General features: G+C 35.6%; 66 protein-coding genes and 1 riboswitch (1 of these 67 cut by a window edge). Of the genes, 46 read left to right on the forward strand and 20 right to left on the reverse strand.

What is annotated here, in order from left to right; translation table 11 throughout:
* The 3 genes from AC2CGN_RS17445 to AC2CGN_RS17455 all read left to right on the forward strand — a co-directional run.
* A partial coding sequence (locus AC2CGN_RS17445) for a hypothetical protein (RefSeq protein WP_484515213.1) occupies nt 1–304 on the forward strand: 304 nt, incomplete at its 5' end.
* A 9-nt stretch (nt 305–313) separates the two neighbouring features.
* On the forward strand, nt 314–700 hold the full coding sequence (locus tag AC2CGN_RS17450; protein ID WP_484515214.1) for a hypothetical protein: 387 nt from the start codon (nt 314–316) through the stop codon (nt 698–700).
* 140 nt (nt 701–840) lie between these two features.
* Nucleotides 841–1,935, forward strand: a complete 1,095-nt coding sequence (locus AC2CGN_RS17455) for a DUF418 domain-containing protein (RefSeq protein WP_484515216.1) — start codon at nt 841–843, stop codon at nt 1,933–1,935.
* An 87-nt stretch (nt 1,936–2,022) separates the two neighbouring features.
* Here the strand turns inward: AC2CGN_RS17455 and catA are convergent, their stop codons facing one another.
* Together catA and AC2CGN_RS17465 are read right to left on the reverse strand one after the other, a co-directional pair.
* A complete protein-coding gene (gene catA / locus AC2CGN_RS17460) occupies nt 2,023–2,682 on the reverse strand; it encodes a type A chloramphenicol O-acetyltransferase (protein ID WP_484515218.1) in 660 nt (219 codons plus the stop codon).
* Nucleotides 2,683–2,904: 222 nt separating this feature from the next.
* Nucleotides 2,905–3,534, reverse strand: coding sequence for a TetR/AcrR family transcriptional regulator (locus AC2CGN_RS17465; protein WP_286925225.1), 630 nt, complete (start codon nt 3,532–3,534; stop codon nt 2,905–2,907).
* 172 nt (nt 3,535–3,706) lie between these two features.
* Here AC2CGN_RS17465 and AC2CGN_RS17470 point away from each other — a divergent pair, with 172 nt between their 5' ends.
* The 6 genes from AC2CGN_RS17470 to AC2CGN_RS17495 all read left to right on the forward strand — a co-directional run bounded on the left by AC2CGN_RS17470 (nt 3,707) and on the right by AC2CGN_RS17495 (nt 8,871).
* A complete protein-coding gene (locus AC2CGN_RS17470) occupies nt 3,707–5,368 on the forward strand; it encodes a M28 family peptidase (RefSeq protein ID WP_484515220.1) in 1,662 nt (553 codons plus the stop codon).
* A gap of 537 nt (nt 5,369–5,905) precedes the next feature.
* Nucleotides 5,906–6,415, forward strand: coding sequence for a GNAT family N-acetyltransferase (locus tag AC2CGN_RS17475; protein WP_484515222.1), 510 nt, complete (start codon nt 5,906–5,908; stop codon nt 6,413–6,415).
* A gap of 27 nt (nt 6,416–6,442) precedes the next feature.
* A complete protein-coding gene (locus AC2CGN_RS17480) occupies nt 6,443–6,979 on the forward strand; it encodes a MerR family transcriptional regulator (RefSeq protein WP_484515224.1) in 537 nt (178 codons plus the stop codon).
* A gap of 20 nt (nt 6,980–6,999) precedes the next feature.
* Nucleotides 7,000–7,242: a GyrI-like domain-containing protein gene (locus tag AC2CGN_RS17485; RefSeq protein WP_484515226.1), complete on the forward strand. Its 243-nt coding sequence runs from the start codon at nt 7,000–7,002 to the stop codon at nt 7,240–7,242.
* Between the two features lie 71 nt (nt 7,243–7,313).
* On the forward strand, nt 7,314–8,363 hold the full coding sequence (locus AC2CGN_RS17490) for a serine hydrolase domain-containing protein (RefSeq protein ID WP_484515228.1): 1,050 nt from the start codon (nt 7,314–7,316) through the stop codon (nt 8,361–8,363).
* Between the two features lie 70 nt (nt 8,364–8,433).
* Nucleotides 8,434–8,871: a GNAT family N-acetyltransferase gene (locus tag AC2CGN_RS17495; RefSeq protein ID WP_484515230.1), complete on the forward strand. Its 438-nt coding sequence runs from the start codon at nt 8,434–8,436 to the stop codon at nt 8,869–8,871.
* A gap of 265 nt (nt 8,872–9,136) precedes the next feature.
* On the opposite strand, the gene AC2CGN_RS17500 is transcribed toward AC2CGN_RS17495, so the two are convergent.
* The 3 genes from AC2CGN_RS17500 to AC2CGN_RS17510 form a co-directional block, all read right to left on the reverse strand.
* Nucleotides 9,137–10,312, reverse strand: a complete 1,176-nt coding sequence (locus AC2CGN_RS17500) for an MFS transporter (RefSeq protein WP_429982064.1) — start codon at nt 10,310–10,312, stop codon at nt 9,137–9,139.
* Nucleotides 10,302–11,135 (reverse strand): MerR family transcriptional regulator, encoded by an 834-nt coding sequence (locus AC2CGN_RS17505; RefSeq protein WP_484515232.1) that lies wholly within the window; start codon nt 11,133–11,135, stop codon nt 10,302–10,304. The genes AC2CGN_RS17500 and AC2CGN_RS17505 overlap by 11 nt, the downstream gene beginning before the upstream one ends.
* A gap of 144 nt (nt 11,136–11,279) precedes the next feature.
* A complete protein-coding gene (locus tag AC2CGN_RS17510; RefSeq protein WP_484515234.1) occupies nt 11,280–12,299 on the reverse strand; it encodes an alpha/beta fold hydrolase in 1,020 nt (339 codons plus the stop codon).
* A 134-nt stretch (nt 12,300–12,433) separates the two neighbouring features.
* On the opposite strand from AC2CGN_RS17510, the gene AC2CGN_RS17515 reads away from it, so the two are divergent.
* The 10 genes from AC2CGN_RS17515 (at nt 12,434) to AC2CGN_RS17560 (ending at nt 20,714) form a co-directional block, all read left to right on the forward strand.
* Complete coding sequence (locus AC2CGN_RS17515; RefSeq protein WP_429982062.1) at nt 12,434–13,330, forward strand: LysR family transcriptional regulator; 897 nt, start codon at nt 12,434–12,436, stop codon at nt 13,328–13,330.
* Nucleotides 13,331–13,718: 388 nt separating this feature from the next.
* A complete protein-coding gene (locus tag AC2CGN_RS17520) occupies nt 13,719–14,462 on the forward strand; it encodes a GNAT family N-acetyltransferase (protein ID WP_429982061.1) in 744 nt (247 codons plus the stop codon).
* Nucleotides 14,463–14,581: 119 nt separating this feature from the next.
* Nucleotides 14,582–15,394 carry a CPBP family intramembrane glutamic endopeptidase gene (locus AC2CGN_RS17525; protein ID WP_429982060.1) on the forward strand — a complete coding sequence of 271 codons (813 nt, stop codon included), beginning with the start codon at nt 14,582–14,584 and terminating at the stop codon, nt 15,392–15,394.
* Nucleotides 15,395–15,474: 80 nt separating this feature from the next.
* Nucleotides 15,475–15,993: a DinB family protein gene (locus tag AC2CGN_RS17530; RefSeq protein WP_286925214.1), complete on the forward strand. Its 519-nt coding sequence runs from the start codon at nt 15,475–15,477 to the stop codon at nt 15,991–15,993.
* Between the two features lie 124 nt (nt 15,994–16,117).
* The gene (locus tag AC2CGN_RS17535; RefSeq protein WP_286925213.1) at nt 16,118–16,504 is read left to right on the forward strand and encodes an Rrf2 family transcriptional regulator; all 387 of its coding nucleotides are present in this window, start codon (nt 16,118–16,120) and stop codon (nt 16,502–16,504) included.
* 227 nt (nt 16,505–16,731) lie between these two features.
* Nucleotides 16,732–17,628 (forward strand): NAD(P)/FAD-dependent oxidoreductase, encoded by an 897-nt coding sequence (locus AC2CGN_RS17540; RefSeq protein WP_484515237.1) that lies wholly within the window; start codon nt 16,732–16,734, stop codon nt 17,626–17,628.
* A 129-nt stretch (nt 17,629–17,757) separates the two neighbouring features.
* On the forward strand, nt 17,758–18,072 hold the full coding sequence (locus AC2CGN_RS17545) for a thioredoxin family protein (RefSeq protein ID WP_429982057.1): 315 nt from the start codon (nt 17,758–17,760) through the stop codon (nt 18,070–18,072).
* Between the two features lie 26 nt (nt 18,073–18,098).
* Complete coding sequence (locus AC2CGN_RS17550) at nt 18,099–18,995, forward strand: NAD(P)/FAD-dependent oxidoreductase (protein WP_429990079.1); 897 nt, start codon at nt 18,099–18,101, stop codon at nt 18,993–18,995.
* Between the two features lie 562 nt (nt 18,996–19,557).
* On the forward strand, nt 19,558–20,007 hold the full coding sequence (locus tag AC2CGN_RS17555; protein ID WP_484515239.1) for a MarR family winged helix-turn-helix transcriptional regulator: 450 nt from the start codon (nt 19,558–19,560) through the stop codon (nt 20,005–20,007).
* 5 nt (nt 20,008–20,012) lie between these two features.
* Entirely contained in the window at nt 20,013–20,714 is a 702-nt protein-coding gene (locus tag AC2CGN_RS17560) for a CPBP family intramembrane glutamic endopeptidase (protein WP_484515241.1), read from the forward strand.
* 280 nt (nt 20,715–20,994) lie between these two features.
* Here AC2CGN_RS17560 and AC2CGN_RS17565 read toward each other — a convergent pair whose 3' ends face one another.
* The 3 genes from AC2CGN_RS17565 to AC2CGN_RS17575 all read right to left on the reverse strand — a co-directional run bounded on the left by AC2CGN_RS17565 (nt 20,995) and on the right by AC2CGN_RS17575 (nt 22,689).
* Nucleotides 20,995–21,105, reverse strand: a complete 111-nt coding sequence (locus AC2CGN_RS17565) for a YjcZ family sporulation protein (RefSeq protein WP_286925208.1) — start codon at nt 21,103–21,105, stop codon at nt 20,995–20,997.
* A 241-nt stretch (nt 21,106–21,346) separates the two neighbouring features.
* Nucleotides 21,347–21,487, reverse strand: a complete 141-nt coding sequence (locus AC2CGN_RS17570) for a YjcZ family sporulation protein (RefSeq protein WP_484515244.1) — start codon at nt 21,485–21,487, stop codon at nt 21,347–21,349.
* A 335-nt stretch (nt 21,488–21,822) separates the two neighbouring features.
* On the reverse strand, nt 21,823–22,689 hold the full coding sequence (locus tag AC2CGN_RS17575; protein WP_429982051.1) for a cation diffusion facilitator family transporter: 867 nt from the start codon (nt 22,687–22,689) through the stop codon (nt 21,823–21,825).
* Nucleotides 22,690–23,227: 538 nt separating this feature from the next.
* Between AC2CGN_RS17575 and AC2CGN_RS17580 the strand changes: the two genes are divergently transcribed.
* The 5 genes from AC2CGN_RS17580 (at nt 23,228) to AC2CGN_RS17600 (ending at nt 26,369) form a co-directional block, all read left to right on the forward strand.
* Nucleotides 23,228–23,842 carry a DUF2306 domain-containing protein gene (locus tag AC2CGN_RS17580; RefSeq protein ID WP_429982050.1) on the forward strand — a complete coding sequence of 205 codons (615 nt, stop codon included), beginning with the start codon at nt 23,228–23,230 and terminating at the stop codon, nt 23,840–23,842.
* 165 nt (nt 23,843–24,007) lie between these two features.
* Nucleotides 24,008–24,646 (forward strand): copper amine oxidase N-terminal domain-containing protein, encoded by a 639-nt coding sequence (locus AC2CGN_RS17585; protein ID WP_484515246.1) that lies wholly within the window; start codon nt 24,008–24,010, stop codon nt 24,644–24,646.
* Between the two features lie 12 nt (nt 24,647–24,658).
* Nucleotides 24,659–24,901, forward strand: a complete 243-nt coding sequence (locus AC2CGN_RS17590) for a hypothetical protein (RefSeq protein ID WP_484515248.1) — start codon at nt 24,659–24,661, stop codon at nt 24,899–24,901.
* A 37-nt stretch (nt 24,902–24,938) separates the two neighbouring features.
* A complete protein-coding gene (locus AC2CGN_RS17595; protein ID WP_484515250.1) occupies nt 24,939–25,814 on the forward strand; it encodes an FAD:protein FMN transferase in 876 nt (291 codons plus the stop codon).
* Complete coding sequence (locus tag AC2CGN_RS17600) at nt 25,815–26,369, forward strand: ferric reductase-like transmembrane domain-containing protein (RefSeq protein ID WP_429982047.1); 555 nt, start codon at nt 25,815–25,817, stop codon at nt 26,367–26,369. It abuts the gene before it with no gap.
* Nucleotides 26,370–26,419: 50 nt separating this feature from the next.
* Here the strand turns inward: AC2CGN_RS17600 and AC2CGN_RS17605 are convergent, their stop codons facing one another.
* On the reverse strand, nt 26,420–27,655 hold the full coding sequence (locus AC2CGN_RS17605; protein WP_484515252.1) for a sensor histidine kinase: 1,236 nt from the start codon (nt 27,653–27,655) through the stop codon (nt 26,420–26,422).
* The gene (locus AC2CGN_RS17610; RefSeq protein WP_429982045.1) at nt 27,655–28,326 is read right to left on the reverse strand and encodes a response regulator transcription factor; all 672 of its coding nucleotides are present in this window, start codon (nt 28,324–28,326) and stop codon (nt 27,655–27,657) included. Before AC2CGN_RS17610 ends, AC2CGN_RS17605 begins: the two co-directional genes overlap by 1 nt.
* A 155-nt stretch (nt 28,327–28,481) precedes the next feature.
* On the opposite strand from AC2CGN_RS17610, the gene AC2CGN_RS17615 reads away from it, so the two are divergent.
* On the forward strand, nt 28,482–29,390 hold the full coding sequence (locus AC2CGN_RS17615) for a DMT family transporter (RefSeq protein WP_484515254.1): 909 nt from the start codon (nt 28,482–28,484) through the stop codon (nt 29,388–29,390).
* On the opposite strand, the gene AC2CGN_RS17620 is transcribed toward AC2CGN_RS17615, so the two are convergent.
* Complete coding sequence (locus tag AC2CGN_RS17620) at nt 29,387–30,076, reverse strand: ArsR/SmtB family transcription factor (RefSeq protein WP_286925195.1); 690 nt, start codon at nt 30,074–30,076, stop codon at nt 29,387–29,389. The two genes, AC2CGN_RS17615 and AC2CGN_RS17620, sit on opposite strands and share 4 nt — an antisense overlap.
* A gap of 87 nt (nt 30,077–30,163) precedes the next feature.
* Between AC2CGN_RS17620 and AC2CGN_RS17625 the strand changes: the two genes are divergently transcribed.
* From AC2CGN_RS17625 to AC2CGN_RS17645, 5 genes are all read left to right on the forward strand, one after another.
* Nucleotides 30,164–30,472: an antibiotic biosynthesis monooxygenase family protein gene (locus tag AC2CGN_RS17625; RefSeq protein WP_484515257.1), complete on the forward strand. Its 309-nt coding sequence runs from the start codon at nt 30,164–30,166 to the stop codon at nt 30,470–30,472.
* A gap of 27 nt (nt 30,473–30,499) precedes the next feature.
* Nucleotides 30,500–31,333 carry a CbrC family protein gene (locus AC2CGN_RS17630; protein WP_484515259.1) on the forward strand — a complete coding sequence of 278 codons (834 nt, stop codon included), beginning with the start codon at nt 30,500–30,502 and terminating at the stop codon, nt 31,331–31,333.
* Nucleotides 31,334–31,508: 175 nt separating this feature from the next.
* Nucleotides 31,509–31,826 (forward strand): PadR family transcriptional regulator, encoded by a 318-nt coding sequence (locus AC2CGN_RS17635; protein ID WP_286925191.1) that lies wholly within the window; start codon nt 31,509–31,511, stop codon nt 31,824–31,826.
* Nucleotides 31,826–32,362: a DUF2812 domain-containing protein gene (locus tag AC2CGN_RS17640; protein WP_429987500.1), complete on the forward strand. Its 537-nt coding sequence runs from the start codon at nt 31,826–31,828 to the stop codon at nt 32,360–32,362. Before AC2CGN_RS17635 ends, AC2CGN_RS17640 begins: the two co-directional genes overlap by 1 nt.
* A 195-nt stretch (nt 32,363–32,557) precedes the next feature.
* On the forward strand, nt 32,558–33,259 hold the full coding sequence (locus tag AC2CGN_RS17645) for an SIR2 family NAD-dependent protein deacylase (RefSeq protein ID WP_429982039.1): 702 nt from the start codon (nt 32,558–32,560) through the stop codon (nt 33,257–33,259).
* A gap of 28 nt (nt 33,260–33,287) precedes the next feature.
* Here the strand turns inward: AC2CGN_RS17645 and AC2CGN_RS17650 are convergent, their stop codons facing one another.
* The 3 genes from AC2CGN_RS17650 to crcB are packed head-to-tail and all read right to left on the reverse strand — an operon-like array spanning nt 33,288 to nt 34,336.
* Nucleotides 33,288–33,632, reverse strand: coding sequence for a hypothetical protein (locus AC2CGN_RS17650; RefSeq protein WP_283868301.1), 345 nt, complete (start codon nt 33,630–33,632; stop codon nt 33,288–33,290).
* A 15-nt stretch (nt 33,633–33,647) separates the two neighbouring features.
* Nucleotides 33,648–33,977 carry a fluoride efflux transporter FluC gene (locus AC2CGN_RS17655; RefSeq protein WP_054772118.1) on the reverse strand — a complete coding sequence of 110 codons (330 nt, stop codon included), beginning with the start codon at nt 33,975–33,977 and terminating at the stop codon, nt 33,648–33,650.
* Nucleotides 33,974–34,336 carry a fluoride efflux transporter CrcB gene (gene crcB, locus AC2CGN_RS17660; RefSeq protein WP_484515263.1) on the reverse strand — a complete coding sequence of 121 codons (363 nt, stop codon included), beginning with the start codon at nt 34,334–34,336 and terminating at the stop codon, nt 33,974–33,976. Before crcB ends, AC2CGN_RS17655 begins: the two co-directional genes overlap by 4 nt.
* Before the next feature lie 320 nt (nt 34,337–34,656).
* Here crcB and AC2CGN_RS17665 point away from each other — a divergent pair, with 320 nt between their 5' ends.
* The 8 genes from AC2CGN_RS17665 to AC2CGN_RS17700 all read left to right on the forward strand — a co-directional run bounded on the left by AC2CGN_RS17665 (nt 34,657) and on the right by AC2CGN_RS17700 (nt 44,531).
* The gene (locus tag AC2CGN_RS17665) at nt 34,657–35,451 is read left to right on the forward strand and encodes a cupredoxin domain-containing protein (protein WP_484515264.1); all 795 of its coding nucleotides are present in this window, start codon (nt 34,657–34,659) and stop codon (nt 35,449–35,451) included.
* Nucleotides 35,452–35,461: 10 nt separating this feature from the next.
* Entirely contained in the window at nt 35,462–36,970 is a 1,509-nt protein-coding gene (locus AC2CGN_RS17670; protein ID WP_484515266.1) for a hypothetical protein, read from the forward strand.
* Nucleotides 36,971–37,388: 418 nt separating this feature from the next.
* Nucleotides 37,389–39,131, forward strand: a complete 1,743-nt coding sequence (locus AC2CGN_RS17675) for an ABC transporter ATP-binding protein (RefSeq protein ID WP_429982035.1) — start codon at nt 37,389–37,391, stop codon at nt 39,129–39,131.
* Nucleotides 39,128–40,864 (forward strand): ABC transporter ATP-binding protein, encoded by a 1,737-nt coding sequence (locus tag AC2CGN_RS17680; protein WP_429987497.1) that lies wholly within the window; start codon nt 39,128–39,130, stop codon nt 40,862–40,864. Before AC2CGN_RS17675 ends, AC2CGN_RS17680 begins: the two co-directional genes overlap by 4 nt.
* Nucleotides 40,865–41,106: 242 nt before the next feature.
* Nucleotides 41,107–42,540 carry a D-alanyl-D-alanine carboxypeptidase/D-alanyl-D-alanine endopeptidase gene (gene dacB / locus AC2CGN_RS17685; protein ID WP_484515268.1) on the forward strand — a complete coding sequence of 478 codons (1,434 nt, stop codon included), beginning with the start codon at nt 41,107–41,109 and terminating at the stop codon, nt 42,538–42,540.
* Between the two features lie 274 nt (nt 42,541–42,814).
* Nucleotides 42,815–43,021: an SDR family NAD(P)-dependent oxidoreductase gene (locus AC2CGN_RS17690; RefSeq protein ID WP_484515375.1), complete on the forward strand. Its 207-nt coding sequence runs from the start codon at nt 42,815–42,817 to the stop codon at nt 43,019–43,021.
* A 163-nt stretch (nt 43,022–43,184) separates the two neighbouring features.
* Nucleotides 43,185–43,619 carry a MarR family winged helix-turn-helix transcriptional regulator gene (locus AC2CGN_RS17695; protein WP_286925182.1) on the forward strand — a complete coding sequence of 145 codons (435 nt, stop codon included), beginning with the start codon at nt 43,185–43,187 and terminating at the stop codon, nt 43,617–43,619.
* 138 nt (nt 43,620–43,757) lie between these two features.
* Nucleotides 43,758–44,531 carry an IclR family transcriptional regulator gene (locus AC2CGN_RS17700; RefSeq protein WP_484515270.1) on the forward strand — a complete coding sequence of 258 codons (774 nt, stop codon included), beginning with the start codon at nt 43,758–43,760 and terminating at the stop codon, nt 44,529–44,531.
* 51 nt (nt 44,532–44,582) lie between these two features.
* Here the strand turns inward: AC2CGN_RS17700 and AC2CGN_RS17705 are convergent, their stop codons facing one another.
* Together AC2CGN_RS17705 and AC2CGN_RS17710 are read right to left on the reverse strand one after the other, a co-directional pair.
* The gene (locus tag AC2CGN_RS17705) at nt 44,583–45,767 is read right to left on the reverse strand and encodes an aminotransferase class V-fold PLP-dependent enzyme (RefSeq protein ID WP_484515272.1); all 1,185 of its coding nucleotides are present in this window, start codon (nt 45,765–45,767) and stop codon (nt 44,583–44,585) included.
* Between the two features lie 13 nt (nt 45,768–45,780).
* Nucleotides 45,781–46,869 carry a M24 family metallopeptidase gene (locus AC2CGN_RS17710; protein WP_484515274.1) on the reverse strand — a complete coding sequence of 363 codons (1,089 nt, stop codon included), beginning with the start codon at nt 46,867–46,869 and terminating at the stop codon, nt 45,781–45,783.
* A gap of 378 nt (nt 46,870–47,247) precedes the next feature.
* On the opposite strand from AC2CGN_RS17710, the gene AC2CGN_RS17715 reads away from it, so the two are divergent.
* The 3 genes from AC2CGN_RS17715 to lepB all read left to right on the forward strand — a co-directional run bounded on the left by AC2CGN_RS17715 (nt 47,248) and on the right by lepB (nt 49,517).
* The gene (locus AC2CGN_RS17715; protein ID WP_286925178.1) at nt 47,248–48,180 is read left to right on the forward strand and encodes an LCP family glycopolymer transferase; all 933 of its coding nucleotides are present in this window, start codon (nt 47,248–47,250) and stop codon (nt 48,178–48,180) included.
* Nucleotides 48,181–48,704: 524 nt separating this feature from the next.
* Nucleotides 48,705–48,812: a transcriptional regulator gene (locus tag AC2CGN_RS17720; RefSeq protein WP_283868289.1), complete on the forward strand. Its 108-nt coding sequence runs from the start codon at nt 48,705–48,707 to the stop codon at nt 48,810–48,812.
* A 144-nt stretch (nt 48,813–48,956) separates the two neighbouring features.
* Nucleotides 48,957–49,517 carry a signal peptidase I gene (lepB, locus tag AC2CGN_RS17725; RefSeq protein ID WP_283868288.1) on the forward strand — a complete coding sequence of 187 codons (561 nt, stop codon included), beginning with the start codon at nt 48,957–48,959 and terminating at the stop codon, nt 49,515–49,517.
* A 93-nt stretch (nt 49,518–49,610) separates the two neighbouring features.
* On the opposite strand, the gene AC2CGN_RS17730 is transcribed toward lepB, so the two are convergent.
* Nucleotides 49,611–49,817, reverse strand: a complete 207-nt coding sequence (locus AC2CGN_RS17730) for a hypothetical protein (RefSeq protein WP_286925177.1) — start codon at nt 49,815–49,817, stop codon at nt 49,611–49,613.
* Between the two features lie 225 nt (nt 49,818–50,042).
* Nucleotides 50,043–50,142: riboswitch (purine riboswitch) on the forward strand.
* Nucleotides 50,143–50,211: 69 nt separating this feature from the next.
* Between AC2CGN_RS17730 and AC2CGN_RS17735 the strand changes: the two genes are divergently transcribed.
* From AC2CGN_RS17735 to AC2CGN_RS17750, 4 genes are all read left to right on the forward strand, one after another.
* Nucleotides 50,212–51,402, forward strand: coding sequence for an MFS transporter (locus AC2CGN_RS17735; protein ID WP_484515277.1), 1,191 nt, complete (start codon nt 50,212–50,214; stop codon nt 51,400–51,402).
* A 108-nt stretch (nt 51,403–51,510) separates the two neighbouring features.
* Nucleotides 51,511–51,795, forward strand: a complete 285-nt coding sequence (locus AC2CGN_RS17740; protein WP_484515279.1) for a hypothetical protein — start codon at nt 51,511–51,513, stop codon at nt 51,793–51,795.
* 17 nt (nt 51,796–51,812) lie between these two features.
* Complete coding sequence (locus AC2CGN_RS17745) at nt 51,813–52,007, forward strand: hypothetical protein (protein WP_286925174.1); 195 nt, start codon at nt 51,813–51,815, stop codon at nt 52,005–52,007.
* A gap of 263 nt (nt 52,008–52,270) precedes the next feature.
* Nucleotides 52,271–54,877, forward strand: a complete 2,607-nt coding sequence (locus tag AC2CGN_RS17750; protein ID WP_484515281.1) for a cation-translocating P-type ATPase — start codon at nt 52,271–52,273, stop codon at nt 54,875–54,877.
* 244 nt (nt 54,878–55,121) lie between these two features.
* On the opposite strand, the gene AC2CGN_RS17755 is transcribed toward AC2CGN_RS17750, so the two are convergent.
* From AC2CGN_RS17755 to AC2CGN_RS17765, 3 genes are all read right to left on the reverse strand, one after another.
* Nucleotides 55,122–55,610, reverse strand: coding sequence for a DUF3231 family protein (locus tag AC2CGN_RS17755; RefSeq protein ID WP_484515283.1), 489 nt, complete (start codon nt 55,608–55,610; stop codon nt 55,122–55,124).
* 81 nt (nt 55,611–55,691) lie between these two features.
* Nucleotides 55,692–55,982, reverse strand: a complete 291-nt coding sequence (locus AC2CGN_RS17760; protein ID WP_286925171.1) for a hypothetical protein — start codon at nt 55,980–55,982, stop codon at nt 55,692–55,694.
* A 119-nt stretch (nt 55,983–56,101) separates the two neighbouring features.
* Nucleotides 56,102–56,767, reverse strand: coding sequence for a cupin domain-containing protein (locus AC2CGN_RS17765; RefSeq protein ID WP_429988990.1), 666 nt, complete (start codon nt 56,765–56,767; stop codon nt 56,102–56,104).
* A gap of 153 nt (nt 56,768–56,920) precedes the next feature.
* On the opposite strand from AC2CGN_RS17765, the gene AC2CGN_RS17770 reads away from it, so the two are divergent.
* Nucleotides 56,921–57,001, forward strand: the beginning of a protein-coding gene (locus AC2CGN_RS17770) for a hypothetical protein (RefSeq protein WP_484515285.1). Its footprint extends 300 nt past the window's final position; the window shows 81 of its 381 coding nt (coding positions 1–81); its start codon is at nt 56,921–56,923; the stop codon falls past the right edge of the window.

Consider the following 57,001-nt stretch of genomic DNA (forward strand, 5'->3'; position numbering starts at 1 on the left):
GTACACGTCCTTTAAAATAGTTATTTCTATCATAGCTACTCTCAGTTTTCCGTGTCCACTTTTTATACTAACCTCAAACAACCTGCTCAGGTCAGAGGAAGAATCGCTCCGATTCAAGGTAAACCTGCTCGGGTTAGCCCAAGAATCGCTCCGAACCAAGGTAAACCTGCTCGGGTCAGAAGAAGAATCACTCAGGAACAAGGTAAACCTGCTCGGGTCAGAGAAAGAATCGCTCTGGTTCAAGGTAAACCTGCTCAGGTCAAAGGAAGAATCGCTCCGGTTCAAGGTAAATCTGCTCGGGTGAGAGAAAGAATTGCTCCGGTTCAAGGTAAATCTGCTCGAGTCAGAAGAAGAATTGCTCCGGTTCAAGGTAAACCTGCTCAGGTCAAAGGAAGAATCGCTCCGGTTCAAGGTAAATCTGCTCGGGTCAGAGGAAGAATCGCTCCGGATCAAGGTAAACCTGCTCGGGTCAGAGGAAGAATCGCTCCGGTTCAAGGTAAACCTGCTCGGGCCATTGGAAGAATCGCTCCGGTTCAAGATAAACCTGCTCGGGTCAGAAGAAGAATCGCTCCGGTTCAATGTAAACCTGCTCGTGTCAGAGAAAGAATCGCTCCGGTTCAAAGAAATCTGCTCGGATATTTTTTCAGTTTTATCTCTTTTTTCACAAGGTCCACATCTGAAGAACGAAAGAGTAATATAAATTTCTTGATTTTGTTAAAAGAATCCATTATTATTTACTTACCGGTCGGTAAAAACAAGATGAGCTTTTACTTTAAAAATATATGACTGGGGTTTTGTTTGCAGTTATAAGATTTAGAAGATAGTTAAGGAGGAACGTTTATGAATAAACAGTTACAATCAAAACGAATTGAAGGGTTAGATTTTGCCAGAGCCTTGGCTATGTTTGGTATGCTTATAGTAAATTTTAAAATTATTATGGGAGCGGTAGGGAATGGGCCGAGTTGGCTTATATGGTTTACTGGACTTTTTGAAGGAAGGGCGTCAGCTACTTTTGTTACGTTGGCCGGTATTGGGGTTGCTTTGATGACAAGAAAAGCTAGAATTGGCGATAATCATTCTTATATGAAAGAGAATAGAGTGAAATTATGGAAACGTTCCGCTTTTCTCTTCATTCTAGGTTTACTTTTATATGTGGCAGATTGGACTGGAGATATTCTACATTATTATGGTGTTTATATGCTGATTGCATCATTTCTTATCGCATCCTCTACAAAGTTCATGATTATCATATCTAGTCTTTTTTTAATAACATCACAAATCCTACAAGTGATGATGAATTATTTAAAAGGATGGCATCCTGAACATCCATTTATGGAATATCTTGATTTTTGGACACTTGAAGGTTTTTTAAGAAATCTTTTGTTTAATGGGTATCATCCAGTATTTCCTTGGATATGTTTCTTTTTACTTGGGATGATCCTTGGCAGACTTGATTTATCAAAGAAAGCTGTAAGAAATAAAATGATGCTCATTTCTTTCTTTTTACTTATTACAATTGAGGTACTTTCAAAGGCTTTAATGCGATTATCTCTGTCGGTATTAGATGTAAGCAGTGCAGAATATTTGTTTCAAACTGGACCAATTCCACCAAATATCTTATATATTTTATCAAATTCCGCTTCGGCGATTATTGTCATCGTTGCTTCCATTTATTTCGCAGAAAAGTTTGCTGGGCAATGGGTGACAAAATCACTTATTCAAACAGGACAATTAACATTAACTCACTATGTCAGCCATGTATTTATTGGTGTTGGTATTTTAGCTTTAGTAAATAGATTGGAGAACCAAACGTTAGCATTTTCACTAGTATTTACGATTTTGTTTTTTGTGGCAAGTATTTTATTCTCTGTTTTATGGAGTAGAAAATTTAAAAGAGGACCTATTGAATGGATTATGAGAAAAATAACAAATTAATAGTTTAGTAGTCGAGTTTTACATAAAGGCGAGAACAGAAAAGCGTTCTTGTTAGACAGGAACGCTTTTCTACAAAAGAAATAGGTTTTAGTGGGTCATATTCAACCAACCATAGGATTCATCGGCAAAACTCTGAAGGTGATTCATGAATAAGCTTGCGTGGTAACCATCACAAACAGCATGGTGCATTTGTAAAGAAACAGGAAGACAAATAGCATTTTGCTTGTGTACAAATTTACCTGCTGTAATTATCGGTAAAAGGTAATTATTCTCATTATGAATGTTAAGGTTAAAACCAGTAAATGAACACCATGGAATCATTGAAATGTGAAAAATATTTTCGGGAATTGGGGATTTCGGAAATAAACGTATCCTACCGTTATAATTCGTTACATCACTTTCGTAATCTTGATGGAACTGTCTAAAATTATCCGATGTTTCTGTCCAAATGCTCGAAAATGTCTTTGTCTCCTCATTAAAAATCGTGTAACTTGGATTTAGTTTTTCCCAATAGCCTAACTCTCCTTGGCTATTAAAACACGTTCTAAATGCAATATTAGAATTGATAGCTTTTGTCACTAGATAGATAAATGCTGGGTAAAACTTGAAATTATGATCTTTTATGTTTTTATAGAAAATACTAATATCTATTTCAGATGTCATACTAAACGTTGTTTGTTGGGTCATATAATGCTCAAAATACTCGTGTCGCTGCCAGTTCTTGCGATCAATTTTATTGAAAATCATTTTCCTTTGCCTCCTAAATATAAAAATTTTTATTTAGGAGGCTATTTTCACTGTTTTTTTCATACATTACACCCCACTATTGATGGTTATATCCTATTATAACATTCATTATTAATAGCAATTTTTCAACATTTTTGACGATAGCTAAAATAAAAGAATGAATCTGTCAATTGATTCGTCAGCTTATTTTAGCACGTGATACTTTTGAAAGCTGTCTTTAAATTATTTTTTATCAATAAGTGATTGAATATAGATTTCGGTCATTTTAATTTGTTCTTTCCATAATGAAATAATCCATTCTCTGTCCTCCAAAGAGATTAAAAAAGTCGCAAATCCATTTAAATAAGTCACTATTAAATCATTTATTAGCTCAATGTCAGAAGGAGTTAATTGATCCCCATAAAAATCTTTTAATAAAACCTCAAATAAATCAAAAGGTGTCTTATCTCTGTCCTGATTGAAGATAAGATCATCAAACTCTTTATCGTATGAAGATTTCACTACAAATTGTAATTGAACATTAATTAGATGTAAGTATTCTTTATTTTTTTCATCAATAAAAAAAAGAAAATATTTTAGCATAATATCAGAAAAAGAATCTGTTTCTTTAGATTCATTATAAATTTGTTCTAAAGCTTCATTCATGAGTAGATCAGATAAAATAAAAGCCTCTTGTTGAATTGTTTCCATAGAACCGAAGTGGTGAAATACACTTGCCTTACTCACATTTGCTCTCTTTGCAATGCTGCTAGCACTTAGTGACTCTATACCATTTTCGGCAATTAAAGAAATAGTAGCATTTAGTAATGCCTCTTTTGTTTTATTTCCCTTTTTTTCCCTACCATCTATCATTATAGAACCTCCTAACAGAATGGTTGTTACATTTACTCATTATTATAGCATAAATTAAACTACTTGACCGATTGGTTAGGTTTATGTATAATTTTATTGACCGATCGGTTAAATTTTCGGTAAAGTATTTGTATGAAACTTCATTTCTAGTAAAAGATAAGGAGAGAAATAGATGGAAAAAAGAAAGTTACTTATTTTTACGATATTACTTGCATTGTTAACGTCTTTTATAAGTTTTAGTCAATTTTTAAGTCCTTCTCAAGAAGAAGTAGGAGAAACAGAAAAGGATTTTTCATCGGACCGAGCTCTAAATTATTTAAAAGAAGTAGCAAAGGAACCACATCCTATAGGCTCTTCTGCGAATAAACAAGTAAGAGATTATATTGTAAAGCACTTTCAAGATTTAGATATTCCTGTTGAAATTCAATCAAAGCCAGTGAAGGATATTAGGGGTGAGGAGTATGCTAAAGAATTAGGTGCAGAGAATGTTGAAAATATTATTGCAAAAATCCAAGGAACATCCAGTGATGATAATGCGATTTTATTAACAGCTCATTATGATTCTGAAATAGAAACTCCTGGGGCATCAGACGATGGTTACGGCGTTGTCACAATTATGGAGGCAGCAAGAGCTTTAAAACAACTGCCAGCACCTAAAAATACAATTTATTTTGTACTAACAGACGGTGAAGAGCCAGGTTTACTTGGAGCGAGTGCTTTACAAGATCGAACGGATATTTTAGACGAAGTACGTGTTATGCTAAATTTCGAGGCAAGAGGTAATACAGGGGTGCCAATTATGTTTGAAACGAGTTCAAATGATCTAAGGTTGGCGCAATTGTATAAGGAGACTGTTCCATACCCTGTAGCATACTCCTTTGCTTCTGAAATGTATAAAAAGATGCCGAATGATACAGATTTTACGGAATTAAAAATAACAAAAAAATTAGGGTATAACTTTGCAAATATGGATGGTTTAGAGGCATATCATGCAGCGATAGATCGTGTAGAGAATAGTGACGAGGAAACGATTCGTCACTTTGGGAACTATGCACTTCCTTTAGTGAAAAGGTTTATGATGATGGATGCTAAAGAGTTTCAGGCCTTAGAAGATAGTAAAGGTAATGCGATTTACTTCCCATTAATGAAAAAAGTATTAGTTGTGTACTCCGAAAAGTTTGTAATTCCGTTAATGGTTGTTTTACTTATCTTAACAGTCGTAATATTCTTCTTCAGCTTTAAAAAGCAAGTGACACAGATTAAAGGATTAGCTTTTAGTTTAATAGCGTCGATTGGTAGTCTTATCTCTATTTTCATTATCTATTTCCTTCTAATTCGCCTACTAACAATTGTATTCAATGTTGGAATAGATGAAGATGGGATCGTTATGTTTGGTACTTATGATCCGTGGATCCTGACATTGCTGGTAATACTAGCTATTGTGCTCTCGTTCTTTTTGGCGAAGTGGATGTCAAAAAAGTATGGTACTGTGAATTTCGCCATAAGTACGCAAGTTTTATGGATTGTATTGGCTGTGATGTCGAGTCTTACGTTCAAAGGTATTAGCTACGCATTTACAATTCCAGCAATCATTAGTTTACTGTTGATTTTACCAATCATAGTAAAAGCAAAATGGGCCAAAGGTGTCTATCATTATGTAGCAGTTGCAGGATGGACAGTATCTAGTATTCTATTACTCGGGCCAATTATGTATCTTATTTATATAGCAAAAACAATTAGTATAGCACCTATAATAACAGTTGTTACTGCATTAATTACATTTTCTATAGTAGGAATTGTGAATTGGTTAACGGCAAATGATGGAAAAGCATAATATTAGGAGCAACCGGGTCGGTTAAAAAAGCTCAGTCCTAAGAGAAAAGTGATCGGGTTTACTCTGGAACTGCTCAGGTTCAAGCGAAAAATGATCAGGTCAGTCAAAGAACTGCTCGGGTTGGCTGGAAAACTGCTCAGGTTAGCCCATAAGCTGCTCAGGTGCAAGAGAAAAGTGATCAGGCCTACTACCAAGTAAGGTTTCGAAGTGTCCCTTTTTATTATGAAAAGTCTTGAGGTTCACACTGTGTGAACCTTTATAATGTTCTTTAATAATTTCAGGATTGGTGAAGACTTTAATCAATAAAGGATGTAAAATCCTTCTGGTTAAAGCTTCACTTGATTAAGAGAAAATTTTCTTAATTAGGGTACTGTTAGTCATAATTAACTATGGCTACTGTTAATGGAGCTTATGTGGGATCTAAAGGTTTATGAAGAAATAAAGAAGCTTTATAATACCCTTTATCTAGTGGTTATTTTTGCTATTTAAATAGAAACCATTCCTCAAATCTGTATATTTTAAAGGAGAAATGTAATTATGAATGGAAGAGAATTTGATAAAATTTTCACACTAATGGAGAAATCGTTTCCAGAAAGTGAGCGAAGAACTTATGCGGGACAAAAGGAGCTACTGGCCAATCAACATTACCGTCTTATATCGGAAACAGATAACAACAACCAAATTGTAGCTTTTTTAGCAGCGTGGGAATTTCCTTCGTTTCGGTTTGTAGAACATATTGCTGTCGATCCAACTTTGCGTGGAAATGGAGTAGGAGGAAAAATGTTGACCGCTTATATGAAAGAGTCAAAAAAGCCCATTCTCTTAGAGGTGGAGTATCCTGATACGGAATTGGCGCAGCGGAGAATAGGCTTTTATGAGCGATTAGGTTTTCGCCTTAATTCCTTCGAATATGTACAGCCTCCTCTTCACAAGGAACAGGATGATTTACCGCTAAAAATTATGAGCTATCCTCAACTTTTAACGAACGAGGAGTTTATTTTATATAGAGAAATCTTATATAGAAATGTATATAAGATTGAAGATTAACGTTGTGCTACCAAGGAGGTGTTTTGCTTGTATAAAATCGGGGAATTTTCACGGATTAATAAAATATCTCAAAGAATGCTTAGATATTATGATGAGAAAGGTTTATTAATTCCAAAAAAAGATGAAACGAATGGTTATCGATATTATACGAACGATGATATTTCTAAAGGAAATAAAATAAAATTACTGCGAAAATATCATTTTTCCATTGATGAAATAAAAAATGTCTTGGAAATGGATTCCACAACCCTTAAAGAAAGTTATGAACAAAAGATTGCTGAATTGTATGAAAAAACGATTGAATATTATCAGCTTATCGAGGAAATGAAAACTTATATAGAACCGAAGAACAAGATAAACAGGATTAACACCTATGACGTCTTTCGGGGAGTTAGAAAATCATTTCATGCTATCTGTTTAAGAGAAATTGTTGATGAAAAAGGCTTGGAGTTGTTAATTGATCAACTTCTTATATGCATAAATAAAACCAATCCAATTTTGGTTGGTAAACATTTGGCAATTTTCTATTCAATGGAGGGGGGAATTATACGCAGTTTGATGTAGAAGTATGCCAGCCAATAATAGTGGAAGAGGAAGTAAAGGATACTAGAATTAAATTTTTTGAGGAAGAAAATTATATCTATACAATACATATAGGTAATTATGACAGTATCAGTTATGCATATAGTGCCTTATATGATTGGGCACATTTAAATGGATATTGTTTAGATGGACCATTTATTGAAAAATATTATACAGATGCATTCATCACACTAGATAGAGATGAATATGTCACAGAAGTTAGTATTGCTATAAAAAAGCGCTAATGGAAGTGAAACCTTTGCTTCTTATAAACGTGATGAGAAATGGTGAAAAAATTTTTAAGAGGTGAATTTATATGAATAGTATATGTAATCAAACGATAGATACAGCAATTCAACAATTATTTAACAATATTTCACCAGACGAACCAGGCTGTGCTTATATTGCAAGTTTTGATGATGGTGTAACTTATAAGGGGGCAGTTGGTTTAGCTTCTATAGAAAAGAAATTACCCATTACAACAAAAACTGTTTTCAATCTTGCATCCGTCTCTAAACAGTTTACAGCATTCTCCATTTTGTTATTGGAGCAAGAAGGTAAACTAAGTTTAGACGATTCAATTTTAAAGTATATACCTTCTCTTGGGGAATATGCTGAATCTGTCACGCTAAGACATCTGATTCATCATACCAGTGGATTGGCAGATTATATGGAATTAGCTGAAAAAGCAGGGGTTTCGGATAAAGAGAAATTAACTGCTGAGCAATCTCTAGAACATCTTGCCAGCCATCCAATTGCAGATTTTCCTGTTGGAACAAAATTTGAATATAGTAACACGGGATATTTTTTATTATCTTTAGTAGTTGAAATAGCTAGTGGAAAAACTCTTCGTGAATTTTCAAAGGAACGTATTTTTGGTCCTTTAAATATGATTGATACAACTATCGTGGATAGCTATCCAACTAATATTCCGATTGCTCGTGGATACACGAAGAACGAGCAAGGTGAATTTGAAATTTATGAAAGTCCTTGGGAACATACTGGGGACGGAGCGGTTCATACAAATGTTGAGGATTTAGTAAAATGGGGACAAAACTTCGCTACAGGCATTGTTGGTGGGAAAGAGCTTGTTAAAAGAATGGGTGAGATAGGGTCAAAAACTTCTTCAAATGGCGCGCTAATTATCGATAATGAAGATTATGCTTTTGGCTTGTCTATTGGTAAAAATTTTAATAGTTCCTACTTGGAGCATTCTGGACTCTGGGCTGGCTATCCTTCTCACTTTATCTACTTTATAGAAGAACGTTTAACGATTGCAGTGCTAAGTAATGTTGAGGATTTTGATAGTGAAGAATATGCAATAAAAATGGCAGAAATTATTTTGGGGAAACATGCAAAGAAATAAATACAAGATTGATTGTATGAAGCTCTGTTACTTATAAACCTCTGTCTTTTGCTAATAAGGAGATTAAAAAATGAATATAACGCTTACTGATGTGGATAAAAATAATTATGAGGATGTTTGTGACCTATCTGTGGCAGAAAATCAGTATGATTATGTAGCAGAAAATATGTGGTCACTCGTTGAATCAAAATTCAACCCCTCCTATCAAACACGCGCAATTTGTTTAGATGAGAAACCTGTCGGATTTTTCATGTGGGTGCCTGAAACAACTAAGAGAATATCCATTTGGAGATTTATGGTAGACAAAAACTATCAAAACAAAGGTATCGGACGTAAAGCTTTACAACTAGCGCTTAACGAAATTAAACAAACAGATGGATTAGAAGAGATCGAAATCTGCTACAATCCAAATAATCCTGTAGCAAAAGGTTTTTACGGAAGCTTCGGTTTCGTGGAAGTCGGTATAGATCCAGAGGGTGAAGATGTATTAGCCATTATAAAAATTTAGTCTCCACCTTTAATAGTGGTGAGATGAATATCAAATTTAATTTTAAAAAATCAAAATGGAGCATGTTTTTATCAAATCATAAAAACACGCTCTTTTATTTTATCTTCATTCAGCAGAAGACTCCCAGATGAGAAGAATGCGGTTTTGGTTCCTTTTCAGTGGGTTTCCAAACACCTACTGAAATAGTGGAACTCAGTATCAGAATGCCACAACCTGTGTCAATTTAACTGCGCGAAAGCTACACTTACGCCAAGGCGAAATTGATTTATTGTGCATTCCTATTAGATGCTTTATTTTCATTTTTATAAGCGAACAACCGAGCTGCTAATAAAAGCGTCAGTAAGATCATTATAAGTCCAGACCAACTAAGATAGTCTATAGAAAAACTGCTAATCACCAGCCCACCGATAGTCGAGCCAAGAGCGAAACCGAACTGGATAAATGAGGTATTGACGCTAAGAGCAATATCTGGTGAATGTTCTACTAAGGAAACCAAGTACAACTGTTGTGCTGGGGAGGTCGCCCAAGTAGCCACCATCCAGATCATAATGAACGGGATGATAGTATATATCAAGCCCTCTGCCCAATTTAGTAGTAGTAGCATCACTGCTTGGAAGGAAAGCCCAGTATAAATCATGAACTTCGGACCTTTAGTATCAGCAACTATTCCTCCAAATTTGGAGCCGAAAAAACTGCAAAGACCAAAGAGTAATAGAATTCCAGAAAGTGCTGCACCCGAAAGTTTCGCGTTTGCCTGTAAGTAAGGAGCGATGTAAGTAAACAGCGTTGAATATCCGCCAATATAGAACAGTGTAATGGTAAGAGCAAGAACAATTTTTTTGTTTTTCAAAATCGACAGCTGCATTCCGATTGTAAAAGTTTTTTCCTCAGTAATAGATGGAACCTTGGTAAAGATCACTAAAAGTGGAATCAACGTTAGTATTCCTATAAGGATGAATAATATTCTCCAGCCAACAATTTCGCTTAGAAACGTCCCAGCAGGAACACCGAGGACAAGAGAACTACTTAAACCCATCAAAATAGTTCCGATAGCTCGACCTCGATTCTGTACTTGAACTAAACGAGTCGCCACAGCCATTGCGATAACAGTAGCGGCTCCTCCACTAATGCCTTGAATCACTCTTGCCAATAAAATCATTTCAAAAGAGGGACTGAAATAGACTAGGAAACTACTCAAAATAAAAATACCGAGCATCATTAACAATATTTTTTTACGATCCATCTGAATGGTTGCTGCAATTACAATCGGGGCCCCTATCGCTGCGGAAAGGGCGAAAGCCGTAACGAGTGCTCCAGCAGAGGCTGTTGTTATTCCAAGGTCAGTTGCTACCATATGAAGGATTCCGCTTATAATATATTCAATTGTACCAATAAGAAAAACTGCTAGAGCAAGTAGATATACAACCCATTTATTCTTCATAGACGAATCCCTCTTCTACAATAGGAATTTGAATTTCGATAAGATGAATATCCAGCTCCCCTGATAGCGGAACATAGATTTCTCTTCCCGGTTGGTCACTTCGAATTCGGTAGCCGTTGTGCTCAATCCAAGTAGCAAGGTCGATACAGGCTGTTTCCGAAAATGCTGAATCTGAACGGAACAACAACGTGGCTACTTTTTCAGCAGGTAGGAAACGTTGATTAAGATGCTCAGGCAGCTTAAGTGTGTCTGTTTTCACAGTATAACCAACCTCAAGTTCAAAGGCATGCGCTGCGCTGTCGGGAGTGTTCCATAGCACCATCTGTGGACTAGATAAGGTAGATCTGAAGCGACTATCGAGAAGTCCATTGAAAATTTCGAAAAGGGTTGGGATATCGTCAAGTGTTCCTGGCGAAGCATATGTAATCATGTGCATTTCTTCAATACACTTAATAACAACTTCTTGGTCTTTATCCATCCTCCCTTCCCGCTCTACAAGCTGTATTCGTTCTTTAATCTGGGAAAGCTTGGATCTTTCGATATCAAGCAGTCTCTCGATTTCACTTTCTTTAAGTCTAAGCATGCCACGAATTTGTTCAGCAGATATTTCTTCTTGAAGAAGATGCGCGATTTGCTGTAGTGTAAACCCTAATTCTTTAAAAATGATGATTTGGTTAATCTCTAGCAGTTGTTCAGCTGAGTAGTACCGATACCCGGTGGATTCATCCGTTTTGGTAGGCTTTAAGATTCCGAGCTGATCATAGTAACGCAACGTTTGTAGTGGAATTCTGCTAAGTCTGGAAAATTCACTTATTTTAAACATTTTTTTCACCTTCCTTCTTTTATTCGTTATGAGTATATACCCTCTAGTTAGGTATAAAGTCAAGATCTACATCAAACCTCCACGAAATCTTGATGTAGATCGCTTTACTTAAGTGATTGCAAACTTAATTGAAGAATTCAAATATCAGTCATTTGTTAACAGCAAAAATTGTTTCAAATGGTTATCTATCTCGAGGGAGTCTTGTTCGTTTTGACCGATTCCAAAGCAATGTCCCCACTTGGATTCGATTGGTTGAAAAATAGCATTAGGCATATGTTTCACTTCATATGCATTATCTTCTGGGGGGAAAAACAGATCGGTCGAGCCTGGCATAACAAGTGCTTGAGCGGCAATACGGTTTAATGCCTGTTCAAAATTTCCCTTGTCTAGTGGATTGGCGCTAATATCCCCGCTGATTCCAGTACGGAGCACGGCAATTAAGTCGTTGGCATCGAAGGAAAGGAACACTTGATCCCAATAATCTTCTAGATATGCCTTTAACGTCGAGTATCCTTCTTCCTGATAGAGCTGTTCTAAATAATAAGACTGAGAGAACCCCCAAGGAGCATAGGCACGTCCCATCGCAGCAAGTCCTCTTGTAGGCTGATGATTATAGAATCCTTCCTTCCAGTTAGAATCCGCTTGCAAGGCTGCGATAAGTGCCTCAAAAACAAGCTGTGCATGTGGCCTCGTCTTTGCTGTTCCACCAAACGGTGCAATTCGCTCGACCATCTCAGGATAGCTTGATCCCCATTGAAAGGTTTGAAGTGCTCCGAGTGACCAGCCAACAACTAAAGCAATCTTCGTAATACCAAATTTCTCGGTTATGAGCCGATGTTGTAGCCGGACATTATCATAAATCGTTACAAGCGGAAAATTCGCTCTGTCAAAAGGGGCGGGTGTATTGCTTGGTGAGGAAGATAGACCATTACCCAACATATTAGGCACAATAATAAAATATTTGTCCGGATCGAGAGCTTTACCAGGTCCAATCAACCACTCATTATCAGTATGCTGACCAGCAAACCAGGTAGGATAGACAATTACGTTTGACTTAGTAGAATTTAAAGCTCCATAAGTTTTATAGGCAAGGAAGGCTTGGGGCAGCTTTTGACCCGATTGTAGCTCGACATCTCCCAATGAATAAATTTCGTAATCTTTCATTATACAATTCTCCTTTGTTATACAAGATTTAATGTTGAAGCTTGATTTTCACTCTACGATACTGCTACCATCAAATCAACGAAACGTTTTTGATCATAATGTTCAATTTTTTTGAATGAAGAGGTGCTGTCTTAATGGAAATTCGCCAACTTAAAACATTTTGGACGCTTGCTTCTACACGTAGTTTTAGTAGAACTGCTGAAGTATTGAACTATGTTCCGTCTACTATAACAATGCAAATCAAGGCTTTAGAGGAAGAATTAGGAGTTAAGCTATTAGACCGACTGGGTAAGAGTGTCATTTTAACAGATGCAGGTCAGCGGTTATTGCCCTATGCCAACAAAATTTTAAATGATATTGAGGAGGCTCGATATGTCTCTAGTGAGAGCGAAGAATTAACTGGTACGATTACAATCGGTGCAGACGAAGTGCTTTGCACATACCGTCTACCCGCATTACTCCGGGTTTTTCGCGAACGATATCCACATGTACGTCTTTTGTTTAGACCCTTGTCTAGTCACAGTTTGAAACAGAGTCTGAGGGAGGGGAATGTGGATGTGGTCTTTATGCTAGATGAACCTATCGTATCTACGGATCTTCATACCGAACTTTTAATGGATGAACCTTTTCTTATGGTAGTTTCCCCTAACCATCCATTAGCTTCGTGCTCTACATTAAGGATAGAAGATTTTAACAGAGAGCAGATTCTACTTAGTGAAAAGGGGTGCTCATACCGAACTTTCTTCTATCACACGTTATTGAGAAAAGGGGCAGACAGCTTGACTGAACTTGAGTTTAATAGTGTAGAGGCCATTAAACAATGTGCAATGGTTGGGCTCGGTATTGCCTTACTTCCTGAAATGTCGCTTAAGGGAGAGTTAGAGCGGGGAGAACTAATCACTTTACCGTGGGATTTATCTGAAATACAATTTGCTACTCAAATGCTGTGGCATCAAGAGAAATGGATTTCACCATCAATGAAGGAGTTTATTGAATTGGCAAGAAGTGTACTAAAATTAACAGTTTCATAAAGAAAGTTCATTTTGAGGGGAAGAGGAAAAGGTCGAATTCAGGGGTTATTGAAAACTCTGAATAGACCTTTATCACATGTTGTTTCAATTATTATTTATCACAATTTTCAGAAAAATAATTAGATATTTCTTCATTTTACTTAGTAGCAATGGAAGCTTCAATCATTTCGTTTTTAAAATCAGTTTTTCCCTTAATAAAAAACTTGAGATTCACACTGTGTAAAGCTTTATAATACTACTAATTCGTGCTAAGTATTTTTTAAGCTAAAAATTTCCGAATAATACTTGGTCGATAAAATTTAAAGAGATGGGAATGAATAGTCACAATTAGATGCAGATGTTACTAATAGAGAAAATAAATTGAATTCTAACTACAGGGGGAATAAGTATGCCTTTATTTTCACAAACGATAACTGACTTTTGGGAGTCACAATTTTTAAATGGAGATATTATCTACAACGATAAAACCTTTACTGTCACCATCAACCATGACCTGAGCGAAGACAGTCGGGTCATGGTGCTGGAAACAGCTGACGGCCGGGTTATGGTAGTCTTGTCACCTGAAATGGCTGAAAAGTTAGATCTTTCTAAAGGACAAGAGCTGTCTGAGCTAGACTTCCGCCAGAAATTGAATGAAAGGGGAGTCACACTGCATGGCGCAGATTATCTTTTTTATTTTTCGGAAGCAGAAAAGAACGTCTTGCTGCAAGAAAATCAGGAAGGGACATTGCGCCAATTAAGCGAACAGGATGATGCAATTTTCTCAGCGTTTGAATCCTCCGCCTCTAAACAAGATTTGGATGACGCTTATGTAGAATTGGATCATTGGGCAGTATTTGGCTCTTTTGAACGAAATCGCTTGGTTTGTGCTGCTAGCATGTATCCCTGGGGAGAAGATGTACAAATAGCGGATCTCGGCGTATTGACTCTGTCCGCTTTTAGAGGAAAAGGTCATGCTCGTAAAGTGGTGCGTTCAATCTGCAAATATGCCTATGAGCAGGGATACGAACCACAGTATAGATGCCAGCTCGATAACGAAGCTTCTACATTGTTAGCTAAAGCTGCAGGTTTAACGCTGTTTGGAAAGTGGGATGTAATTTCCCCTGATTGCACAGTCGGAGAGGCCGAGTAGAATTGAAGAAGGGGTAGGAAAGAAACATGTATTGACCTGTGAGTAACCCCTAGGTTTAAGCTGAAGGTATTCGTAAATATGAAATTTATGAAATATTTAGTTTAAAGCGGGGTATATACATGAATAAAGAAAAGAAATTAAAAAAGCCAGTAGTGAGTTTTATTTTACTAACCAATATCATTTTTTTACCACTTTTTAGCCTTGTAGGAGCAATAAAATTGTTAGGATTTCCTCAATGGATCTTTGATGTAATGCTTTGCATTTCAGCTTGGTCCTCAACCTTTGCTTTTGCAATATTATTTAAAAAAATCTATCCTGAGCAAAGTTTTATCCAATTTGTTAAAGACAAATTCAACAATAAACTTAAATTTTCTGTAATTTTTACTATCATGATGATTCAAGCCTTTATCTTTTTGATCATTGTACTTATCGTATCTAATAATCGAGAAGTAGACTCTATTTTTACTATTTCATCCTGGGGAATGTTGATGTATTTCTTTTTTAAAAACCTTTTTGCGGGACCACTAGGGGAAGAAGTGGGATGGAGAGGTTTCGCTCAAATAGAGCTTCAAAAGAAGCATTCACCACTAAAGGCTTCAATAATCATAGGGTTTTGGTGGGGGTTATGGCATCTGCCTATATGGTTTACTACAGGGTATACGGGCTTTGATTTAATCAAATATATACTATTCTTTATGATTGCACTCATCGCTACGAAGATTGTTATGACCGCATTCTATAACTTAAATCAGAATTTAATCATTCCGATTATTATCCACCAATTTTTTAATTTTTTTATTGGCTTAATAAATGGAATCCTATTGGAATTAATGATGTATAGTGCAATTCTTTATTTGGTGGTGGCAGTTTTACTCATTGTGATAAATCCCAAAAATGTATTATATGGAAATTATAGAAGGATTAATGCGTGAAAATGTATTTATAATTTTCCACCGTCTGGATTGAAGTTTAAGCACAAATAAGCAAATTTTATAGAGTACAGAGGAAAAAAATGAAGAGAAAAAATTTGATTGTTTTACCGTTACATGGTTTTGAATCAGAAATTGGTCGATGGCTATGGTGCTTAGAAGATATTCGTCGAACACTTTTAGAAAAAATATCTGGTATAAGTCAGCAGCAGCTTGATACAGAAGTAATCGGTCACTCCATTGGATCGTTATTATATCATATTGCTTTAATTGAAGCAGACTGGCTCTACGAAGAGGTTCTAGGCGGTAAATGGAATCCGAATATCCGTACCTTATTTCCACAAGAAGACCGTAACGATGATGATACGTTGAGTAGTGTAAAGGGACAAAATTTAGATGAACATTTACATCGTCTGCAATGTGTCCGTGATGAATTGCTATTCCATTTTCGTACTATGGACTTAGAGGATTGGCGCACATCTAGAAGTCTCATTCATTATGATGTTACACCTGAATGGGTTATTTATCACCTTCTTGAACACGAGTCACATCATAGAGGACAAATTTTTCAAATGCTTGAAAATTTAAAGAGAAAAAATTAGAAATAAGCACCTAGTGGTGTGAATTTTCACCTCATAAATAAACTTTGAGACATAAAAATTGAAATTGCAAATATTCAATGCTATTATGGATATATAAAGTCTCTAATTGAGGTGAATAACAGTTATGAAATATTCTAAAGCTACAAATTATGCACTACACACAATGCTTTTTCTTGCAAAGGAAATACCAAATAAACCAATGGGTGTTCAACAATTAGCTGAGATGCAAAATGTTTCTCCCACATATTTATCTAAAATCCTTACCAAGTTAGTCAAAGAGGGCATGATTAACTCCGTATCAGGTGCTAATGGTGGATATACACTTAGTCACAATTGGGAAGATATCTCATTTTTAGATATAATTCATGCGATTGAAGGCAAATCTTCGTTGTTTGATTGTTGTTTATATAATGATCCTAAATGTGTAATAAAAGAAGTAATGCTATCTGCAGAAGAAAAACTTGAGAATGAGTTAAGAAACAGAAAAATATCGGATTTTGTGAAAAAATAGTCGTGGATGTATAGTCCACCATTATTTTTTTGAAAAAATCGTAGATATAAAGAGTCTTTTAAATCTTTGAATGTTTTTATCTTGGCTTCTTTTTGGCTGTGGATTTTCTATAAATTTTCAAGTGGTTATAGCGTAGAATCATTCTGTTTTTAAACGTTAAATTGGAGCTAGTGCATGTTTATTAACTAAACATGTATTCTAAACAACTTATGGAGGAGATTTACATGATGGAAACATTTGATTGTGCAGTGATAGGTGCAGGTGGCGCCGGTTTAAATGCAAGTTTGATTTTAGGGAGGTCCCGCAAAAATGTCGTCTTATTTGATAATGGAACAAATCGGAATCGTGTGACGCAGGAATCACATGGGTTTCTAACACGTGATGGCATTAAACCAGCAGACTTTAAAGAAATAGCTTTAAAAGATGTGAAAAAATACCCTTCAGTTCATTTTTATCAAAACACAGTGATGAATATAACAAAGCAATCAAACGGATTGTTTAAAATGGAGACGTTAGAAGAAGCGGAGTATGTTGCTGAGAGAATAATATTGGCCACAGGTGTGCAAGAGGGATTTCCAGGGATTCCTGATATAAAAAATTATTATGGGAAAAGCCTATTCAGTTGCCCAACTTGTGATGGATGGGAGCTAAGAGATAAACCTCTAATTATCATTTCAGAGGATGAAGAACAAACCCTTTTTAAAGGAAAGTTATTATATAACTGGTCAAAAGATTTAGTAATAGCGACAAATGGTTATGAAGTTTCTACTCCGACATTGAATGAACTACAAAGAAAAGATATACCTGTTATTACTGAACCTATTCAAAGCTTAAATGGTGTGGATGGTTATTTAAAGAAAGTAGTGTTTAGTTCGGGATTGGAAATCGAAAGAGTGGGGGGATTTATCGTACCTAATTTTGTGCGACCAAATCAATTTGCAGAGCAACTTGGTTGTCAATTAAATGAAAACGGTAGCATAGTGATAGATGAGGCAGGACGAACAACTGAGGAAAATGTTTATGCAGCGGGGGAGACAGCAAAATTAGGTCAGTCTTCATTAATTGTTGCAGCTGCTGAAGGTTATAAAACCGCGATGGCAATTGTTTTCGATAGTACAATTTAAAAATTTTATTTTAATTATGGATATTAAAGATCTTTAAAGTTTGTTGAAAGGGGGGATTGTAGGTTCAAGTATAACACTTAAAGCATATTATATGTTTACATTTTTTATTTCCATGAAGGAGGGAAAATTATGGCAATTGCTCATATAACAACAAAGCAAGAATTAGGAGAACACCTGAAAACTAAAAAAATTGTGATTATAAATTTTTGGGCTGAGTGGTGTAGTCCTTGTAAAATGTTTGGAATGGTTTTAAATCAACTTGATGAAGAGTACGGTAATAAGGTGAAAATTTTAAGGGTGAATGTTGACAAAAGTCCGGAGATTGCAGCGGAATATCAGGTTCTTGGGATCCCTCATTCACGTTTGATTATTCATAATAAATTACATGAACCAATTGTTGGATATATTCCTTTAGAAAGCCTAAAGCAAGTTATTGGAGTTTGATTCGTCGTAAAAACAGGAGGAAAAAGATGGGGATTTTTGAATGTGCAATTATTGGTGGAGGACCAGCAGGATTAAATGCAGCATTATTATTAGGTAGAGCGAATCGATCAGTCGCATTGTTCGATACAAAGAATGACCACCTTTCATTCGAGCTTCAAGAGAGTATTTCAAGAAATGGAAATGCGGCCATTGAATTCATGCAAGCAGCAAAAGAGAAATTAAATCAATATCCAACTATTCATTCCATCGTCAGTCAACATGTTAGGGCTATTAAACAATCTGACAATAAGCTTTTTAAAATTTATACAGAAGATGGCCAGAGCTTTCTTACTGAGAAACTCCTTTTGACAGATGGTACTGAAATACAGACAGATATCCCGAATATTAATCAATATTACAATAAAAGTATTTTCACTTCACCATATGGCTATGGCTGGGAATTGAAGGATAAAAAATTGATTTATATAAATGAAACAGGTGCTGTTGCACAAACTGCTAAAATAATTTTTAGCTTATCAAATAATTTAGTCGTAGCAACAAACGGGTATGAAATAAAAGAAAATGAAAAAAGGGAATTAGAAAATAAAGGAATAAATGTGATTACTGATAAGATTAAAGAAATGAAAGGGCATAATGGGGTACTGAATAGTGTCGTCTTTCAAAATGGGTTAGAAATTGAGCGGGAAGCAGGTTTTATTACTCCATCCTCTTATGCAACCAATATCATTGGTGAAGGATTTTCTTGTGATTTAGATGAACAAGGGTTAATCGTTGTTGATCATTTCGGAAGAACATCAGAAAAAAATGTGTATGCAGCCGGTGACGCTGCACAGCCTGCACCAACAGAAATCGTGCTTTCCGAAGCAACGGGAATTCAAGTGGCAATAACAATTAATTCAGATATTTCAATTGAAAAGTTTTAAATCTTATAGCTTTACTTAGGATGTGTTCGATGTGATAAAGATACCAATGGTGCAAACAATCATAAATATCTTCTTTCCCCATGAACGAAAATCCTTTATTCTTACCGTCATTTGATTGGGCAAGTTTGAAATGACGATTGCTTCACGGCATAAAGGTTACCTCGAAACGAAATAAAATCATTACCAGTAATGTTAATTTTTTATAAAATGTCTGCTTTTCATTAAGGCAGACATTTTATATGGAAATTATTAGGAAAATAATATTAGCATCTCAAGAAACTCGAATTTGTCATGAACAAGAAGAAATACAAATTCCTCTTTTTTAGCTACTGTGAAGAATCATTCTAATATAAATTTAAAAATTTTAACAACTGCATACTGCGTATTTTATAAAAAAGGATTCTTTGGTTTACGTGTATTAAAGAATCTTTTTTTGCCATTAAGCCGTTGTAATCCCTTTCGGTCATAGTTGACAGAATAGAAGTGGTAAGATTAAAATTTTAAATAATTAAATAATTTATGAACATAAAATGTTTAATTATTTAAATGTTGGAGGGTATTTATGTTAGTAGAAAGAATGAAGAATATTTTTCAAACATTAGATCAGATAAACTATGCCTTACTGAATCATTATGAAGAAATACTTGAATATAAGTTAACGCCAAAGCAAGCGTTGATTATGGAGCATATTCATGTTCATGGAATTTTAACAGTGAATGAATTGGCCGAAAAGATGAATATGTCAGCTAGTGCAATTAGTCAATTATTGTCTAAATTAGAGAACGGGCATTTTATTGAGCGAACAATTAATTCTGAATCCAGACGTAAAATTGATGTAACACTTGGCTCTAAAGGCGTAGAGCTTTATAACCTATTTGAAGAAGTGGATAAACAGGTCGTGTCAAAATACTATTCTAAGTTAGATGATGAAGTAATCGATCAATTTGAGTATGTAGTGAACAAGATTTATGAGGTGATAGTAGAAGAACAAAACAAAGTTAGGGGGGAGTAGCTTTTATGAATTGGGTGTACATGATTATTGTATTTATTATCTGCATACCTGGTATTTATTTTATGTATCAATCAGAAAAAATTTATCTTAAAGAAGATGATATAACAGATCGGCAACGATTAATAATCCATGTTCTTACAGCCATTATTTTTTCAATGATGGGTGCTTTTATTGTGCCTAAGATTGAGGTAGTACAGCAAATCGAAGCTATGAAGATTATTAAATATGGTTTCGGTTTAGGAATTATTTGTTCTATTGGTCACTTACTATTCTACTATATGTACTTTGTACCAAATTTAACAAGAGAAGAATATGATAAAATTGAAACTTATTATGCCAATGCAGGTATATTAAGTCGTGTATTTTATGGTGGAATTATAGAGGAAGTCATATTTCGATGGAGTTTACTTAGCTTGTTTTTTTGGTTATGTCAATTAATGAATGTAAACAATGTAACTAGCGAATGGTTAGCTATTGCTATTTCAAGTATTTTATTTGCACTCATCCATTTACCATCTATAAAACTTGTTGCTAGCAAGCCCAAAAAATCCATGTATGTGTATGCTATTATCGGGAATATTTGGGTTGGTATTTTCGCAGGAGTAGCTTTTGTTTATGGAAGTTTATTAGCAGCTATAATAGTCCATATGCTTTTCCATTTACTATGGTGGCCCATTCAAACTCGTGAAAATGCTAAATTACCATGATCTAACTTAAAGATCATTATCACTAAAATATCCGTTTCACAAGTAAGAAATATTGACGACACTTTCTATGAGAGAAAAAGTATAGGAAATTGATTACAAGGATACTGGGAAGCAAGGTTCATCAACTAAAGTAGAAATCCCATTAAAGAAGGCTTTAATCATCATTAGACCTGATAAATAACTCAAAGGGTCACACGGAGGCTAGGGACCCTTTGTAAATATTAGAAAGGAAAGGTTAATTTCTTGAATTTTATTCATTCTAAGACGCTAAGGGCTATTATTAATAAGCTTTTACAAAACTAGTACCAATAATAATTAGAAGAATGAAAAGAACAACAATTAGTGCAAATCCTGCACCAGAACCATAACCATTGCCATATCCTTGAGACATTATAACTTCCCCCCTTTCTATATTTCTATAATATGAACAGACGATAAAATGAACTGCGATAATTATCTACTAAATAAATTTATATAAATTAATAGCTTCATCAAGAGGTCTAATGAAAAAAGGTCACTCTTGTAAAAGTGACCTTGTCATGAGGTGGAGTAAAGCTAGATGATTTTTACTCACTATTTAATTCTAAAGCAACGGAGACTTTTTAGGTAAAATAGATGAAAGGCTTTTTAAATTAATACATGAAAGATGCGCCGATAATAATCAGAAGAATAAATAAAACAACAATTAGGACGAATGATGAGCCGTTATAACCGCTGCTGCCGCCATAATAGCAATTGTTATTTATGCCTCCTACATTACCATAGTATCCCATAAAGTATCCCTCCTTTTAAATCTATAATATGTTGGGTTGTAGAAATTACAGAGGTATTCATCCAATAAAAAAGGATTGTTTTTTTGCTGAATGGTCTGTTTTCAAGGGAATATTGTGGTGGTTTTTTATTATGGGACTGTAATGCATTTAAAAAAGACAATGGGCGAGAGAGAACCTCAGACCCATTGTATGTAAGGATAGATGTAAGTGTGAATTACAGTAATTGTAAAGGGGATACTCAGAAAACGCACGCACTAACATTTTGAATGTTACCAGTCAAAGAAGTAACTAAACTATGAAAACCCAATGCTCCTATCAGGTCAGTTTTCGGTCATTTAGTTTTCTTTTTCATTTTCTGGCTCTAAATGAATAAGGATATTGGCATTCTGAAAGATATTTTTAATCCTATCTTCTATACGATCGCAGAGATCATGTACTGTTTCAATGCTATTTTGCGATTCCACTACTAAATGAAAATCGATATATTCCTCAGCACCCGATCGTCTTGTTCTGAAATCATGGTACTCAATATATTCATCTTTAAATGTTTCAATGATTTGTATAATTTTCCCTTCTTCTTCATTTGACAATCTTGCATCCAATAGCGGAGGAAATGCTTCTTTCATCATTTTAAAAGCCTCTATCATAATAAAACAAGCTAATACAATACCAATAATCGGGTCTAAAATATACCAACCAGTTAAATGAACAATTAATAAACTCAAGGCCACACCTAATGAAGTATAGACATCTGTAAGTAAATGAAGTGCATTCGATTTCATTGCTACCGAATTAGTATTTTTAGCAGTTCTATACACAATTCTTGATACAAAAATATTAATTATAGCGCCCAACACCATGACAATTATACCTAAAAGTGGAAGTTTTATTGGAGTAGGTTCAATAATTTTATGAATACATTCATAAATAATCCAAATTCCTGCAACAAAAATTAAAAGCGTTTCAATTGTTCCAGAAATATTTTCAACCTTACCATGTCCGTATGGGTGCTCTTTATCAGCTGGTTTATTGGATATTCTGACAGAGAAAAAAGCAATTAATGAAGCAAGCAAATCTAGAAAAGAATGGATTGCCTCTGATAAAATTGCTACCGATCCTGTGAATAAACCTACAATAATTTTTAAAATAACAATAGCAGAATTACTAATAACTGATAAAAAAGCAATTTTTGAAGAATTCACATTGAAATACCTCCTAATGAATATGAATTTATGATAACAGTCATACTCCGTGTGGGTCTATAGCAACGTTTTTTCCCAATATCTATTAATTAACGCAAATGAAAAAATGTTGGACTAGACAAAGTTTTTTTGAATAACAATAGCACCCATAAAGCATGGTCTCAAAATAGTAAGAACAGTGCTGAGGTTTAAAGCTTTAAATTGATAAAATATCCTCAAAATTAAAATGGTTGAAATGGATCCCTTTAAATGCATCAGAAGCCTTATGTACCATATTAGAAATTTAATTGTGAGAAGATAGTTTAAGACCATCCCGATATAAAAATTCAACTATTCAAACTGCCACCAAACATAAGAGTATAAGACAAAATAATGCACCGAACGGGAGGAATGGATAAAACTTCTAAAACTAAAGAACTCTTAAAATTTCTTTCAAAATAACTAGTTTCAACCACCACAGATAATATTTGTTGCTATATGTTAAAATGGAGGTGATTTGATTGTTACAGTTTATTTTCCTAATGGAGGAATAGGTTGAATGAAAAGAAACATTGGAATTTTGCTAATAATTGTCTCGATTATGTGGGTACTTCACACATTTTCAAAAAATTTTATGGTTGATCCTACTTTTGAAAAATTTATTTCTAAAAAGGATTTACTTCTTGCTGATGAATCACTATGGATATTCATGATACGACTTCATATTTTGCTAGCTATTATTTCGTTGCTTACTGGTCCATTAGGGGTTATGAAAAAAATTCGAATTAAATCTATGACATTCCACCGTTGGAATGGTCGATTCTATGTATTGTCCATTATCTTGAATTTCATTCCTGGTCTCTATGTTTCATTTTTTGCCACTGGTGGATGGCTCAGTACAATAGGATTCCTTATTTTAAATAGTTTATGGCTTGCAACGACATGCCTTGGCTATTGGTATATTAAGAAACAAAAAGTAATTTTACATAGTCAATGGATGATTCGAAGTTTCTTCCTTACCTTTTCGAACATGTTGATTTATATCATTGTCGCCATTACATATAACTTAATTAATATGCCCTATGAAATTTCCTATATCATAGCAGTCTGGTTATGCTGGATGATTAATCTTCTAGTAGCGGAGATAATTATTAGGAAGAAAATATGCTTATAAGCCTTAGTAAATGTAGCTAAATTAAACGGAGTAGATTTATGCACCTAAGCTATTTCTGTGACAGTGAAATCTGTTCATGGAGATGGCTTTTTTAACTTTGTTTGAAAAAATTCAGTTTCCTTTCATTTTTGACGCCTACAATGAAGACAAAGGGAGGAATTGATAATGAAGAAACTAAGTTTAGTAATCGTACTAATTGCCGCAAGCTTTACTACAAATGGTATCGTCGTACATGCAGATGATCACAAACATGAAGATAAAAAATATGAGAAGTATAAAGACTATGACGATGATGATGACGATTATGAGTACGAATACGAGTACGATGATGATGAGAATGAAGGTGAAACTTATTATTTTCAAGATGCAGTAAGTGAAAAAGGGACCTGGAATATCTGGACTCGAACTGTTACCGCAGATAAAGAAATATTACCTTTCACAAACTCTCAAAATGTTACTTTCAAGTTAGACGGAACAAATAAGGTATTGAACGTTTTTGTTATACCTAAAGATGGAGAATTTTTTGTACCTGGAAAAGCAATAGCACAGGTTTTAGGAGCAAAAGCAACCTTTTATCAAGCAAGTAAAATATTAGATATCCAAGATCAAACTAATGAGTTAATTTTTCGTGCTGGAACAAATGTAGCCTATGATAACAACGTTAAAACACCTATTCCTGCACAAGCATTTTATGTAAATGAAGAATTGTATGTACCGATTAGTACAATCACGAATGGTTTAGGCTATATAGCTGAATGGCAAGAAAGCACTCAAACATTTATTGGTCATTCAATTACAAAATAGGAGGGTAGAATTATGAAAGATCCAAAAAAGGCAAAATGGGTTTTAGGTGCATCAGGGATACTTTTATCTGCAGCATTACTAACTCAAATAAACGGCCCAACACAGGCTGAAACTTCACGCTCAAACAATATACAAAATTTAGATCAGGAAAATATGACAGAAAGAGAACAAGAGCTCGTGCAACTTGACTGGACAAATTTTGAAATTACAAGTCAAGCAGCTGTCAAAAGTGAACGAAAAACGAAAAGAACTTAATGGAGTTGGTTGTGTGGAGACACTAGCTTTGCAAATAATGAATACGGAATTTTATATTGCTATGCCAAAAGGTGTGCACGATACATGGAAAGACAAAGCAGAGAAATGGCTGCAATACGTAGCAAAAGAATGGTCACGGTTTCGACCAAACAATGAATTATCGCAATTAAATGATTTAAAAATTGGAGAAACGTTGTGCATAAACTCTATGTTATATGATTGTCTTGTACAAGCAGATAACTATTTCGAGCTTACGCAAGGTTTATTTTCTCCATACCTTAAAATGCAAATGGAACAGCATGGCTATCATGTATCCTTCCCATTTATAGCAGCTCCAAGTACTACCTATCAAAACAAATCGCTGGTTGCGAGAAAACCATTCCAATTTCTAGGGAACCAGCAAGTTATGAAAGTAGCAGAACAGGAAATTGATTTGGGTGGATTTGCTAAAGGATATGCCATAGAAAAATTGGCTAATTGGTTGAAGGAAGAAATATCTGCTGATTTTGGTCTAATTGATGGGGGCGGGGATATGCAAATGTGGTCTGCAGGAGAAAAAACTTGGACAATCGGTGTTGCAGATCCCTTGGATATCGATAAGGAAATTAGTTCGATTAAAATGAAAACAGGTGCTATTGCTACATCAAATCGAGTTTACCGAAGCTGGATGCAGGGGACAACAAAGAAACATCATTTGTTGAATGGACAAACGGGTGAAGTTGTAGAGACAAATGTATTACAAGCTTCTGTTGTAACAACCTCATTATGTGATGCAGAGGTTGGTGCAAAACTTTGCTTTCTATTGGAAGAAGCTGAGTTGCAGCAATGGTTTGAGAAAAATTGTATGAAAAGTGCACGCTTTATTGTAAAAGAGGGGCACACAGCTACTTGGAGGATGACAGGAGTGAACTAAATGCTTACAAGTACATGGGATTGGATTCGTTTATTAGGGTTTTTAGCGTATTTTTATTTTACTGTTTCTATTATCTTTGGCTTGTTGAGAAAATCACCGTTTGTAAAATCACATAAAAATTTAATTTATCATATACATCAAAATGCAGGGTGGTTAGGGTTAATCACGGTAATAGGGCATATGTTTGTGCTAATAATAGATCACTATGAGCCATATCGTTTAGGGGAGATTTTATTTCCTTTTACCGCTAACTATCAACCTTTCTCATCTGCTCTTGGGACAATAGCATTCTATTTATTTTTAATCGTAATTCTGACATCAGATGTATGGATTCGAACGATGAATCGCTCTATATGGAAAAAAATTCACTTTCTTGTGTTACCAGCATGGGCATTATCACTTGCCCATGGGGTGCTTATTGGGACTGATTCAGAAAACCCTGTAATTCTTTTGTTTTATTTAATCTCTGCTGGGCTTACACTGTCGATTTTGGTAGCAAGAACAGTAGGTCAATTGACGAAAAAGGTAGACGTTTCAACGTCACATCATAAATAAAAAAGCATCAGCTTATCTTCTAGAAAAAGAGATAAGCTGATGTAAATATGTCACAAAGGGAATTCGATATGGAATGTAGTGCCTTTACCAAATTGACTTGTTGCATAGATTTTTCCATTATGCTGCTCAACGATTGCCTTTGCAATGGCTAGTCCTAAACCAGTGCCATTTCGTTGACGAGCAGCATCACTTCGGTAAAATCGTTCAAACACTAAAGGTAGTTCCTGTTCCGACATACCTATACCACTATCCGCAACTGTAATTTTTACAATGTCTTGATTTTTTAAGAGCGTAAGTGTTATTTTTCCGCTATTTGTATATCTAATGGCGTTGTCTAATAAGATATAAAGCAACTCTTGTATTTTTGAAGCATCGCCAAGGAGCTGTATGTTTTCTTGAATGTCAGTTGAAAATTGTATATCAGCCGGCATAATCCTTTGAAATTTTACACTCACTTTTTCAAGTAAGCTAGATAATGGTATGAATTCTTTGTTAGAAGAAACCTGCTGTTGGTCGTGCCTTGCTAAGAAGAGTAGTTTATCAATTAGCTCTTTCATTATTTCTGTCTCATCTTTTAAATCCGCAATTAATTCCTTCCCTAGAGAGCTTAAATGCTCAGCTTCTTCTGCCTCTAAAATTTCAAGTGAACTATAAAAAATACTGAGTGGTGTTCGTAATTCATGAGATGCATCAGATACAAACTTTTTTTGCTTATTGAAGGACCATTGAATCGGTATCATTGCTTTACCAGCTAAATAATAGCTTAGTAGCCCAATTAAGACCGTGGAAATACAAGTTAATACTATTAGTAAATATCTTGCATTTTGGAAAAAGTGCTGCTGTGACGTCACAGATTTACCAACGATAATATAGCCAACTACCTCATCGTTGCTGAAAATTGGCTTTTTTTTAAGTAAAAAATGCTCCTCCTGCCACTCAAAATGTTTCACAAGGTTAGCGCTTGGACTGCTATTCTTGAAGACCTTTTCAATCTGCTGCTTTAAGCCCTTATAGGATTCATCACCATGGACAAACAGACCATCCTTTGTATAAATATAGTAAAAAAAATTACGATTTGGATCATAGCTTAACATTTTTTTGTTTGCATGAACATGCTCAAAAAAATCATGTTCCTGCTTTACATAAAAGTCCTCTAATTCTTTCATTTGTTGATTTTCCATAAGTTTAACGAGTGAAAAATAAAGAACAATAACAAAAAGTGAAAATAATAGAAAATAAAGCGTTGCATTTATATAAGCTAATTTTTTTCTCGTTGTCTGAAACATTAATTATCCCTCAATTTATAGCCAATACCTCTTACATTCTGAATATGTGATTTGGATTGACCATCATCAATTTTTTTTCGAACAAGTTTGACTAATGCGTCCAAGGAATTATTTGAAACATCATAATCATAGCCCCAAATATAAATACAAATTTGTTCTCTTGTTAGTATACGACCCTTATTCATAAATAAATATTCTAAAAGTAAGAATTCATTTTTAGTTAGGTCAATCACTTTATTATTGTACAAAAACACACGGGAATCTACATGTAGTTGTAAATGGTCAATTTGGATGACCTGTTCAATGACTTTATCTTTTCTTCGGAGCAATGCTCGAACTCTTGCTAATAGTTCCTCCATTTTAAATGGTTTTATGATGTAATCATCTGCACCGCTATCAAGACCTTTAATGATATCATCGGTATCATCCTTTGCAGTCAGCATTAAAATACTGCCATTAAACCCAGTGTTTCGCAGCTGTTGACAAACTTCAATTCCACTTAGTTTTGGCATCATCCAGTCTAAAATAACAAGATCAAATATCTCAGTATGAGTATGGTCTAGCGCGTCCTGCCCATTCTCTGCTTCTGTAACATGATGAAATTCCTTTTTTAATATATATACAATATTTCTTCTAAGCCTTGCATCATCTTCTGCTACTAATATTTTCAAGGTTGTTTCCTCCCACTTGTGCTTTTTAGCTAAAACTATACGTATGAAAAATGACATGAAACTGAAAAATTCGCTAATTTGTATTCCATACTTCGATGAGAGTTGAAGCTTTTCCTATCTATAATGTTCTTAAATATAAAAAAGGAGGAACATCAGTGAATATTTATAAATTTATTGCATTATTAGTCCTAACTACATTTTTAATGGGATCTTCCTTTGCCATTGTTAAGTTAGGCTTGCCTTATTCATCGCCATTACTATTAGCTGCACTCCGATTTCTACTAGCAGGGGCAATAATGGCTGTTATTGTAATAGCTTTCAGGAGGCCTCATCCAACTTCAAAAGGTAGTTGGTTAAAGATTTTACTAATCGGAGCGTGTCAAACAGCAGGTGTTATGGGCTGTATTTTTTTAAGTTTGCGCACCATTACAGCAAGTGAATCCTCCATCCTAACGTTTACAAACCCCTTACTCGTTGTGATATTTGCTACTCTTTTTACAAAAGTACGTTACCGGACATATCAATGGTGTGGTGTTGTGCTAGGATTAATTGGCGTAATGATTACAATGGGGGCACAGGTTACCATTCAAATCGGTCTTATTTTTGGTATTTTATCTGCTGTTTTTTGGGCAGTGGCAACATTGCTAGCTAAAAAATGGGGTGTTTTATTTGATACCTGGGTTTTATCAGCCTATCAAATGCTTTTTGGTGGTTTCATTCTATTACTAGCCAGTTTCTTGCTTGAGCAACCATTTTTAATTGTGAATCAGACTTCTATCTTTATTTTGTTATGGTTAAGTATTTTCTCATCGATTGTTCAATTTGCTGGCTGGTATTATCTTCTACAAAATAGTGATCCTGGCAAAACGAGTGCTTTTTTATTTTTAGCCCCTTTTTTTGGAGTATTAACAGGCTGGGCACTGTTAGATGATCCCCTTAAGCCTTCATTAGTAGTAGGAGGTGTCTTTATTATTGCTGGAATCTATTTAGTAAATCGTAATTTTTCTGCAAAAGATAAGAAAAATCTCCGCGAAGAGATGGTAGACGATAAAAGTCTAGTCTAGGTTATATCCATGTTAAAAACTTCTTTAAAGCCGGCTCGACCTTTTTCAGTGACTTTAATAGCTCGGATGGATGGGATACGCGTAATCCATTCCAGGTTGAATAAATGTGTCAGCAGTCCGTGACCGAGCGCTCCACCAAGATGATATCGCCGTTCGCTCCAATCTAAGCAGGCATGAGAAAATGAACGACGCATTTTTTTTAATTCATCTAAATTCAGACCGAAATCCGCAAAGAATTGTACACCTTCAGCTGTAATGACAAACTGTTTTTGGTCTAGCTCTAAATAACTAGCTTTAAGCAATGATTCTGTTAATTGCACACCTAATTTACCAGCTAAATGGTCGTAACAGGTTCTAGCATCCTGTAGAACTTTCATTTGACTGGATTGCTTTAATGTACGCACTTCAGGTGGCGGAGACATTGCTAGGAAGGATTCCAGTAATTGTGCAATGTCTTCACCTGCTAGCCGAAAATATCGATGACGACCTTGCTTTTCTACATTGACAAGCTTGCCATCCACTAACTTAGCGAGATGAAAGCTAGCTGTTTGAGGTTTAATGGCGGCCATATATGCTAATTCACTAGCTGTATGGAAGCGGCCATCCATCATACTAGCAAGCATTGTGGCTCTTGAGGTTTCACCTAGAAGGGAAGCAATTTCAGCAATGTTTGGATTAATACCCATTTGTCACAATCCTTTCTTAATCGATGTTTTATTTTCGTAACAGTATTTATCGTTTACAATAATACATATAGAGAGGGGAGTAAATACATGGAGACGTATTATGCGGTAATTTTTACATCACAAAGAACGGAAAAGGATGAAGCGGGCTATGCTAAGATGGCTGAGGCCATGGATAGCCTAGCACAAAAGCAACCAGGCTTTATTCGTGTAGAAGGTGTTAGAGATGCCGAAGGGAAGGGAATTACGGTATCCTATTGGGAAACGTTAGAGGCTATTCAAGCGTGGAAGGAAAATGCCAAACACTTAGTTGCACAGCAATTTGGGAAAGAGAATTGGTATACACACTATCAAGTGGAAATTTGTCAGGTCATGAAAGAATATTCTTTCACCAAATAATGAACCTTTTATAAAGGGAGTTGCTATATGACTACGTTTATTTTAGAAGAATGGCACGAACAACGGAAAAATTTCAATGCATCTGATCCAGCTAGCATAAATCAAATGCATGAATTTAAAGAACAGGTGAAACTTGAAGAGCAAACAGAGGGAAATGTAAGAATACTCGTTGAAATCTACTGTTTACTTAGAATGTACCCTGAGGCATATAAGCTTTTTACCACAGTAGTGGATTTAGAGAATAAGAAAGATCGAAAGAAATATGGATCCCTAAAATATTATATGGATAATCCAAATTATAGTAAGCCTTTGTATCCTTGTAAAATAAGAGAGGGTGAAACAAAAACTGCAATACCGAAGTTTAAATATCTACCATCCCCACTACAATCTAAAATTTTTAAAGCACAGAAAATTGTTACATGTGATTGCTGTAAGAATGAAGTAGATGTTTATTATACTGGAGGTATTTATGCCATTGAAAGGGCTGAGTATCTTTGTCCAACATGTATACATAGTGGTGCAGCCGCTAGAAAATACGATGGTTCTTTCCAGGAGGATCTCATAAATGATGAGAATGTTGTAAATCCAAATTATACTGAGGAAGTCATGTATAGAACACCAGGATATGTTAGCTGGCAAGGCAATAATTGGGTGGCTCATTGCTCGGATTATTGTGCCTTTATTGGCTATGTCGGTTGGCGTGAATTATTGGAGCGAGGCATTACAGAGCAATTTGAAAATTTTACTGCTTTTTCTACAATAGAGTTATCCGAATCATTAGTGAATAATGGTCATCATCAAGGGTATTTATTTCAATGCTTAGAATGTGGTCATTATGTTCTGTATTCTGATTTTAGTTAAATGAATGCAATTTTGGTTTTTTTTAGTGGATGTCCAAACACCTACTGAATGAAGATAAAAGGCGTCTACTAAGTTAATTACTTAGTGGGCGTTTTCAATCTAATTGCTATTTATATCACAAAATGATATATTGTTTTATGATATATCATTTTGTGATATAGTGGGGGTGTAGATATTGAAATCTTTAGAGCATTTAACAGACTCGGTTTTTTATATTATGGCAGCATTAACCGAGCCTCGTCATGGCTACGCAGTTATGAGCTTAATAGAGGAAAAGACAAAGGGAACATTTATCGTTGGACCAGCATCCCTATATACCATTATCAAAAAACTAATAGCTGAGAAATTAATTCAAATTCATGATGACACAGATTCTCGTCGCAAGGTCTATATCTTAACTCGTAAAGGCCGTGACATATTACTTCAAGATATAGAAAGAAGAAAGGGTATGATTTATATGGCAGAGCAGGGATTACAAAGGGGGCATATTTAGTGTTAAAGAAGAGTTATATGGCATCAAATGGTCTAGCTTTTTTTGAGGAGCTTGATATGAAGAAATTAAGTAAAAAGGCTGCAAAGGGTTGGCATTTAAAAAGATTTCGATTTGCTGGCTATGAGCTCGAGAAGGGTGAAGCAGAAGACGTTATTTATAATATTGATTACCGTACATTACCCGTAGATGAAAAAGATGAATATTTTGAGCTATTTGCATTTGGTGGGTGGACACATGTTTGTTCAAGCGCAGATATGCATATTTTTAAGGCGACACCAGGAACTACCCCTATCTATAGTGATGCTGAGTCTGCAATTGATAAATTAGCCCGTCTAGCAAAGCCTGTTAATATCGTGGCATCTATTATGCTGGCAATCTCAATGATTCTGTGGATATGGATGTCAGTGTCGTCAGGAACACTTCAACACATTGCACAGCAAGGATTTGCCTGTTCTCTTATTATCACAGTTCCAGCGTTGATGACTTCTGGTGGGGTTTACTATCATATGTGGAAGAGTATGCGAGTGAACAGCTGAATGATTAGTTGTTCTTTTTTCTTTATTCAGCAAATGTTTTCATGTCGAAAGTATAGCGGCTGCTACAATTTTGCTAAGGCGAAATTGATACTTTGTTGAAAACTATTGAGACTAAGAAATTAAGATGTCATAGTTACTATAATAAGCGCTTCTTAACTCATATCCTATGATGTTAGTGTAATGGAGGAATGAAAAATGTCAATTGAACAATTAGGTGAATGGTTACAATCCTCAAAAAGGACAGTTGTTTTAACAGGGGCTGGTATGTCAACAGAAAGTGGTATACCAGATTTTCGTTCAGTATCAGGATGGTGGCAAAATATTGATCCTCGTACAGTAGCCACTACTGAGGCATTGGCACAAAATTATACATTATTTCATGAATTTTATAAAATGCGCATTGAACATTTAGAAAATGTAGCACCACATGAGGGTCATAAAATTCTTGCGGATTGGGAAAAGCGTGGCATTGTATCTTTAGTGATGACTCAAAATGTAGATGGGTTTCATCAATTGGCAGGTAGTCAGAGGGTGGAAGAATTACATGGTTCGATTCGCTCGATTCGCTGTCACCACTGTCAGCAAGCCGCTTCAATGAACTGTTTTTTGAATAAGGAGAGCTGCAGACATTGTAATGGAAAATTACGGCCAAATGTTGTACTTTTTGGTGAAAGTTTACCTCAAGAGAGCTGGCACAGATCGATGGAGGCTATTCAATCAGCAGAGCTTGTACTTGTCATTGGTACCAGCCTTGAAGTGTATCCTGTGAATCAGCTCCCCACGATGACAAAAGGGAAAACTGTCTATATCAATTTAGATATAACACAGCATACAGTACCGTTTGATTTAATTATCGAAGGGAAAACAAAGGAAGTGTTGCAACAAGTGCAAATTTAAAAGAGGGCGCCTAGAAATCGACAGGCGCCTAAAACATTTGTGGTAAAAACTCCTTCATAAATCGTTGATTTTTACGTAACCATATTTTCAAAACCATTCGATGTGTAAGCAGTCTTTGTCTTTTATGAGGTCTTGCTTTTGCTTCTATTAAGCTTCGCAGTAGAATACTTGTTTCTGTTGCAAATAATTGTGGATCAACAAGAACATCAAGCTTATAATCGATTAGCTGTGCTGCCTGAACTTTGGCGAGTAACTTCGAAAAGAGGCTATTCATTTCCTGAAAATTTTCTTCTAACTCTAAGTCGATTAAGGTATATAATGTTTGTTCAATTTCAGTTTCAAGTATTTGTAAATCGTATGTTGAAGGTATCAAAAAATCACCCCTTTCTTATACCATATAAAATCCAAGTGTCGCACAAAGTATTCCAAGCAAAATGGATGAACTCATATAAATAATCGCATGGCTCCATTTCTTCTGTTCAACGAGTTGTAGTGATTCAAAGCCAAATGTTGAAAAGGTTGTATAGGCCCCTAAGAAACCAATACCAATAAAATGCCATAGCCAATCGCTTAGATGTAACGCAAACAAAACTCCAAGTGCGAAAGAACCTGTTATATTGATGAAAAATGTTGCCCATGGATATGTATGAACTATCCATTTCCCTAAATAGAATCTAGTCAATGCACCTAAAAATCCGCCGATACCAATAAGAATCATTCGATACGCCCCTTTGCTAGCTTATGTCCTAGCCATGCACAAATTAATCCACCAACAACACTTATGAGACAATAAAGTAGGGCTTGCATCCATTGATGATCTTGTAGAAGTAATAGGGTCTCCAAGGAAAATGTCGAAAAGGTTGTAAAGGCTCCAAAAAAGCCTGTCCCGATGCCTAACACGATGGGAGAACGCTTTGGAAAAGCAGTAAAAAGCCATGCTAAAAAGAAGCAACCTAGTATGTTAATACAAAGTGTTGTGACTGGAAAACCACCTGTATTGGGAAAAAGTAGGCTAAGATTATAACGACTGACGGCCCCTAAAAATCCACCAATTCCCACTGCTAAAAATGATTTCAAAGTTAGTCGCTCCTTAATTTTATCTTGTACAAGCAGGCAGTAATTTTATCGTCAATATTTGTATAAGAAGTCACCAAGTTTGTTTCAGGGGACTCCGCGATTTAATATTCACATTCTATAAAGATTTTATCATGAGATATCATTTATGGAAATTTTAGATGCCCTACTTCCATTAAAAATATTAATATAACAATATAATTATAGTGGAAATAGTTTTGATATGGAGAATGAATTATCTGATTCTTCTAAATATGAAGGGTTAAATTAGAATTATATTTATTATTATTTAATAAAATATAAAAAATGAGGGGAGGTTTTTTATGAAAAAAATAATATCATTATTTGCATTACTGTCAGTGATGATGGTTGTTTTGATTGCATGCAACAATTCAGAGGAAAAAGAAGCAGCCACAGAGAAGGCTGGAGGATCACTTGTTATTACTGGGGATACGGTGACTGAGCAAGGCGGATGTGTACTAGCCAGCCGATTTTCGCCGGGAGATAAAATTATTTTCCGGAACAATGTATTAGATGGATTAACAAATGAGCAAGTAAAGGATGCAAAGGTGCAAGTACATCTATCTACGGGAGAAACACTTGATATGAAATATGGTAAGCATGGTGACGATCATTTTTGGGTAGTAGCCTATCCTGTAACAAATGATACTCCAACTGGTACACTTGATTATTCAGTTACAGCAGAATATAAAGAGCAAAAGGGAGAATTTAAGCCTTTTAATGTTGCTCCCTCTTTATTAACGATTGTGTCTGAAGACGTTGCACAGGCACCAAAAGAAGAGCCAGTTTCTGCTGAGGCAGATGCATCTGCTGTCGAAATAAATCAAAACGTTGCTATAATTGCTAAAAATTTTGAGTTCCATGGTCCAAATGGAGAAAAAGCTTTCTATGTAAAAGCAGGAGAGGAAGTAATACTTTCACTAAAATCTGAAGAAGGTATGCATGGTATTATTGTTGAGGGATTAAATGTTAATTTAGAGAAGGATGGCACTGTGAAATTTACACCTGAAAAAGCTGGAGAATTTAATATGATGTGTAGTGTTTTTTGTGGTTCAGGTCACAGTGATATGACAGCAAAACTAGTCGTTGTTCAATAAGGAGGTTTTTATGAAGCACATATTAAAAATGCCTTTGCTTTTCATGCTTGTATTATTAACTAGTTTAACCTTAATAGCTTGTTCAAATAAAGGGGAGCAAGCCAATAATGAACAGCAAAATTCAATACCTATAGTAGATGCCAAAAAACAAGAAACAGCTCAGAAAAAATTACTAAACAATATTTCCTTATCAAAAGTCCGAGGGTTTGTCCGAGATGAAATTACATTTAATGTCGATCAGTTAAAGGCAGATCAACCAGTTGAATTAGTATGGAATACTGTAGAGGGAGAATATCTTATTGAGAATTTGTATACAGTTGTTGGTCCAAAGTTTATAGAAAAAGAAATAATTTTACAGCAAGGTACTGCGGATTCAGCAGGAAAATGGTCTGGCAAGTTTAATGTGCCTGAAGGCTTTGGTGGGGATTTTACATTATGGGTCAAACAGGAAGGGGAAAAAATCGGCCAAATTGGTTATACCGTTGATCCATCGTTTGTCATGGAGCCAAAATCCGGTCCTGTAGGTACAGAAATTAAGATTAAAATGGAAGGCCTTGGTTGGAGCACATATATGCGAAATTGGCAATTAACCTATGATAATAAATATACAGGGCTCATTACAGGCATTTCAACAAATGGAACAGCAGAGGCGAAAATTCGTGCAGCTGGCCCTGTAGGTGACCATGCCATTCGTCTTCGTACAGGATACTTAGGAATGCAATATATAAATTATTTACAGTCACCATATCCAGACAAACCAGCACCAGATTTCACATTCACAATTACTGATGGGGTTGCACCATCTATTGCTAATCATATTGAAGAAGCACCAGTGGCTGCATCAGGCGGTGTTGGCATGCCAAAATTGCAGCAGGGTGAGGGTGTTAAGGTGAAGCTAACTAAAAATGAAGGTATAGTAGGCGACCCTGTAACACTGACATCCTCTGGTTTACCTAAGGACACCGAAATAAAGCTCATTTGGAATACAATGAAAGGAAGCAGAGTAAGCGGCAAAGGCTTTGGGGAGGAAACAGCAATACTAGAAAAAGCTAAGACGGATGAAAATGGGCAATTAAAATATGATTTTACAGTCCCTGATGATTTAGGAGGCATACCCCATCGCCTCGATTTAGTGGCGGAAGATCAAGTTTATGGGCAAGCCTATTTACGAGTTTTACCTTCTATCGTTGAATTTTCTCCAAAATCCGGCCCTGTAGGTACAAAAATTTCTATTACTATAAAGGGTGGTGGCTGGACTGAGTTTGATAATGCCTATTATTTAACGTATGACAATGCTTATACAGGTTATTTATGCGCCTTTAATAGCCAAGGAAATTTAACTTTTGACGTTATTGCAACAGGCGATATTGGATATCATTTAATTGATTTATATCCTGGTATTTATAAGCAGCAGGAAAAGGAGACCGATATGACCTTGATTCCACAATTAACCTATTCTACAGATCATCCTGGTTCTGCAATGCCCGCTATTCGATTAGCCTTTGAAATTACAAAATAGTAATTCATTGCTTTAAAGCGCTAATTATTTCTTGGAAAACGTAAAAAATAACAGGAAGATAGTTGACAAATATTTCTATAGTGTGATAATCTTCAAGAACACTATAACAAATCAAGTAAAGGAGGGCATGACAATGTTTAATTTAACAGTATCATTTCAAAACACATTTGCATACATTGTCCATGCCTAACTTTTTTCTATTGCAGTAAAAGGCATGGTTTACACTTTGCCTTTTATAAGAGACACATGCTCTTTTTGGGGGATGTGTCTTTTTTGTTGTGTAAAAAGTTGTAGTGATAACACAAAAAGGAGTGTAGATAGTATGCGAAGTACAGATCAAAACGTGATTTTCAACAAGGAATTTCTGGATAGTGGGTAGCTATGCTTTAACAGCACGAGGGAAAGAAGGTTATAATGTATGTTTGATGTTTTAAGTAAGCTAGGCTGGTTTTTTAAGCAATACTGGAAGCAATACACTGTGGCAATCGTGTTCTTAATAATAGCCAGTGCTTTAGAGGTAGTACCTCCGTATTTACTGGGGTCTATTATTGATATATTGACTGCTGGGGAAATGTCACCAGCTATTTTATCAAAGTATATTTTGATTTTTGTGGGAATCATTATAGGTGGTTATGCCCTGAATTTTGTGTGGCAATTCCGACTATTTGAAGGGGCTATTAATCTAGAAAAAATATTACGTCGGAATCTTATGCAGCATTTTTTACGTATGACACCAACGTTCTATGAAAAAAATCGCACTGGGGATTTAATGGCACGTGCAACGAATGATTTAAACGCCGTATCATTAACTGCTGGGTTTGGGATTATGACCCTGATTGATTCAACGATTTATATGGGATGTATTATTTTTGCCATGGGCTATATGATTTCTTGGAAGCTTACATTTTTTGCCATGCTCCCTGTTCCTATCATGGCTATTCTAATTCAATATCTAGGGAAAATTGTGCATGAGCGTTATATGAAGGCGCAAGATACATTTGGAGAGCTGAATGATAGCGTGCTAGAGTCGGTTGCAGGTGTACGAGTTGTACGTGCATATGTGCAGGAAAAAAAGGATGAGGCAAATTTTGCTGAGATGAGTGAAATTGTCTATGAAAAAAATATGCATACAGCAAAAATTAACGCTTTATTTGGACCGATTACAAAAGTCGGTACTGGCATTAGTTATGTTGTAGCACTTGGCTACGGAGCCCATTTGGTTGCCACTGAGGCGATGACAGTAGGGCAACTTGTGACATTCAATGTTTACTTGGGGTTAGCGGTTTGGCCAATATTTGCCATCGGTGAGCTTATAAATGTGATGCAGCAAGGAAATGCTTCTCTTGATCGTGTACAGGAAACGCTTAACTACGAGGCTGATGTTCAAAATATTGCGAATCCACAAATGATTGCGACACCTAATGGAATTGGCTTTGATGATTTAACATTCCAATATCCTATGAGTCAGGTGAAAAACCTTCAACGAATCTCATTGTCGCTGAAAAAAGGGCAGACACTTGGCATTGTTGGGAAAACTGGAGCTGGTAAAACAACGTTCCTGCGACAATTATTACGTGAGTATCCAATTGGTGAGGGACAGCTATCAATAGATGGAGTAGATATTACTGCACAAACGAAAGAGCAATTACTCGATTGGATTGGTTATGTACCGCAGGATCATGTGCTGTTCTCACGCACAATTCGGGAAAATATTTTATTTGGAAAAGAAGATGCAACACAGGCTGAATTGCAACAGGCGATTCACGCTGCATACTTTGAAAAGGATTTAGAAAATTTACCTATGGGTCTTGAAACACTTGTGGGTGAGAAGGGCGTTTCCCTTTCAGGTGGTCAAAAGCAACGTGTGTCCATTGCACGTGCCTTGATTAAGGATCCTGAAATTTTAATGTTGGATGATTCATTATCTGCTGTAGATGCTAAAACAGAGGCAAAAATTATTGAAAATATTCAACGGGAACGTCAAGATAAAACGACAATTATTACCACACATCGATTATCAGGCATACAGCATGCAGATATAATCATCGTGCTAGATGAAGGTCAAATAATTGAACAGGGCACACATGAGCAGCTTCTTGCACTACAGGGATGGTATAAAGAGCAATTCGACCGTCAGCAGCTAGAAGGAGGTGCCTCATGAGTACGAGTCAACGTTTAACACGCTATGCCATGTATTTTAAAAAACCAATTTTCCTTGGCTTATTTTTCTTAACAATTGCCGTATTTACCGAGCTTGTTGGGCCATTTATTGCCAAGCATATCATTGATAATTATATGACAATCGGTCACATTGAAATAAAACCAATTACATGGCTATTACTAGTTTATTTAATTTTAGCAATTGCTACTGCGGTATTACGCTATTTTATGTATATTTATTTGCAAGTTGGTGCTAACCGCGTAGTACAAAAATTGCGTAAGGATGTATTTGAGCATATTCAAACACTCCCAATACAATATTTCGATAATTTACCAGCAGGAAAAATTGTAGCCCGTGTTACGAATGATACGGAGGCAGTTCGAAATTTATATGTACAGGTACTATCCAATTTTGCAACGAGTTTCATTTCAATTATTGGTGTTTACATTGCACTATTCATTTTAAACTGGAAAATGGCTATGTTAGCCTTACTTATGATTCCAGTAGTTTATTTATGGATGATTTTATATCGTAAATTTGCTTCTAAGTATAATGATGTCATTCGTACCAAAATTGCAGATATCAACGCTATGATCAATGAATCCATTCAAGGAATGACGATTATTCAGGCATTTCGTCGAGAGCAGCAAATGACAAAGGAATTTGATGATATGAATAATGAGCATTATGCGTATGAACGCAAGCTGCTTGTTCTTGATTCGGCGACTTCCTTTAACCTTGTTAATACATTAAGATTGATCATGTTTACGGTCTTTATTTTCTACTTTGGTACACAATCCTTTACGGCAACGCAAGTGATATCCGCAGGAACCCTGTATGCCTTTGTGGATTACTTAACAAAATTATTCAATCCTATCACAAATATTGTCAATCAGTTTTCTCAGCTGGAACGTTCACTTGTTGCAGGAAAACGTGTATTCGAGGTGCTGGATATTAGTGGTGAGCCTGTCTCTGTAAAAAGCATACCAAGATATGAAGGAAATGTGGTTTTCCAAGATGTTTCCTTTGCCTATAAAAATGAGGAATATGTATTGAAAAACCTTTCCTTTGAAGCTCATCAAGGCGAAACAATTGCCTTAGTAGGTCATACTGGATCTGGGAAAAGCTCTATTATGAACTTATTATTCCGCTTCTATGATCCATCTAAAGGAAAAATTACTATCGATGGTATAGATATTACTTCGGTGCCACGACAAACAATGCGTGAGCATATGGGTATTGTTTTACAGGACCCTTATTTATTTACGGGAACGATTGCTGCGAACGTTAGCTTAAATAACCCTAAAATCTCACGTGAAAAAATAGAAGCTTCATTGAAGGCTGTTGGTGGGGAACGTGTTTTAGCAAATCTACCAAATGGCTATGATGAGCCAGTGATTGAAAAGGGGAGTACGTTGTCATCTGGACAGCGGCAGCTTATATCCTTTGCCCGAGCACTAGCCTTTGACCCTGCTATTTTAATATTAGATGAGGCTACTTCAAATATTGATACAGAAACAGAGGAAATTATTCAGCATGCGATGGATGTGCTGAAAAAAGGGCGTACAACATTTATCATTGCGCATAGACTTTCTACTATTAAAAATGCGGACCGTATCCTTGTACTAGATCGAGGTAAGATTGTAGAGCGAGGTACACATGATGAACTATTAGCACAGGGCGGTATTTACGAAAAAATGTATCAGATGCAGGCAAATTCATTACATCAATAATTAGGTTTGATAGTTGGAAGCCCCACTTAAAAGTGGGGCTTTTTTTAAGATGTGCTTTTTACATAATTGTGGGGCACAATCCAAAATCTGGAAGCGATTACGCCAAGTTGAAATTGATTCTTGTCGAAGAAAAAAGGTGACATGGTATTCTTTGTTAAATAATAAAGGTGTTTCATTGTAAAAGGCTAATTTTTTCCGTAGAATAAAGTGATAAAAGTTGAAAATTACCAATTGGAGGAACTATGAAAAAGAAATTTATAATTTGTACAATGATCTTTCTGTTGTGCTGCTTTCCAATCACTTCTATGGACAATGTGGAAGCAAGTGAACAAACAATGACAACAAAAGTGAATAGTATTATCTCAAAAAATTGGAAGAATAATGAGTACAGTATTACCGTACGAGATATGGAGACAGGTAATATCCTTTACAACAAAAACGGTGATAAAATGATACGTCCTGCTTCAACACATAAGCTTTTAGTGAGTGCTGCTGCATTGGATTTGCTTGGATCAGATTATCGTTTTGAGACAAAGGTCTATGTAGATGGACCAATCGAAGAGGGTGTTCTTCATGGCAATATTTATTTACAGGGCGGAGGAGATCCAACGCTTTTACCAGTCCATTTAGAATCATTTGCTAACGGACTAAAAAAAATAGGGATTTCAAAAATCACAGGCTCCTTAATTGCCGATGATACATGGTTTGATAAAGATCGTTTAGCAAAAGGCATTGTTCCTCAGGATGAAGCACTATCCTATGCATCACGTATTTCAGCATTAACGATTTCACCAAATGATCAATATGATATTGCTACTGTGCAAGTAAAAGTGACTGGCTCAAAGATTGGGACTATGGCAAATGTTCAGCTTGCCCCATTTGCTAGTACAATTCCAATTGTAAATAAGACTAGAATTGTTAAAAAGGGTGAAAAAAATACCATAACCATTACACGAGAATATGGTACAGACCGTATTGTTGTTAAAGGAAATTTACCAGCTGGTACAGAGAAAAGTACATATGTGACTGTTTATGATCCAACTTTGTATACACTTGATGTATTTCGGGAAAAATTACTAGCAAGGGGAATCCAAACAATGCCTCTGGAGGTTGGCGAGGTACCCGACAATGCAATGAGAGTAGGAATTTCCTATTCGAAGCCATTAAAGGATATTAATTTTCGATTTTTAAAACTAAGTATTAATGGTATGGGGGAAATGCTCACAAAGCAACTTGGACGAGAACTACTTGGAGAAGGAAGCTGGTCAGCAGGCATTCAAGCAATTCGTACATATGGTAATGATAATGGGCTAAATATGGAGCAGTGGTATTTTGAAGATGGTTCAGGTCTAAATCATCAAAATCGTGTAAGCAGTATGCAAGAAAGTCTACTGTTGTATAAAATTCGAAGTAAGTCTTGGTATTACTCCTACTTAGATGCATTGCCTCAGGCAGGAAGAAAAGGCAAGCTTGTTGGGGCGACATTAGAAAATCGCTTGCAGGGATATAGTGTATCTGCTAAAACTGGGTATATTTCTGGTGCTCATGCCTTAAGTGGCTATGTCAAAGGAAAAAGTGGTAAGTGGTACATTTTTAGTATTTTAACACAGGCCAATAAAACGTCAGCTATCCCAACCATCGATGACATTGTCAAGCAGATTGCAAATGAATTATAAAGCTTCGCGATAAGGAGTTCTTTGTGTAATCACAAAGCCGATTCCGGATGCAATTATGCCAAGGCAAAAATGATTGGACTGTGATCAATTGCCAAAAATTATCGATACAGTTATAGAAAAATACGGTAAACTAGATGTGCTAGTTAATAACGCCATGCGCAATACAAGTTACAATAGAAGATACGACACAGGCCTTGATTTATCATTTGGGATAGGATTTTTTATTTAATGCAAAACAGCATGACCCTGTTTAAAAGATGCAAAAGGAAAAGTTATTAACTTTGTATCTGGTGCTGGCCTACAAGAATATGAAACACAGTCGGCTTATACGGCTGCGAAAGAGGCAATCAGGGGTCTGTCTTGCGTTGCAGCAAATGAATGGGGACATTTTGATATGAATGTAAATAGTATTAGTCCACTGTCATTCACCAGGTTTACAAGCATAGGCAAAAGCACAACCCAAGTATTATGGAGCTGTTAGAAGTAAAATCTCGCTAGGTTGCTTCGGTGATGTTGAATAAGATATTGGTCGTGTAGCTGTTTTCCTAGCTTCAGATAATGCGCAATAGATCACTGATCAAACCATTATGGAGCGTGGGGTAGTAATGCTTCACTAATTGCTCGGGGCTTTGAGGAGGATTTTTTTGAAACAAACAAATATTTTTAAACTCATCCATATGATTGAGCAAATGAACAATGCTAATATTATTCGTTTTACAAAATCATTTCCCTATCCATTAGGGATTTCACCAATTCTAGTTTTAAATGAGCTTCAGACAAAAGGACCTCAGAAACAAGCAGAATTAGCAGAAACGATTGGCTATACAAAAGGAGCAATGACGAATATTGCTGAAAAATTAGTCAAGCTCGGTTTGGCAGAACGACTATATGATCCATCAGATCGTCGTACAATTCGCTTACAAATTACAACAGAAGGTGAAAAAGCGTTATTAAAAGCCCAATCCATTGGACAAGAAGTTTTTATACAGCTTTTTGAAGTATTGAATGAGGAAGAGATTGCACAATATTTACTGATTCAAGAAAAATTAGTGCAAGGAATACAAGACAAAAATATATAGATAGAGGAGTCGCTTCATTATGAGGTGGCTTTCTTTATTGTAAAATATATACATAATTTAGCTCGCAGGATTGAAAATTATGTAGATACATTTTATAATTAAATTGTGGTTCTAATATAGAGACATTCGAGGTGAAAAATGGCATTAAAAACATTAGATAATTCATTAGAAGTGTTAAAATATTTTAGCAAAGAGAATCCAACATGGGGAGTGCGTGAATTAGCAAAAGAAATGAATATAAGCCATTCTATCATTTACAGGATTTTAGCTACCTTTGAAAATCATGGCTTTTTAAACCAGAACCCTGAGACCAAAAAATATGAATTAGGACTACGTTTTTTAGAATACGGGCAAATGGTAAAAGAAAAATTGAATCTTTCTGATTTTGTTTTACCAATCATGAAAAAACTTTCTGAGGAAATAAAAGAATCCGTTTTTTTAACATGGCTTGACGGAGCAGATGGTGTTACGGTTGAAATGGCAGAAAGCTCGCAAACAATTAAGTTCTCTGTTTCAATGGGGACTCGTACACCGTTATACATAGGTGCTTCTTGTAAGACCATTATGGCTTACCTTCCAGAAGAGAAGCAGATGGACATTATGAATAGTGGCATGAAAAAGTTAACAACTGAGACAATTACAGACCCTGAGGAACTGTTAATTGATTTAGAAAAGATTCGAACACAGGGCTGGTGCTTTACTACAGGAGAGTATGCTCATTCAGTATTTGGTCTCGGCGTACCACTGTTTAATAATAAAGGTGAGATTATTGCTTCATTAACCATTGCTGGCCCTAATTATCGTAAACCAGTAGAGGAAAAGCTACCTGATATGGTCAAAGTGCTCCAATATGCAGCAATGAGTATCCAACGATATTTCGATCAATTTAGCTTTAAATTATATCATGAGTAATCCACAAAAGGCTCAGATGTTTTCTCTATGCTGAGCCCTTGTTTTTGTTATTTATCGTAATTCTTTTATCCATGAAATGGTATCATCAATTTCCTTGAACGTATTAAAATAATGTGGCGAGAAACGAGCCATCTTATTGATGTTGTTACGTTCCATAATTGTATTTGCCATAAAGGTGCCTGCCTCAATAATAACGCCATGCTGTGCTAAATAATTGGTCACATCATCTGGTGAAATACCTTCAATATTAAAAGGGGTAATTGATAAACGGTTTGCTACTTGCTGGGGCCCATATATGATCATACCTTCTATAGATTGAAGCTGCTCTAGCAAATAAGTAGTTAGTCGCCTTACTTGCTGATGAATGGCATGAATCCCAATATCATTAGCATAATCGATAGCTGCACCCAGTCCTAAAATACTTGGGATAACGGGGCATCCAGGTTCAAAGCGTTTGGCTGTTGCTACAAAAGAATAGTCATCGTTGCGATAGTCCCAATTGGTGCTTCCCCAACCAATCATAATCGGTGTTAGTGCTTGGATAAGCTCTTCACGAACATAAAGAATACCTGAGCCTTCTGGACCTCGCAGCCACTTTCGTCCACTGGTAAGTAAAAAATCACAGTCAAGATCTTTGACATCGATAGGAATCAAGCCCACTGTTTGGTTAGCATTGATTAATGTTAAAATATTCTTTTTCTTGGCTAGCTGACATATTTCCTTTGCCGGCTGAAGAGCACCTGAAGCATTAGACATATGTGCAAATGCAATCATTTTTGTTTTAGGTGTTATGAATTTTTCTAGTTTTTCTAGATCCACCATATAGTTTAAGTTTGTTTTAAAAACCTTGAAATGAACTCCTTGTTGCTTAAGTGCAAGCCAAGGCACATAGTTACTTAGCATCTCTGTATCCAAAACAATGACTTCATCGCCTTTTTCCCATTGCAGACCACCTGAAACAAAATTAATAGCCATGGAACCGTTTGGGACAAAGGCAATTTCTTCTTTTTTTGCGCCAATAAATACTGCTGATTTTTCACGAACGATATCAATATTTTCATAAGTTTCCTGACGAAATGAGGGCAAATAGGGACCAATGCTAGCTTGTTTCTGTATATAGCTTGTCATGGCATCTACTACTGGCTGCGGCATTGAAGAAGCAGCAGCTGTATTAAGATAGATATATTTGTCCAGCAGTGGCATATCCTTTTGAATCTTTTTTATATCAATTGTCATGTCTATCCCAGCCTTATAAATTAATTAATTCTTTGGAAAACGTCATTAAATTTTCATAGCCATCTTCTGTGACAATTAAGTTATCCTCGATACGGACACCGCCCACATCCTTTACGTATATCCCGGGTTCAATGGTAAAAGCCATGCCAGTTTTTAAAACGACATTATTATGCTGCATTAAATAAGGTTCCTCATGAACACTTAGTCCGACTCCATGACCTAGTCGATGTGTAAAAAACTTTCCATAGCCAGCATTTTGAATAATAGCTCTTGCAGTATCATCAATTTCATGAGCCGTTTTTCCGGGTTTAATAGTCTCTATGGCAGCTTCATTGGCTTGCTTAACGATACTATAGATTTTTTCTAACGTTGGTGAAATTTCTCCTACTGCCACTGTTCTTGTTATATCTGCCACATAGCCTTTATAAATCGAGCCAAAATCTAAAACAATTAATTCACCAGCTTCAATTGTTTTCGTAGAGGCTCTACCATGTGGAAGTGCACCTCTATAGCCAGAGGCAACAATTGTCCCAAATGGTGTTCCTTCAGATCCGCGACGTCTCATTTCATACTCTAATTGCGCAGCCACCTCCATTTCTGAAATCCCAGCTTTAATCATTGGTAATGTTGCTTTGAGACTTTCCTCTACAATGTTCACAGCTTGTCTCATTAATTGAATTTCGTTGCTATCTTTATTTATACGAAGTTCTCGAATCACTTCTCCTATATCATATAAATGCTCATATGTAAGTCCTTCAATTGTTCTTTGCTCTTTCACGTGCATGGAATCGAACTCTACCCCCACAATACCCAATAAGCCTATTTGTTGCTTTAATTGCGTAAGTGCATGAAAAGGTCCTTCTTCATCTGAATAAGAGAAAGTAGCATTACTGTTTTGGGCATCCATTTTATTTAACTCTACTTGCGGCATTAAAAAATATAGTTTTTCGTCTTTCGTGATAATTGCTAAAGCTATGCGTTCACTTTGTTTTAAATGTAGGCCTGTAAAATAGTACATATTGGGTCCTGGAACCAATATAGCCATGTCGATAGAGCTTTTCTTCATAAGGGAGACTAATTTTTCTCTTCTTTTTGTATACATTGAAAATACCTCCTAAATGTTAGTAAAATCACCCAATGTTGTTTCTTTTATAGAGACAACGTTTCTATTAAATTTAAAAATAGTATATATCAACAATAATGAATTTTCAATTAATCAGAAAATTATTTCTCAACTAGGTACTATTTCTTAGATGGTGATATGGTTTACATAGCTTTTTAAATCAGGCAGTAGGTATTTAACTCTTTAAAAGATTGGGTAGATAACTACCAATTAAGGGGTAGATTGGCGTATAATTAGCAAATACTAGTGTACGTCTTTTTTTCGTCCAATATGCATATAAATAGACTATATTAACTTTTTTCCAACTTAAGACGTCAAAAAGAGGGGTAAATTTTTTTAGCAAGAAAGGACTTATGTATGGAAAAAAATATGAAGCGCTCTAAAGAGAAAAAGAGCAAGAAGAAAATATGGCTTTGGATATTAGGCAGCCTAGCAGCAATTTTTTTAATTTTTTTAGGTACTGCTTATTACGCCATTCAGAAAACGATGAATAAAATAAATACACCCTTAATTGAAGCAACAGGCAATGATGGGATAGAGCAAAAAACAGTAACAAAAAAGGAACCATTCTCTGTATTACTGCTTGGAGTGGATGAGCGTAAAGATGATAGTGGACGTTCAGATACAATGATTGTTGTAACGGTTAATCCTGAAAAACAAACGATGAAAATGCTTAGTATACCACGAGATACACGGACGGAGATTATAGGTCATGATTCTGTTGACAAAATTAATCATGCCTATGCATTTGGGGGAGTTCCCATGGCAGTCGATACGGTAGAGCATTTTTTAGATATTCCAATTGATTATTATGTGTTTATTAATATGGAGGGCTTCCTTCAAATCATTGATACGATTGGTGGCGTTACCATCGAAAATGACATGGATTTAACCTATAATTCCTATCATTTTCCAAAGGGAGATGTCACTTTAACAGGTGATGAGGCACTCATTTTTTCTCGCATTCGATATGAAGATCCTCGTGGTGATTTTGGTCGACAAATTCGTCAACGGCAAATTATTGAGGCAGTTATGAAAAAGGCTTCTTCTACATCATCTATACTAAAGGCTACAGATATGCTGGAAGTTGTCGGTGATAATGTACGTATGAATTTCACCATGAAAGATTTAATTCAATTACAAAGTATTTATAAAAAAATGGATCGCAATATTGATCAGCTGTCATTTGAAGAGGGAGATGGCACAAAAATTAATCATATATGGTATTATATCCCAAATGATGCGGAGCTTCAAAAAATTCAAGCAGAGTTAAAAGGGCATTTAAAATAAACAGGAAGGAGGTTGATAGGTTATTTTTTGAGTAATGGTAGCTGTAAAAATTTATGATCGTGAAAGGGAGGGAGATGAATGAATGGGAGGACCCAGGTGCTTAGGTATACAGCTCTTAATAATTGCATGCAAAGCTATGTACCTAAACGTAAGGCTCAAAAACATCCAATCAGATCTTCTATACAGCAGTTACAACTATTGTGCTTAAAAATCTTTATGTAAACATAAAAAATCATTCAGGTAGGGTGCATGCCTAGTTGAATGATTTTTTTCTTTTTTATCTTCGTTCAGCAGAAGACTCCATCTTTACAGATAGTGGGATGAATGCAGTTTTGGTTCCTTTTCGGTGGGTGTCCAAATACCTACTGAAATAGTGGAACTCAGTCTAAGAACGCCACGTCCTGTGGTAATTTATCTGTAGCGAAAGCAAAGCGGCAGCTACAATTACGCAAGGCGAAATGATTTGAAATATCAGAAAATTTAGTGTATACTTTTATTTAGAAATGGTTAAGGGAGTGATTGTGATGATCATAGGCACAATTTTATTAGCAGTTGCATTACCTGTTGGTATTTTTTTAGCAGTAGACTTATTCAATGAACAACACCACTCTGCTACGCAAAGTAACCATTGATAATTAAAACAACTATGAATGAATCTAGGCAAAGTAAAAAAGGCTTTGTCTATTTTTTGTGGCTATGAAACAATTTATGTGAATCATTCGTCAATACACTTTAGAAAATGTTATACTATAAGAAAACAGTATCGGGGAATGAGTATGCAAGAGGAAAAAACAAATTTAAAAAAAGAAATCCTATCCTATCTTAAAATTATTGTGATTACAGCTATTGTTGTATTAGGCTGTAAGCAATTTTTATTCGCACCGATTAAAGTGCAGGGTGCTTCAATGTATCCCACTTATCATGATAAGGATATCATTATTGTTAGTAAAACGAGTAAAATTGAACGCTTTGATCAAATTGTTTTTCAATCACCAACAGAGGACGAGTTATATATCAAACGGGTAATTGGTTTGCCTGGTGACACAGTTGAAATGAAGGATGATGTTCTCTATGTTAATGGTAAGGCCTATAAAGAGGATTATGTAAATCGTCAAACGGATGATCCGAATCAATTACGCATTACAGAAAATTTCTCCTTAGAGCAACTGGTCAATGAAAAAAAGGTGCCTGAGGGAATGTATTTTGTTCTTGGTGACAATCGCCTAAAAAGTTACGATAGCCGTCATTATGGTTTAATTTCTAAAGATGCCATTTATGGTGAAGCTAAGGTCACACTCTATCCGTTTAATCAATTCCATATTGGTTCAAAAAAATAAAGAATCCTAAATAATAAATATGGAAAACTGAAAGGGCAGAAATATTGTTTTCAATCAATATTTCTGCCTTTTGCAATTTATTTTTTTGTCTTTTTAGTTATTTGATAGAGCCGTACATTCTTTATAAGTGGGATAATAGACACAAACCGTTGAATTTTCTACAGTTTCTTTGAGGGGAATTGGCTGTTTTCCTAGTTTAGAGGAAATGTTTGCTGGTTCATCGATTGCAAGCTCTTCTATTACTAGTTCAACGCCATAAAATAACACTAAGAAATAGCATACTAAACCTACTATACGCAAACAATCACCTCGCAATATTCTTTCTAGTATTATGTATGGTCAAATTTGAAAAAATATAAGTTAAATCTAAAATCTTTCTTCTGTAAATGCCATTTTTTATTGTAAGTTACTAGCTACATGTATAGATAAAATGGCATAAAATTCTATTTATAACCATTTTTGTATAGTGAATGTAAAGTAGAATCCTAAAAAACTGTTGTCATGTAAAATTCAATATGCTAATATAGCTAGGGTAAATATTTGATCTGTATAACCTCAATAATATGGATTGAGGGTCTCTACCAGGAACCATAAAATCCTGACTACAAAAATTGTGCTTCATTTTTGTAGTCAGGATTTTTTTGTTCGCCTAGAATCCTCTACAAAAATGATATCTAATGGAAGGGTGATTACGATGAATTGGAGAGTTTACATTCTTGCTGCTACTACCTTTGCAGTAGGATTAGTGGAGTTAATTGTTGGTGGTATATTACCAAAAATGGCAGAGGATTTAAATGTGTCCTTAGCAACGGCAGGTCAATTAATTACCATTTTTGCGCTTGTCTATGCAATTTCAGCGCCTGTCCTTTTATCATTAACAGCAAAAGTGGAAAGGAAGCGTTTATATCTTATTTCTTTATTAATTTTCACTATTGGGAATATCATGACATTTTTTAGTACAACATTCCTGACAGTGATGGTTGCTAGAATTTTCACAGCGATGAGCACAGCGTTAGTGATTGTCTTATCCTTAACGATTACAACAAAGATTGTCGAACCAAGACATCGTGCGAAAGCATTGGGGCTTGTTTTTGTTGGTGTCAGTTCCGCACTTGTCATTGGTGTACCAATGGGCATTTTTGTGACAGAGGCATTTGGCTGGCGAGCTGTGTTCTTAGGAATTGCTCTTCTCTCAACGCTGTCTATGATTCTTATTGCGTTGCTGCTTGAAAAAATGCCAGTGGTCGAAGTAGTCCCATTAAAGGCTCAAATTAAATCATTGGCTAATTTAAAAATCCTTAGTGCTCAACTAACTACACTTTTTATGCTGGCAGGTCATTATATGCTCTATGCATACCTCACACCGTTTTTAGTAGAAGCATTTCATATGAATGCTTCATGGGTTAGTATTTGTTATCTAATCTTTGGAATCGCATCTGTCAGTGGGAATGCACTTGGTGGCTGGTTGAGTGATAAGGTTGGTACTGGGAAAGCGATTATCATGGTTGTCTCAGCATTTGTGGTTGTATTATTTAGTATTCCTTATACAATTATTGCCTTACCACTGTTCCTAATTGTCACGGTTCTATGGGGGGCACTTAGTTGGGCACTTACTCCTCCGCTACAAAACTATTTAATACAAATTGATCCGAAAACATCTGATATTCAACAAAGCTTAAATACAGCCGCCTTACAGATTGGAATATCTTTAGGTTCTGCTGTTGGAGGAGCAATGTTTGCTGTAACGGGGTCTGTTATGCATTTATCTAGCTTTGGTGCCATTTTAGTTTTATGTGCATTAGGCTGCGCTATTTTCTCTTTAAAAAGAGCACCAGTTTCTCAAGAGCATGAGCTAGACATAACATCTGCTCAGCATCATTCATAGAAATTTTTAAATAGCTGGTTTTGGGGAAAATGACCAAAAAAGTCATTTGAAAAGAAGGACAATCATAGCTAGAGATAGAATGTAAGTGTAAGGGAGGTTGGTAAATATATGCAGATAGATTTAACAGAATTTAAAAATGTCAAAGTAGTTGCAACCATTGATCAGACGTTTTATCGAAATGTGGGTGCTATTGTTTTGTATGAAGAGGATTCACATACTTTATCTGTCCGCAAACTAAAAAGAATAATCGCCAATCAATATATACCAACAGACGAACTCGAAAACTTTATGTTTGATTCTCATGCTGATGCCATAAAGTTTACCCATAAACTCACTAGAATGAGTGCACTTGATTATTTACTAGTGGCGAATAAAGAGAAGCAGTTAAAATAATGTCCTTAGGAGAATTAATGCATGTGATTGAGGCATTTGGAGTAGCCATATTCCAAATGCCTTTTTTGTATGGATACGATATTCTTGGCGAATATTCGTTGACTACTGCTCAAATTGTTATGGCGTATCGTTCAGCTATCAAACAAATAATTAATTTCTCTATTGATTATTATCATACTGGAATAGGACAAGGAATAGATTGTTGTAGTTAAAGTATTTTAGGGGCTCAAGGAGATAGAGATCCGGCTAATGTAATACTATTTTTTGATATTCGTTGAAAGAAAACTACTGATGAGAATCTAAATCTTATTAGTTTTAAGGAGAAACGCCATAAAACAAAGATTTTACCTATTAAAAGGGATAGAGCCACTAATAAACTTTTCTCCTGAGTAGCTAGTCAGTGTGAGGGAATTTAGCATAATAAGCTTTAAGAGGATACGGCTCGTCTAATCATTTCAAATGGAGGGGGAATCGAATGTCAGAGTATCATCAACAGTCATCAGCTGAAGTTATGAAAACATTGAATGTAACAGATCAAGGATTGAGTGATTATGACGTTCAAAAGAGACAGGAAGTTTACGGCTATAATGTATTGGAGGAAGGGAAAAAGACAAGTACTATAGCCGTTTTTCTTGGTCAGTTTAAAGATTTATTAGTGATTATTTTAATCATTGCTGCATTCGTTTCTTTTTTATTAGGGGAAGTAGAAAGTACAATTGTTATCATGATTGTTGTTATTTTAAATTCAATTCTGGGCACTGTACAACATGTCAAGGCTGAACAATCTTTGGATAACTTAAAAGCATTAACCTCTCCAATTGCCAAAGTTATGCGCAATAATCAGCTAATAGAGATTTCTTCGGAAGATATAGTTGTTGGTGATCTTCTGTATTTGGAGGGTGGTGATTATATCAATGCAGATGGACGATTATTAGAAAGCCATAATTTGCATATCAATGAAAGCTCTTTAACAGGTGAATCCATTGCTGTGGCCAAACATATTGATCCAATCAGGAATAGCAATGTCACAGTGGCTGATAAAAAAAATATGGTGTACTCTGGAAGCTTTGTGACAAATGGGCGTGGCATTGTCATGGTTACAGCGATTGGCATGCAAACTGAAATCGGTAAAATTGCCAATCTATTAGATACGGCGAAAGAAAAGAAGACGCCTCTACAAATAAGTTTAGATCAATTTGGAGAAAAATTAGCTTTAGGTATTACATTAATTTGTTTAGCCATCTTTATAATTGACCTGTTTCGTGGACGAGCACTAGTAGAATCGTTTATGTTTGCTGTATCGCTTGCAGTTGCAGCAATTCCAGAGGCTTTAAGTTCAATTGTTACTATCGTATTGGCTTTTGGTACGCAAAAAATGGCTAAGGAAAATGCTATTATACGAAAGCTCTATGCCGTTGAAAGCTTGGGAAGTGTATCCGTTATTTGTTCGGATAAAACCGGCACATTAACTGAAAATAAAATGGTGGTTCAAGAGGTCTATGTGGACCAAAAAGTGATTCCACATGATTGGCTACACACAACGAATACAGTTGAGAAAGATTTAATTATCAAGGGAGTACTATGTAATGATGCGGTGGAAAGAAATCGAAAGGAAATAGGTGACCCTACTGAAATTGCTCTTGTGAAATTGGGGAAGCAATATGGCTTTGATGAAGCCATTATTAGGGAACGTTATCCAAGAATAGCGGAAATTCCTTTTGATTCAGATAGAAAGCTGATGAGTACTGTAAATAGGATGGATCAGCAATCGATTATGATAACCAAAGGAGCAGTAGATGTTCTTTTACCTAAAGTCATAAAAATTCAAACCTCTGCAGGAATTCTTGATATGAAACCGCACCATCGTCAAAAAATTGAAGCAGCGAATCGTGATTTCTCTATGAATGGGCTAAGGGTACTAGCCATTGCCTATAAGGAGGTAAGGGATAGTCAAGCTATCAATGTCAGAGCTGAACGAGATTTAATCTTTGTGGGGCTTGTTGCTATGATGGACCCACCAAGAAAAGAATCTAAAGATGCTGTTGAAAATTGTATAAAGGCTGGTATAAAACCAGTAATGATTACTGGGGATCATAAAATAACGGCGACTGCTATCGCCACGCAAATTGGCATTTTAAAAGATCCTTCAGAGGCGATTGAGGGGCATGAAATTGCAAATTTAACAGATCAACAACTACAGGAAAAGGTGAAAGATTTTTCAGTTTATGCACGTGTTACACCAGAGCAAAAAATTCGCATTGTAAAAGCATGGCAAGATTCAGGGAAGGTCGTTGCCATGACTGGAGATGGCGTTAATGATGGTCCTGCCCTAAAGCAAGCCGATATTGGTGTGGCGATGGGCATTGCAGGCACAGAAGTAGCTAAAGATGCCTCCTCAATGATTTTAACCGATGATAATTTTTCAACGATTGTCAAGGCTATTGCAAATGGCAGAAGTATTTATACGAATATTAAAAACGCTATTTTGTTCTTATTATCGGGAAATGCGGGTGCCATTTTTGTTGTGTTATATGCCACTATTTTAGGCTTACCAGTGCCCTTTGCACCTGTGCATCTCTTGTTTATTAACTTGTTGACGGATAGCTTACCCGCTATTGCAATTGGTCTAGAGCCTAATAACAAAAAAACAATGAAGGACAAGCCTCGGGATATCCATCAACCATTATTAAATAAAGTATTTACCACGCAGGTGGTGCTTGAAGGGATATTAATTGCCATCTCGACCATTATTGCCTTTGAAATTGGATTATCAACGGGCGATACTTTAACTGCGAGCACGATGGCATTTACCACATTATGTTTATCACGCTTAGTTCATGGTTTTAACTCTAGATCAAAAGAATCCATTTTTACCATTGGTGTATTTTCTAATAAATATACTTGGGTGGCATTTTTAATTGGCTTTTTAAGCTTACACGCCGTATTATTTATGCCAATGCTTATAGGCGTTTTTGAGGTTGCTACATTAAGTTTGGCACAATTAGGTTTTATTTATAGTCTGTCTGTTCTACCATTCCTTGTTAATCAGTGGTACAAGCTATTTTTTGTGAGAACTAGATAATAGGTGATAAAAGAAAATGATCAAGGAATTCAAAAGGAGGGTGATTTTTGTTCGAAGCCAATCGCTTTGCTGCTACCGCTTCGCTTTCGTACAAAAACATCTGTTGCTCCAAGCGGTTCATCGGACGCCCTCGGAAAAGCACTCAGTCAGAGCAGGGATCGATTTGGTCATGCCTTGACTTTTGTGGACATAATAGTTTTTAACAACATGACAAGCTCTCGTTTTTTTGAAACGAGAGCTTGTTTTATCTATTTGCCGCTGGAGCTAGTAACCAACCTTTGTTCTTACTTAACTGTATGAGCTTAGCACCTAATATAGCATATCTCATATGAAGCTCCCTATATTTTGACACGTACTTCTTTTTTACAGCTTTTTCAAAGGATTGGCTAACTGAAATAACTGAGGAAGCAATATTCATCGATAGAATGGCACTGATTTCAGTATCATTGATGGCCGTTTTCCCTCGTATATCTCCCATTTTTAATTTTTTATATTCAATAGATGCAGAAGGAGCGAGCACACCGTTGTCCTTTAATAAAGCTTGTAATTGCTTATTTTCCTCTTTTAAACATTGAATAAATTCTACGATAATCACCTTCAGATTTTTATCGACAACATGTTTAAAAAATGCATGATTAGACGCTATATAGCTATTATTAACGCCAAGCTGTGTCCAAATCTGAAAAATTTCCTTAAAACGTAATGACTCTAAATTATTATTTACTAATTCCATAACTACACTTCCTAATCCTCATCGCATTTGTTTTAAAATTAGGATGTGTTTTAAATTATAATTTTAATCATTTATTTACATTTATAGGTTATTTTTCTTTTTGTTTTTATAGCTATTAATAGTTGTTTTCAATGCGGCAAAGTTTCCAATTGCTGCATACCCATAAAAAAAGCCCATAAATACGCCTGCAAGAAGACTATGTCGATGGCTTATAAAGATAGAAATAATCAAGCCGATAGCAAGGGCAATTGCTGGAACATATTTAGGCTGAACATGCATAAATACCTTAATTAGCTGTGTAATAAGTAAAACGGCTGGAACGGCTATCACAGCATCCCAAAAATTTGTATGGATCAGTGGAAATAATTCCATTCTCTACACCTCATTTAGTAAAAACAAAGCGACTTTTATATAATAGGATTTCCTTTTTATTTATTTTTATGCGATAGATTGTGTAAAGTTGGTATCCTTTAGTGCCCCTACTTTATAGCTTAGTAATAGGAGCCATATGGATACATATATGAGTTACGGTGCGGGCATGAATACGGATTTGTATACTGTGGATATTGATACTTGTGTTTATGATGATGAGAATCTTTTGGTTTATCAGAAGCTGATTTTACACGATTACAATCTTTGGCTGGTCCAATATATGTTGATGGTACAACCGGTGCTATAGCTTTTTTCCACCGATTTTCATCTAAGCAATAAGTGTGAGCCATAATATTAGAAGGTGTAAATCTTAATATATCTGAGCCTAAAATAACCTCAGGGGTTGGGGCATCAAAAATAGCTAGTAAATGCGTGTCATCCTCAGTAGCTACCTCATAATGCCACCAGCCCTGTGGTACATTTGCCACTTGACCTGGTTCTATAGGATAGTTTTGAAGTTTCTTGGTAAAAGGATTCAGTATAGATACGATAGCTGCACCAGCAATACAATAGATAAGCTCTCCTGCATTTTGATGATAATGTGGTTCAATCACATTGTCTTTACTTAGAAAAATATCAAGCAAGGACACATTTTCCAATGTATTTAATTGTTCTACTCCAAGAACATTTATATAATTTCGATTATCTTTTTTAAATAGCGTACTTTTATTGACATCAAAAGTGAACTGTGTGGACGGTGACGTATAATCAATTGTTGAGCTAATAATGACATCCCTTCTAAATCAAAATGAAATACTCATCATAAGCATATGTATAAAGTTATTTTAGGCTTAAACAAAAGCCTATGTTTAGTTTCCACGTTAAAAGATTAAATTAGCTAAAATTACCACTTCTAATTAAGAACGTACGTGCGTATAATGAGAAAACAAACACTTGTTCTGAATTGGAGAACAGCTCTGTTGATTTTTGAGGAGGAAAGTAAAGGTGAAAGAACAGTT

This window comes from Lysinibacillus sp. DFXJR4 (assembly GCF_057196045.1).

Coding starts and splice junctions, on each gene's coding strand:
- AC2CGN_RS17475 (WP_484515222.1), top strand. CDS start 5,906: ATGAATGGAAGAGAATTTGATAAAATTTTCACACTAATGGAGAAATCG.
- AC2CGN_RS17720 (WP_283868289.1), top strand. CDS start 48,705: ATGATCATAGGCACAATTTTATTAGCAGTTGCATTACCTGTTGGTATT.
- AC2CGN_RS17600 (WP_429982047.1), top strand. CDS start 25,815: ATGCTTACAAGTACATGGGATTGGATTCGTTTATTAGGGTTTTTAGCG.
- AC2CGN_RS17750 (WP_484515281.1), top strand. CDS start 52,271: ATGTCAGAGTATCATCAACAGTCATCAGCTGAAGTTATGAAAACATTG.
- AC2CGN_RS17670 (WP_484515266.1), top strand. CDS start 35,462: ATGAAGCACATATTAAAAATGCCTTTGCTTTTCATGCTTGTATTATTA.
- AC2CGN_RS17705 (WP_484515272.1), bottom strand. CDS start 45,767: ATGACAATTGATATAAAAAAGATTCAAAAGGATATGCCACTGCTGGAC.
- AC2CGN_RS17700 (WP_484515270.1), top strand. CDS start 43,758: ATGGCATTAAAAACATTAGATAATTCATTAGAAGTGTTAAAATATTTT.
- AC2CGN_RS17595 (WP_484515250.1), top strand. CDS start 24,939: ATGAATACGGAATTTTATATTGCTATGCCAAAAGGTGTGCACGATACA.
- AC2CGN_RS17560 (WP_484515241.1), top strand. CDS start 20,013: ATGAATTGGGTGTACATGATTATTGTATTTATTATCTGCATACCTGGT.
- AC2CGN_RS17540 (WP_484515237.1), top strand. CDS start 16,732: ATGGAAACATTTGATTGTGCAGTGATAGGTGCAGGTGGCGCCGGTTTA.
- AC2CGN_RS17500 (WP_429982064.1), bottom strand. CDS start 10,312: ATGAAGAATAAATGGGTTGTATATCTACTTGCTCTAGCAGTTTTTCTT.
- catA (WP_484515218.1), bottom strand. CDS start 2,682: ATGATTTTCAATAAAATTGATCGCAAGAACTGGCAGCGACACGAGTAT.
- AC2CGN_RS17620 (WP_286925195.1), bottom strand. CDS start 30,076: ATGGGTATTAATCCAAACATTGCTGAAATTGCTTCCCTTCTAGGTGAA.
- AC2CGN_RS17470 (WP_484515220.1), top strand. CDS start 3,707: ATGGAAAAAAGAAAGTTACTTATTTTTACGATATTACTTGCATTGTTA.
- AC2CGN_RS17570 (WP_484515244.1), bottom strand. CDS start 21,487: ATGGGATACTATGGTAATGTAGGAGGCATAAATAACAATTGCTATTAT.
- AC2CGN_RS17520 (WP_429982061.1), top strand. CDS start 13,719: ATGCCTTTATTTTCACAAACGATAACTGACTTTTGGGAGTCACAATTT.
- AC2CGN_RS17715 (WP_286925178.1), top strand. CDS start 47,248: ATGGAAAAAAATATGAAGCGCTCTAAAGAGAAAAAGAGCAAGAAGAAA.
- AC2CGN_RS17525 (WP_429982060.1), top strand. CDS start 14,582: ATGAATAAAGAAAAGAAATTAAAAAAGCCAGTAGTGAGTTTTATTTTA.
- AC2CGN_RS17490 (WP_484515228.1), top strand. CDS start 7,314: ATGAATAGTATATGTAATCAAACGATAGATACAGCAATTCAACAATTA.
- AC2CGN_RS17755 (WP_484515283.1), bottom strand. CDS start 55,610: ATGGAATTAGTAAATAATAATTTAGAGTCATTACGTTTTAAGGAAATT.
- AC2CGN_RS17680 (WP_429987497.1), top strand. CDS start 39,128: ATGAGTACGAGTCAACGTTTAACACGCTATGCCATGTATTTTAAAAAA.
- AC2CGN_RS17465 (WP_286925225.1), bottom strand. CDS start 3,534: ATGATAGATGGTAGGGAAAAAAAGGGAAATAAAACAAAAGAGGCATTA.
- AC2CGN_RS17545 (WP_429982057.1), top strand. CDS start 17,758: ATGGCAATTGCTCATATAACAACAAAGCAAGAATTAGGAGAACACCTG.
- AC2CGN_RS17675 (WP_429982035.1), top strand. CDS start 37,389: ATGTTTGATGTTTTAAGTAAGCTAGGCTGGTTTTTTAAGCAATACTGG.
- AC2CGN_RS17530 (WP_286925214.1), top strand. CDS start 15,475: ATGAAGAGAAAAAATTTGATTGTTTTACCGTTACATGGTTTTGAATCA.
- AC2CGN_RS17515 (WP_429982062.1), top strand. CDS start 12,434: ATGGAAATTCGCCAACTTAAAACATTTTGGACGCTTGCTTCTACACGT.
- AC2CGN_RS17585 (WP_484515246.1), top strand. CDS start 24,008: ATGAAGAAACTAAGTTTAGTAATCGTACTAATTGCCGCAAGCTTTACT.
- AC2CGN_RS17580 (WP_429982050.1), top strand. CDS start 23,228: ATGAAAAGAAACATTGGAATTTTGCTAATAATTGTCTCGATTATGTGG.
- AC2CGN_RS17535 (WP_286925213.1), top strand. CDS start 16,118: ATGAAATATTCTAAAGCTACAAATTATGCACTACACACAATGCTTTTT.
- AC2CGN_RS17590 (WP_484515248.1), top strand. CDS start 24,659: ATGAAAGATCCAAAAAAGGCAAAATGGGTTTTAGGTGCATCAGGGATA.
- lepB (WP_283868288.1), top strand. CDS start 48,957: ATGCAAGAGGAAAAAACAAATTTAAAAAAAGAAATCCTATCCTATCTT.
- AC2CGN_RS17630 (WP_484515259.1), top strand. CDS start 30,500: ATGACTACGTTTATTTTAGAAGAATGGCACGAACAACGGAAAAATTTC.
- AC2CGN_RS17710 (WP_484515274.1), bottom strand. CDS start 46,869: ATGTATACAAAAAGAAGAGAAAAATTAGTCTCCCTTATGAAGAAAAGC.
- dacB (WP_484515268.1), top strand. CDS start 41,107: ATGAAAAAGAAATTTATAATTTGTACAATGATCTTTCTGTTGTGCTGC.
- AC2CGN_RS17735 (WP_484515277.1), top strand. CDS start 50,212: ATGAATTGGAGAGTTTACATTCTTGCTGCTACTACCTTTGCAGTAGGA.
- AC2CGN_RS17665 (WP_484515264.1), top strand. CDS start 34,657: ATGAAAAAAATAATATCATTATTTGCATTACTGTCAGTGATGATGGTT.
- AC2CGN_RS17760 (WP_286925171.1), bottom strand. CDS start 55,982: ATGGAATTATTTCCACTGATCCATACAAATTTTTGGGATGCTGTGATA.
- AC2CGN_RS17495 (WP_484515230.1), top strand. CDS start 8,434: ATGAATATAACGCTTACTGATGTGGATAAAAATAATTATGAGGATGTT.
- AC2CGN_RS17455 (WP_484515216.1), top strand. CDS start 841: ATGAATAAACAGTTACAATCAAAACGAATTGAAGGGTTAGATTTTGCC.
- AC2CGN_RS17510 (WP_484515234.1), bottom strand. CDS start 12,299: ATGAAAGATTACGAAATTTATTCATTGGGAGATGTCGAGCTACAATCG.
- AC2CGN_RS17605 (WP_484515252.1), bottom strand. CDS start 27,655: ATGTTTCAGACAACGAGAAAAAAATTAGCTTATATAAATGCAACGCTT.
- AC2CGN_RS17555 (WP_484515239.1), top strand. CDS start 19,558: ATGTTAGTAGAAAGAATGAAGAATATTTTTCAAACATTAGATCAGATA.
- AC2CGN_RS17655 (WP_054772118.1), bottom strand. CDS start 33,977: ATGATTCTTATTGGTATCGGCGGATTTTTAGGTGCATTGACTAGATTC.
- AC2CGN_RS17745 (WP_286925174.1), top strand. CDS start 51,813: ATGCATGTGATTGAGGCATTTGGAGTAGCCATATTCCAAATGCCTTTT.
- AC2CGN_RS17550 (WP_429990079.1), top strand. CDS start 18,099: ATGGGGATTTTTGAATGTGCAATTATTGGTGGAGGACCAGCAGGATTA.
- AC2CGN_RS17565 (WP_286925208.1), bottom strand. CDS start 21,105: ATGTCTCAAGGATATGGCAATGGTTATGGTTCTGGTGCAGGATTTGCA.
- AC2CGN_RS17645 (WP_429982039.1), top strand. CDS start 32,558: ATGTCAATTGAACAATTAGGTGAATGGTTACAATCCTCAAAAAGGACA.
- AC2CGN_RS17625 (WP_484515257.1), top strand. CDS start 30,164: ATGGAGACGTATTATGCGGTAATTTTTACATCACAAAGAACGGAAAAG.
- AC2CGN_RS17505 (WP_484515232.1), bottom strand. CDS start 11,135: ATGTTTAAAATAAGTGAATTTTCCAGACTTAGCAGAATTCCACTACAA.
- AC2CGN_RS17740 (WP_484515279.1), top strand. CDS start 51,511: ATGCAGATAGATTTAACAGAATTTAAAAATGTCAAAGTAGTTGCAACC.